Here is a 57,210-nt window from a genome sequence, read left to right as displayed (position 1 = left end):
AGGTTGCTCAGTCCGATGATGACCGCCGCAAAGACGGCGAGACACAGACCTGTGACCAGGCTTCTGACCATGTCCACCTCACAGTAAAAGCACCCGTCGCCGATGACGGGTGCAAGTTACCGAGCAGTATGCAGGTGTGCTGGGGTCCGTGGTGTGTCAAGTGGTGGACACCACGTCGCCGTTGCCAGAACGTGACCTAACGGACACCGGAAAGTGGGTAGGGCGGCTGCCTCCGCCGTGGTGGCAGGCCGCCCACGCCCCTCAGTGCGCGGCGTCGTGCCAGGAGTGTCCGACCCCGACGTTGATGTCGAGCGGGACGTCGAGCTCGGCGGCGTGGCCCATCTCGTGGCGCACGAGCTTCTCGACGTCGTCGCGCTCGCCGGCCGCCACCTCGAGGACGAGCTCGTCGTGGACCTGGAGCAGGATGCGCGACGCGGCGCCTGCGTCGGTCAGCGCCCGGTCGACACCGATCATCGCGACCTTCATGATGTCGGCGGCCGAGCCCTGGATGGGGGCGTTGAGCGCCATGCGCTCGGCCATCTCGCGGCGCTGGCGGTTGTCCGAGGTCAGGTCGGGCAGGTAGCGGCGTCGCCCGAACATCGTCGCGGTGTAGCCGGTGCCGCGCGCCTCGGCGACGACCTCCTTGAGGTAGTCGCTGACGCCGCCGAAGCGCTCGAAGTAGCCCTCCATGAGGCCCCGGGCCTCCTCCGTGCTGATCGTCAGCTGCTTGGACAGGCCGAACGCGGACAGGCCGTAGGCGAGGCCGTAGGACATGGCCTTGACCTTCGAGCGCATGGCGGCCGTGACGTCGTCGGGCTCGACGCCGAACACCTTGGAGCCGACGTACTTGTGGAGGTCCTCGCCGGTGCGGAAGGCCTCGATGAGCCCCTCGTCGCCGGACAGGTGGGCCATGACCCGCATCTCGATCTGGGAGTAGTCGGCGGACATCAGCGCGTCGAAGCCGTCGCCCACGACGAAGAGCTCACGGATGCGGCGCCCCTCCTCGGTGCGGATCGGGACGTTCTGAAGGTTGGGCTCGGTGGAGCTGAGCCGCCCCGTCGCGGCGATCGTCTGCAGGTAGGTGGTGTGGATGCGGCCGTCGTCGGCCACCGACTTCTGCAGCCCCTCGACGGTGACGCGCAGGCGTGCGGCGTCCCGGTGGCGCAGGAGCGCCTCGAGGAACGGGTGCCCGGTCTTGGTGAAGAGGTCGTTGAGCGCGTCTGCGTCGGTGGTCCAGCCGGTCTTGGTCTTCTTCGTCTTGGGCATCGCGAGCGTGCCGAAGAGGACCTCCTGCAGCTGCTTGGGCGAGCCGAGGTTGATCGTCTCGCCGCCGATGGCGTCCCAGGCGTCCTGCTGGGCCTGTGCGACCTTGGCGGCGAAGTCCTTCTCGAGGCCGTCGAGACCGTCGACGTCGACGGCGATCCCGGTGCGCTCCATCCGCGCCAGCACGTCGACGAGCGGCAGCTCGACCTCGGCGAGGAGCTGCTCGCCCCCGGTGGAGACCACCTGCTCGTCGAGCACCGCGGCGAGGTCGCGCACGGCGCTCGCGCGGATCATCTCCTTCTGGGCGGCCTGCTCGTCGGCGTCGCCGCCGAAGTCGAGCATGCCCTGGCCGTCGGTCGGCGCCGACCCGCTGAGCTCACGGTGCAGGTTGCGCAGCACGAGGTCGTCGAGGTGGTAGGTGCGCTGGTCGGGCTTGACGAGGTATGCCGCGAGCTGGGTGTCGCTCGTCAGCCCGGCGAGCGACCAGCCTCGCGCGGCAAGGGCCTCGATCGGCCCCTTGGCGTCGTGGATGGCCTTGGGGCGTGCGGCGTCCTCGACCCAAGCGCCCAGGGCGGCCTCGCCCTCGGGCGTCAGGGTCTGCAGGTCGATCCACGCCGCGCTGCCGTCGGCGGCTGCCACGGCCACGCCGCTGGCGTCACCAGTGCCTCGCGCCCACGTGCCGGTGACGGACAGGCCCGACCGGTGGTCGGTGGCGAGGTGCTCCGCCACCCAGGCCGCCACGGCCTCGGGCGCCAGCACCGCACCGTCGATGTCGAAGCCCTCCTCGGCCTCCGGCGCGGCGGCCTCGACGGTCGCGAAGAGCCGGTCGCGCAGGACGCGGAACTCGAGGCCGTCGAAGACCGTGTGGACCTCCTCGCGGCTCCACTGGGTGCGCTGGAGGTCCTCGATCTCGACGCCGACGGGGCTGTCCTTGACGAGCTGGTTGAGGCGACGGTTGCGCAGCACCTGGTCGAGGTGGTCGCGCAGCGACTGGCCCGCCTTGCCGGGGATCTTGTCGATGCTGGCGACGATGCCGTCGAGGTCGCCGTACTGGGTGATCCACTTCGCGGCGGTCTTGGGGCCGACGCCGGGCACGCCCGGCAGGTTGTCCGAGCTCTCGCCGACCATCGCCGCGAGGTCGCTGTAGCGGGTCGGAGGGACGCCGTACTTGTCCTCGACCTGGGTCGGGCCCATCCGCCACACCTCGGAGACGCCGCGGACCGGGTAGAGGATGGTCACCTTGTCGGACACGAGCTGGAAGGTGTCTCGGTCGCCGGAGCAGATGAGGACGTCGATGCCCTTGGCCTCGGCCTGCGTCGCGAACGTCGCGATGATGTCGTCGGCCTCGTAGCCGTCGAGCTCGACGAACCTGATGCGCAGCGCGTCGAGGATCTCCTTGACGAGCGGGATCTGTCCCTGGAACTCGTCGGGCGTGCGGGCGCGGCCCGCCTTGTACTCGGAGTACTCCTCGGTGCGGAACGACTGGCGGGCCTTGTCGAAGGCCACGACGACGTGCGTCGGCTCCTCGTCGCGCAGCATGTTGATGAGCATCGAGGTGAAGCCGTAGACGGCGTTGGTGTGCTGCCCGGTGCTCGTCGAGAAGTTCTCGGCGGGGAGCGCGAAGAAGGCGCGATAGGCCAGCGAGTGTCCGTCGAGGAGGAGAAGTCGGCTCACACGGCAACCCTAGTGGCGCCCACCGACGGCGTGAGCGGGGGCACGGCCCGGCGACGGCGCGGCAGGGCGGCATACGATCGCGGGCATGACTGACTCCCCCACGACGTCGGCGCAGCCGGCCGGCCAGACCCTCGATGACATGCGCTCCATGGCCGAGGGCACGCTGCTCGAGCGCATGCAGATCGAGATGACGGAGGTCTCGCCCGAGCGGCTCGTCGCGACGATGCCGGTCGCGGGCAACACCCAGCCCTACGGCCTGCTCCACGGCGGCGCCAGCGTCGTGCTCGCCGAGACCCTCGGCTCGATCGGCGCGCAGATCCACGCGGGACCGGGTCGCGTCGCCGTCGGCCTCGACATCAACGCCACGCACCACCGTGCCGCCCGGACCGGGGTCGTCACCGGCACCGCGACGCTGCTCAGTGCCGGGCGCACCCTGGTCAGCTACGACGTCGTCGTCACCGACGAGGACGGTCGGCGGGTCTGCACGTCGCGGATCACCTGCCTGCTGCGCGACGCAGCCCCCGGCGCCTGACGGCCCCGCCGGGCCCCACGGGGTCCGGCTTCAGCCGGCGATCTTCGGGTCGTGGCGCGGCGCCCGGGCGCGGAGGTCGCGGCGGCGCTGGAGCAGGTCGAGCGATACCCGCTGAGGACGTGGCTCGCCCGCCAGCTTGCGCTGGAGGGTCGCGGCGGACGCCACCCTCCGGACGGTCTCGGGGGCGAACCCCAGACGGGCGAAGAAGCGGTTCGCGTCGCGGTCACCTGCGGGAACCGCACTGGCGAGGTGCTCGCAGCCCTGACGGTCGGCGTAGCGGCTCGCCGCGGCGAGCAGCGAGCGGCCGATGCCCTGGCGGCGGAAGTCGGGATGCACGAAGAGCATGTCGATCGACACGCACGGGGAGTCGACGAGCAGGCTCCTGGTCGAGTCCGCCAGGACGACGTAGCCCGCCGGCCGGCCGTCGGTGAAGGCGATGAAGGCGCAGATGTCATTGCGCTGCAAGGCATTTCGCAGGGTGCCGTCGAGCGCGAGCCGATGGGCCGCCTCAGGGGTGGTGCCGCCCTCGATCCGGTGCGTGATCCACAGCTCGATGAACTGCGAGTGCAGGCCCTCGTCCACGCGCTGCACCGAGACCACTGCTCGACCCATCATTCCTCCGTTCCAAGCCCCGAGGCCACCCGGCGAACACTACGGCCAACGGCGACTCGACGGAAGAGAACCGCAGCGATCGCTACGACGAAGCGGGGTGTCACGACCGATGTCGTGGCACCCCGCTTCGGATTCCGAAGGGCGCGTGGCTCCGTCGGAGATGACCCTGCTAGACGTCGCCGCCGAGGTAGGCGGCCTTGACGGCCGGGTCGTCGGCGAGAGCCTTGCCCGTGCCCTCACGGACGATCTCGCCCGTCTCGAGGATGTAGGCGCGGTGCGACCGCTTGAGCGCCTGCGCGGCGTTCTGCTCGACGAGCAGCACGGTGGTGCCCTGGCTGTTGATCTCCGTGACGATGTCGAAGATCTGCTGGATCAGCTTGGGCGCCAGACCCATCGACGGCTCGTCGAGGAGCAGCAGCTTGGGCTTGGCCATGAGCGCCCGGCCCATCGCCAGCATCTGCTGCTCACCACCCGACATCGAGCCGGCTGCCTGGTTGCTGCGCTCCTTGAGGCGCGGGAAGAGCTCGAAGACGCGCTCCAGGTCGTCCTTGACGGCCTTGGTCTTGCGGTCCGGGCGCGCGTACGTGCCCATCTCGAGGTTCTCCATCACCGTCATGCCGACGAAGCACCCGCGGCCCTCGGGCGACTGCGAGATGCCGAGCACCGGCCGCTCGTGCGACGGCAGGTGCGTGATGTCCTTGCCGTTGAAGGTGACCGTGCCGGCGCGCACGGGACGCAGCCCGGACACGGTCTTCATCGTCGTCGTCTTGCCGGCACCGTTGGCCCCGATGAGGGTGACGATCTCACCCTCGTCGACCGTGAAGCTGATGTCGCGGATGGCCTCGATGCGTCCGTAGTTGACGCACAGGCCCTTGACCTCAAGAAGCATCTTCCTCATCAACTCCCAGGTAGGCGGCGATGACCGCCGGGTTGTCGCGGATCTCGGCCGGCGAGCCCTCGGCGATCTTGCGGCCGAACTCGAGCACGACGATCCGGTCGGTGACGCCCATGACGAGCTTCATGTCGTGCTCGATGAGCAGGACGGTGTAGCCCTGGTCGCGGATGGTGCGGATCAGCTCCATCAGCTTGGCCTTCTCGGCCGGGTTGAAGCCGGCGGCCGGCTCGTCGAGGCAGAGCAGCTGGGGGCTCGTGGCGAGCGCACGCGCGATCTCGAGACGGCGCTGGTCGCCGTACGGGAGGTTGCGCGCGAGCTCGTCGGCCTTGCCGTCGAGCCCCATGAACGTCAGCAGCTCCATCGCCCGGGCGTAGCCCTGCGACTCCTCCTTGCGGTGCTTCGGCAGGCGGAACATCGCCGAGACGACGCCCGTCGTGTGGTGCGCGTCGACCCCGACGAGGACGTTCTCCAGGGCCGTCATGTTGGCGAAGAGCCGGATGTTCTGGAACGTGCGCGCGATGCCCAGCTTGGTGATCTGGAACTTCTTGCGCTTCCCGAGCGGCTTGCCGAGGTAGCGCACGGCACCGGAGGTGGGCTGGTAGACGCCGGTCATGACGTTGAAGCACGTCGTCTTGCCGGCGCCGTTGGGCCCGATGAGGCCGAGGATCTCGCCCTTGTTGATGTGGAAGCTCACCTCGTTGAGGGCCACGACACCGCCGAAGCGGAGCGTGACCTCGTCGACCTCGAGCAGGCGCTCCCCCTCGGACACGACGGGGACGCCGATGTCCTCCGGCGCGATGTCGACACCGGGGTTGATCTCGGTGACCTCGTCGGCCGGGTCGGCGAGCCGGTGCTCGCCGGCGCCGGCGCCCGCCGTGGTGGCCGGGGCCGCAGCAGGGCTCGCAGCAGGGCTCGTGGTCTCGTCGTCGCCCGTGGTGGGCTGGGTCGGCTCAGGCACTGGCTTCTCCTTCCTCGAGGACGGCCTGTCTGTCGTCCGCGCGCTTGGCACGGACGGTCCGCCGCGGCGGCAGCAGGCCCTGGGGGCGGAAGATCGCGAGCAGCATCAGGGCGAGACCGAAGACGAGCACGCGGAAGTCCGCGAAGTCACGGAAGCGCTCCGGGAAGTAGCCGACGACGATCGCACCGACGATGACGCCCCACCGGTTGCCCGCTCCACCGACGACGACGGCCGCCAGGAAGAGGATCGAGAGCAGCAGCTGGAAGCTGTCCGGCGAGATGAAGCCGGCCTTGGTCGCGAACAGCGCTCCGGAGAGGCCACCGATCGCGGCGCCGAGGGCGAAGGCCAGCAGCTTGAACCGGAAGGTCGGCACGCCCATGAGCTCGGCCGCGTCCTCGTCCTCGCGCGTGGCCTCCCAGGCACGACCGACCCGGCTGCTCTTGACGAGGATGTCGAAGAGCAGGACGAGGCCGATGATGCCGAGGGCGAGCCAGTAGTAGGGCACGAAGTCGTTGATGCCGAACTTGAGGAACGTCGACGTCGTGTCGAGGTCGACGACCGGTGCACCGCTGCTCCAGTCGAGGCTGGGCACCTCGAACAGCTCGGCGCTGGGCGGCTTCGGGATGTCGCTGATGCCCTGAGCACCGCCGAGCCACTGGGAGTTGACGAGCGTGAGGCGCACGATCTCGCCGAAGCCGAGCGTCACGATGGCGAGGTAGTCGCCGCGCACGCGCAGGGTCGGGGCACCGAGGATGACGCCGGAGACCATCGCGACGACGATCGCGATCGGCACGACGACGACCCACGAGAGGTGGGCGTGCTCGGAGGTCAGGACGCCGACGGTGTAGGCGCCGACGGCATAGAACCCGACGTAGCCGAGGTCGAGCAGTCCGGCGTAGCCGACGACGATGTTGAGGCCGAGGGCGACGAGGACGTACGTCGCGACCGTGAAGAGGACGCCACCGAAGTCGGAGCCCTCGGTCGTGATGAACGGGATGTTGAGCAGCGGCAGGAGGAAGAGGAAGAGCGCGAAGAGCACCCAGAGGACGATCTTGACGCTCCTGGGCAGGTGGTCGACCCGCTCCTTGAAGCCACGCGTGGCGGGCTTGCGGGCCGCCGGGGCTGACGTCGGGGTGCTCATGCGCGCGCCTTTCCGAGGGACTCACCGAGCAGGCCGGTGGGTCGGAAGAGCAGGATGAGGACGAGGAGCACGAAGGCCACGACGTCCTTCCACTGCGACCCTACGACGGCGGAGCCGTAGTTCTCGGCCAGGCCGAGGACGAAGCCGCCGAGCAGGGCGCCGCGGAGGTTGCCGATGCCGCCGAGGACGGCTGCCGTGAAGGCCTTGACGCCGAGGATGAAGCCGGCGTCGTAGCGGGTGATGCCGATCTTGAGCATGTAGAAGACCGCAGCCGCGCCGGCCATGACGCCGCCCACGAGGAAGGTCACCTGGATGACACGGTCACGGTTGACGCCCATGAGGGCGGCCGCCTCCGGGTCCATCGCGACGGCGCGGATGCCGCGACCGAGGCGCGAGCGCTTCACGAACTGGTCGAGGATCACCATGATCGCGATGGCGCCGACGATGACGAAGATGTCGACGTTGGTCACGTGGTAGCCACCGATCGTGAAGATCGGCTGGGGCTGGATGATCGTCGGCAGGCCCGCGTTGTTGCGGGAGTTGCGCACGTAGTCGCGCAGGGTGTCATCGAGTCCCACCCAGCCGGCGATGCGGCTGCGCAGGCCCATGATCTCCGCGAGGACGAACGAGGCGCCGATGGCGGAGATGAGGGCGATGAGCGGTGGCGCATTGCGTTTGCGCAGCGGGCGGTAGGCCACGCGCTCGAGGAGCACGGCGACCAGGCCTGACATCGCCATGGCGGCGACGAACATCATCGCGACCCAGAAGATGACCTGACCGACGCCGGCACCGGGGTGCCCGCCGAGGATCATGACCACCCACAGCGCCGCGAAGGTGCCGTACATGAACACCTCGGAGTGCGCGAAGTTGATGAGGCGCAGCACGCCGTAGACGAGGGTGTAGCCGAGGGCGACGAGCGCGTAGACCGCGCCGATCGTCAGGCCGGTGATGGTGTAGGAGAAGAAGTTGTCGATGAGGTTCTGCATCCAAGACCTCCTGGGCCGGGTGCGGTGAGCGGGATCAGGGTGGAGGCGCCAACCGAACGAGGGGCGGTCGGAGCGTACTGCCCCGACCGCCCCCCTTCGTTGACGTTCGCGCTTACTTGATCTCGCCGACGGAGGTGATCTTGCCGTTCTCGACCTTGTACGCGAAGACCTTGATGTCCGCGGACTCGCCCTTGGCGTCGAACTTCAGCTGCTTCGTCACGCCCTTCTTGTCGTACGCCTTGACGAAGTCGACCATGCTCGCGCGGTCCTTGCCGGCGGCGATGCCGTCGAGCAGGATCGTGGCGGAGTCGTAGCCCTCACCGGAGTAGGTGTTGGGGTCCTCGTTGTACTTCGCCTTGTACGCGGCCTGGAAGTCCGGGGCCACGTCCGGCGGGACGCACGGGCAGGTGATGATCGTGCCCTCGGCGGCGTCCTTGGCGTTGTCGATGAAGGACTGGTCCTTGACACCGTCGGCCACGACGAACGTGCCCTTCCAGCCGGCGTCGCGCAGCTGCTTGATGAGCGGCGCGGCCTCGGGCGAGTAGCCACCGAAGAAGAGCGCGTCGGCGCCCGAGCTCGTCACCTTCGTGACGGAGGCGCTGAAGTCGGTCTGCTTCTGCTGGATGGTGTCGTTGCCGACGACCTGCGAGCCGAGGTCCTTGCGGACGATGTCGGCCAGGCCCTTGCCGTACTCGGACGCGTCGTCGATGACGAAGGTCTTCGTCGACTTGAGGGTGTCCTTGATGTACTTGGCGGCCGCGGGACCCTGGGTGGCGTCGTTGCCGAGCGCGCGGAAGAAGGTCTTCCAGCCGTTGTCCGCAAGTGCCGGGTTCGTGGCGGAGGGCGTGATGGTGACGAGGCCGGCCTCGTTGAACGCCGGGTCGGCGGCCTTGGACTCACCGGAGAACGCGGGGCCGACGATGCCGACGACCTTCTTGTCGTCGATGGCCTTCTTGGCCAGGGCCGGTGCCTGCGTCGGGTCGCCCTGCGAGTCGTAGTTCTCGAGGGTGACCTTGCAGTCGGCGTGCTTCTTGTTGTAGTCGTCCAGGGCCAGGTTGACACCGTTCTGGATGTAGATGCCCAGGTTGGCGTTCGGGCCGGTCAGGGCACCGAACATGCCGATCTTGTAGTTGCCGCAGGCCGCGGCGCCACCGCTGGCAGCCGGGGTCGTGGTGTCGCCGCCCTTGGTGCCACACGCACCGAGGGCAAGCGCCGCAACCGCGAGCGGCACGGCGAACTTGAGGGTGGAACGCACGGATGTCCTCCTGATGTCACACATCCCTCAGTCGAGGGCTGGTCGGAGACTAAGCCGAAACCCACGCCGAGGTCATCAGAAATCGGCGATCGGTGACCGTGTCGTGACCTGCGCCCGTGCCGGTGGCCGCAGTTTCTGCGGCCACGCCGCGATCAAGCCGCCGGGAAGCCGTTGATGACGGCCTCGGCGACCTCTTTCATCCCGAGGCGGCGGTCCATGGCGGTCTTCTGGATCCACCGGAAGGCGTCGGACTCGCTGAGCTTCAGCTGCGTCATGAGCACACCCTTGGCGCGGTCGACGAGCTTGCGCGTCTCGAGCCGCTCGCCGAGGTCGGCGATCTCCGCCTCGAGGGCCTTGAGCTCCTGCCAGCGCGACGTCGCGATGTCGATGGCGGGGCGCAGGTCGTCGGCGGTGAAGGGCTTGACGATGTAGGCCATGACGCCGGCGTCGCGGGCCCGCTCGACGAGCTCGGTCTGGGAGAAGGCGGTCAGCATGATGACGGGGCACAGCTTGGCCTCGTGGAGCTGCTCGGCCGCGGACAGCCCGTCGAGCACCGGCATCTTGACGTCCATGATGACGAGGTCGGGCTTGACCTCCTTGGCGAGCTCGACGGCCTGCTCGCCGTTGCTCGCCTGGCCGACGACGTCGTAGCCCTGCTCGCCGAGCATCTCGACGAGGTCGAGGCGGATCAGGGCCTCGTCCTCGGCGACGAGGATCCGGGTCGCGCCCGTGGCCGCCGCGGCCGTGGTCTCCGGGCCGCCCTCGGACGCCGGGGTGCTCTCGGTGCTCTCGGTGCCCTCAGTGCCCTCAGTGCCCCCGGCGGGGACCGCAACGCTGGCGGGGGTCGGCTTCGGCGTCGTGCTCTCGTCGGTGCTCACGGGCCAAGCCTATCCGGGGCCAGGTTTCGGGCGCGTTTCGGGACCGTCACCCCGCTGGCCGGGGCGACGAGACCCCACAACGGGTCGTGGGAAGACGGTGAGGTCGTCGGTGCCGAGGGCGGGACTCGAACCCGCACGGCCTTGCGGCCAGAGCATTTTGAGTGCCCCGTGTCTGCCATTCCACCACCCCGGCCGGAGTGCCGAGCCAGCATACCCACGGATGCGTATGCCGCCGGGCGGGCCCGGCGGCATACGTGGTCACGCGAGTCGTGCGAGCTGGTCGCGAGGGTCCGCGCTCAGCTCGTGACCTCCTCCGGCCGGTAGGCCGGGGCAGCCCGGTTGACCGCGTCGCCGACCCGGTGCACGCGCAGCGCGTTGGTCGAGCCGGGGATGCCGGGAGGCGAGCCGGCGACGATGACGACGCGGTCGCCCTCGGCCACGCGGCCCTCCGGGATGAGCTTGAGGTCGACCTGCATCGCGAACTGGTCGGTGTGGTGCATGCGGGGCACGAGGTAGGTCTCGATGCCCCAGACCAGGGCGAGGCGCGAGCGGACCCGCGGCTCGGAGGTGAAGGCCAGCATGGGCTGGCGCGGCCGGATGCGGGCCATCCGCGTGGCCGAGCCGCCCGTCTCGGTGAAGACGATGAGGAACTTCGAGCCGACGACGTCGCCGATCTCGACCGCGGCCTTGGTGACCGCACCGCCGACCGTCTTGGGGCTGGTGGGCATCCGCACGATCTTGTCGAAGCCTTTCTCCTCCGTCGACTCGATGATGCGTGCCATGGTGCGCACCGAGTCGATGGGCCAGGCGCCGACCGAGGTCTCGCCGGAGAGCATGAGCGCGTCGGCGCCGTCGAGCACGGCGTTGGCGGCGTCGGAGGCCTCGGCGCGCGTCGGGCGGGGGTTCTCGATCATCGACTCGAGCACCTGCGTGGCGACGATGACCGGCTTGGCCTCGCGGCGCGCGAGCTCGATGGCGCGCTTCTGCACGAGCGGCACGTCCTCAAGGGGCATCTCGACGCCCAGGTCGCCGCGGGCGACCATGATCCCGTCGAAGGCGGCCACGATGCCCTCGAGGTTGTCGACCGCCTGCGGCTTCTCGATTTTGGCGATGACGGGGATGCGGTCGCCGAACTCGTCCATGATCGCGTGGACGTCGACGATGTCCTCGGCCGAGCGCACGAATGACAGGGCGATCATGTCGACGCCGAGCCGCATGGCGAAGCGGAGGTCCTCGCGGTCCTTGTCGGACAGGGCGGGCACGCTGACGGCGACACCGGGCAGGTTGATGCCCTTGTTGTTGCTGACCTGGCCGCCGATGACGGTCTCGGTCAGCACGTCGGTGTCGTTGACCTCCACCGCACGGAGCATGACCTTGCCGTCGTCGATGAGCAGCACGTCGCCCGGGCTCACGTCACCGGGCAGCCCGGCGTACGTCGTGCCGACGATGGAGTCGTCGCCGTCGACCTCGCGGGTCGTGATGGTGAAGCGCTGTCCGGGGCTCAGCGTCACGGGGCCGCTCGAGAAGCGACCGGTGCGGATCTTCGGACCCTGGAGGTCGACGAGGATCCCGACGGCTCGACCCGAGGCGTCGCCGGCAGCCCGGACGTCGCGATAGACCTGCTCGTGCACGGAGTGGTCCCCGTGCGAGAGGTTGAGCCGGGCGACGTCCATGCCGGCGTCGACGAGGGCGCGGAGCTGGGAGGGCGATGAGGTCTTGGGGCCGATGGTGCAGACGATCTTGGCGCGACGCATGACTCAACCTTATGGGTGCTGTGACGTGGGTCACCACGCGGGTTCGTCCTGTGGGACGGCCGCGGCGTCGTCGGCGCGGGATCCGTTGTGGCGTGGGGCAATCATGAGCGTATGCCGTGTCGCCGAGGTGGCGACACGGCATACGTGAGGGTGTGGCCGGGTGTCCGGCCTCCGGCACCGTCAGACAGTCAGACGGTGAGCGGCCGGTCGGTCGGCGCGATGGGGCGCGGCAGCGAGCTCGACCCCGTGAGCCAGGCGTCGACGCCCGCGGCGGCGGCACGGCCCTCGGCGATGGCCCAGACGATGAGCGACTGCCCGCGACCGGCGTCGCCCGCGACGAAGACGCCGGGGACCGAGCTCATGAAGTTCTTGTCGCGACGGACGTTGCTGCGCTCGTCGAGGTCGACGCCGAGCTGCTCGAGCACGCCGCTCCCCTGCGGGCCGAGGAAGCCCATGGCGAAGAGGACGAGCTGCGCAGGGATCTCCCGCTCGGTGCCCGGCTTCGGGGTGGGTCGACCGTCGACGAACTCGACCTCGGTCAGGCGCAGGGCCGCGACGTTGCCGTCGTCGTCGCCCACGAACTCGGTCGTGCTGACGGCGTAGATGCGCTCGCCACCCTCCTCGTGGGCGCTGGCGACGCGGTAGAGCATGGGGTAGGTCGGCCAGGGCTGGCCGGACGGACGGTCCTCCCCCGGCTGCGGCATGATCTCGAGGCTCGTCACGGACGCGGCGCCCTGGCGGTGCGACGTGCCGATGCAGTCCGCGCCGGTGTCGCCGCCGCCGATGACGACGACGTGCTTGCCGGTGGCGAGGATCTGGTCCTCGACGTGCTCGCCGAGAGCGGCGCGGTTGCCCTGCGGGAGGAAGTCCATGGCCTGGTGGATACCGCCGAGCTGGCGACCCGGCGCATCGAGGTCGCGCGGCACGGTGGCACCGAGAGCGAGCACGACGGCGTCGTAGCGGTCGCGCAGCTGGCGCCCGGTGATGTCGACGCCGACGTTCATGCCGTTGCGGAAGCGGGTGCCCTCGGCGCTCATCTGCTCGAGCCGGCGATCGAGCACCGACTTCTCCATCTTGAACTCGGGGATGCCGTAGCGCAGCAGGCCGCCCGGCTTGTCGGCCCGCTCGAACACCGCCACGGTGTGGCCGGCCCGGGTCAGCTGTTGGGCCGCTGCCAGGCCGGCGGGGCCGGAGCCCACGACGGCGACCGTCTTGCCGGAGAGGCGCTCGGGCGGGAGAGGCGTGACGAGCCCCTCCTCGAAGGCGCGCTCGATCGTCGTGACCTCGACCTGCTTGATCGTCACGGCCGGCTGGTTGATGCCGAGGACGCACGCCGTCTCGCACGGCGCCGGGCACAGGCGGCCGGTGAACTCCGGGAAGTTGTTCGTCGCGTGGAGCCGCTCGATGGCGTCGGACCAGTCGCCCTTCCACGCGAAGTTGTTCCACTCGGGGATGAGGTTGCCGAGCGGACAGCCGGAGTGGCAGAACGGGATGCCGCAGTCCATGCAGCGACCGGCCTGGCGCTGGAGCTGTCCGAGCTCCTGCTCCTCGTAGACCTCCTTCCAGTCCCGGATGCGCACCGGGACGGGACGGCGGGCCGGGAGCTCGCGCTCGCGGGTGTTGAGAAAGCCTTGGGGGTCAGCCACGGGAAGCCTCCATGATCCGGTTCCACACTTCTGGGCCGTCGAGGTCGAGGCCCTGGGCCTCTGCCTCGGCGCGCACGTCGAGGACGCGCTGGTAGTCACGAGGCAGCACGAGCGTGAAGCGCTCGCGCGCGGCCGACCAGTCGTCGAGCAGGCCTCGGGCGACGGGCGACTCGGTCCACCGCACGTGCGCCTCGAGCAGCTCGCGCAGCGGCTCCTCGTCGGCGTCGCGCAGCGGCATGAGGTCGACCATCTCGCGGTTGACGAGGTCGGCGTCGAGGTCGAGGACGTAGGCCAGGCCACCGGACATGCCGGCCGCGAAGTTGCGTCCGGTCTGCCCGAGCACGACGGCCGTGCCGCCCGTCATGTACTCGCAGCCGTGGTCGCCGACGCCCTCGACGACCGCGTGGGCGCCGGAGTTGCGCACGCAGAAGCGCTCGCCGACGATGCCGCGCAGGAAGAGCTGGCCCGTCGTCGCGCCGTAGGCGATGACGTTGCCGCCGATGACGTTCTCCTCGGCCACGAGGGTGGCGTCGCGGTGCGGTCGCACGACGACGCGGCCGCCCGACAGGCCCTTGCCGACGTAGTCGTTGGCGTCGCCGAAGAGCTGCATCGTGACACCGGCCGGGAGGAAGGCGCCGAACGACTGCCCACCGGACCCGGTCATCGTCAGCTCGATCGTGTTGTCCGCCAGCCCCTGCGGGTGCGCCTTGGTCACGTGGTGACCGAGCATCGTGCCGACGGTGCGGTTGACGTTGCGCACGGCGATCTCGGTGCGCACCGGCTCACCGGTCTCGATGGCCGACAGGGCACGGCTCAGCAGCTCGTTGTCGAGCGCCTTGTCGAGCCCGTGGTCCTGGGAGGCCGACTGGTGCAGCGTGCCACCGGTCGGGTTGTCGGCGACCGCGAGGATCGGGCTGAGGTCGAGACCCGAGGCCTTCCAGTGCGCGATCGCCTTGTCGAGGTCGAGGCTGCCCACCTGGCCGACGGCCTCCTCGATCGAGCGGAAGCCGAGCGAGGCGAGGTGCTCGCGCACTTCCTGGGCGATGTACTCGAAGAAGGTCTCGACGAACTCCGGCTTGCCCGAGAAGCGCGAGCGCAGCTCGGGGTTCTGCGTGGCGATGCCGACCGGACAGGTGTCGAGGTGGCACACGCGCATCATGACGCAGCCCGAGACGACGAGCGGCGCCGTCGCGAAACCGAACTCCTCGGCGCCGAGCAGGGCCGCGACGACGACGTCGCGCCCGGTCTTCAGCTGGCCGTCGACCTGGACGACGATGCGGTCGCGCAGGCCGTTGAGCACGAGGGTCTGCTGGGCCTCGGCGAGGCCGAGCTCCCACGGCGCACCCGCGTGCTTGAGCGACGTGAGCGGGCTCGCGCCGGTGCCGCCGTCGTGCCCGGAGATGAGCACGACGTCGGCGTGCGCCTTGGACACGCCCGCCGCGACGGTGCCGACGCCGATCTCGGAGACGAGCTTGACGTGGATGCGCGCCGACGGGTTGGCGTTCTTGAGGTCGTGGATCAGCTGCGCCAGGTCCTCGATGGAGTAGATGTCGTGGTGCGGCGGCGGCGAGATGAGCCCGACACCGGGCGTCGAGTGCCGGGTCTTGGCCACCCACGGGTAGACCTTGTGGCCGGGCAGCTGGCCGCCCTCGCCGGGCTTGGCGCCCTGGGCCATCTTGATCTGGATGTCGTCGGAGTGGGTGAGGTAGAGGCTCGTCACGCCGAACCGGCCCGAGGCGACCTGCTTGACCGCCGACCGGCGCTCGGGGTCGAGGAGCCGGTCGACGTCCTCGCCGCCCTCACCGGTGTTGGAGCGTCCGCCGAGGTGGTTCATGGCGATCGCGAGGGTCTCGTGCGCCTCCTTGGAGATCGAGCCGTAGCTCATCGCGCCGGTGTTGAAGCGCTTGACGATCTCGCTGACCGGCTCGACCTCCTCTATCGGCACGGGCAGGCGACCGGTGACGCCCGTCGGCCGGAAGCCCATGAGGCCGCGCAGGGTCATGAGGCGCGAGGTCTGGTCGTCGACGCGGTTGGTGTACTGCTTGAAGATGTCGTAGCGGCGCTGGCGCGTCGAGTGCTGGAGGCGGAAGACCGTCTCGGGGTCGAAGAGGTGGGGCTCACCCTCGCGCCGCCACTGGTACTCGCCGCCGACCTCGAGGGTGCGATGGGGCTGGTGCACGCCGTCCGGCGGGTAGGCCCGCGCGTGGCGGTCGGCGGTCTCGCGGGCGATGACGTCGAGCCCGACCCCGCCGAGCTGGCTCACCGTGCCGGTGAAGTAGCGCTCGACGAGGGCCTGGGACAGGCCGATGGCCTCGAAGACCTGCGCGCCGCGGTAGGACGCCACGGTCGAGATGCCCATCTTGGACATGACCTTGAGCACGCCCTTGCCGAGCGCCTTGATGAGGTTGGCGACGGCCTTCTCGGCGGTGACGCCCTCGATCTCGCCGGCCCGGACGAGGTCCTCGACCGTCTCCATCGCGAGGTAGGGGTTGACGGCAGCCGCACCGAAGCCGATGAGCAGGGCCACGTGGTGGACCTCGCGCACGTCGCCGGCCTCGACGAGCAGGCCCACCTGGGTGCGGGTCTTCTCGCGGATGAGGTGGTGGTGCACGGCCGCGGTCAGCAGCAGCGACGGGATCGGCGCGAGGTCGCGGCCGGAGTCGCGGTCGGAGAGCACGACGAAGCGCGCGCCCCGCGAGATGGCCCGGGACACCTCGGCGAAGATCTCCTCGAGGCGGTCGCGCATGGCGGCCGCTCCCCCCGTGACGTCGTAGAGACCGCGCACGACGTGAGTGGCGTAGCCCGGCAGGTCACCGTCGGCGTTGATGTGCACGATCTTGGCGAGCTCGTCGTTGTCGATGACCGGGAAGTCGAGGACGAGCTGGCGGGCGTGGCTGGGCGAGGCCGACAGGGCGTTGCCCTCGGGTCCCATGTAGGTCCCGAGCGAGGTGACGAGCTCCTCGCGGATCGCGTCGAGCGGCGGGTTGGTCACCTGCGCGAAGAGCTGGGTGAAGTAGTCGAAGAGCAGGCGTGGGCGCGAGGACAGCACGGCGATGGGTGTGTCGGTGCCCATCGAGCCGAGCGCCTCTCCCCCGGACTTCGCCATCGGGGTGAGCAGGATGCGCAGCTCCTCGGCGGTGTAGCCGAAGGTCTGCTGGCGGCGCGCGACGGAGGCGGCCGTGTGCACGATGTGCTCGCGCTCGGGGAGGTCCTCGAGGCGGATGAGGCCCGCGTGCAGCCACTCGGCATACGGCTTGGCGGCGGCGAGCTGGGACTTGATCTCCTCGTCGCTGACGATCCGGCCGTGCTCGGTGTCGACGAGGAACATCTTGCCGGGCTGGAGGCGGCCGCGCTGGACGATGGTCTCGGGGTCCAGCTCGAGCACCCCGGACTCGGAGGCGAGGACGACGAGGCCGTCGTCGGTCACGGTGTAGCGGCCGGGGCGCAGGCCGTTGCGGTCGAGGACGGCGCCGACGAGCGTGCCGTCGCTGAAGCAGACGTTGGCGGGCCCGTCCCACGGCTCCATGAACGTGGAGTGGAACTCGTAGAACGCCTTGCGGGCCGGGTCCATGGTGGCGTGGTTCTCCCACGCCTCGGGGATCATCATCAGCACCGCGTGCGGGAGCGAGCGGCCGCCGAGGTGCAGCAGCTCGAGCACCTCGTCGAAGCTCGCGGAGTCGGACGCGTCGGGCGTGCAGATCGGGAAGACGCGCTCGAGGTCGCCCGGGATGATGTCCGACGTCAGCAGGCTCTCGCGGGCGTGCATCCAGTTGCGGTTGCCCTTGACGGTGTTGATCTCGCCGTTGTGGGCGATGAACCGGTAGGGGTGCGCGAGCGGCCACGACGGGAACGTGTTGGTCGAGAAGCGCGAGTGCACGAGGGCCAGCTCGCTCGCGAACCGCGGGTCGGACAGGTCGGGGAAGAACGGCTCGAGCTGACCGGTCGTCAGCATCCCCTTGTAGACGATGGTGCGCGAGCTGAGCGAGGAGAAGTAGACGTCGACCTCGTGCTCGGCGCGCTTGCGCAGGCAGAACGCCAGCCGGTCGAGCCCGAGGGCCACCTGGCGGCCGATCGAGCTGCTGACGAAGAGCTGCTCGAAGAACGGCATGCACTCACGGGCGACGGTGCCGACGAGGTCGCCCTCGACGGGGACCTCGCGCCAGCCGAGCACCTTGAGGTTCTCGGCGACGGCGATCTCCTCGATGCGGGCCTTGGCGGCCGCGCGCTCGATGGGGTTCTGCGGCAGGAAGGCGATGCCCGCGGCATACGCCCCGCTGTTGGGCAGCGTGAACGGCACCGTGGCGCGGAAGAACTCGTCGGGGATCTGCGTCAGGATGCCCGCACCGTCACCGACGAGCGGGTCGGCGCCGGTGGCGCCCCGGTGGTCGAGGTTGCGCAGCGCGGTCAGGGCGTGGTCGACGATGTCGTGGCCGGCGGTGCCCCGCATCGTCGCGATGAGCGCGACGCCGCAGGCGTCGTGCTCGTGCTCGCGTCGGTAGAGACCGGAGTTCTCCGGGTGTGCACTGAAGAGAGCACGGGTGCGGGTGTGCGGCGGCATCTTCACCGTCCTTCTGCTGGGTCCCAGGCGGCGACCACGACCGGGCCGGCGACATGACTGAGGGCATGTGGACGGCACTGGCCACAGGCGTTGCGACGACGATATCGGAGGGACCGCTCGTCCTACCTGTTGATATGGCGGATTCCGCATCCTGAGACGTCGTGCTCACGTCCCGGCGTCGGGACGGAGCCGGCACGCGTCACGACTGCGTCGGACGCTCCACCTTCGTCGCGCCGGTCGCCGTGGCGTTCGGCCGGTCGGCGGGCGCCTCGGCCGAAGAATCTCCGGCCCCGGGCTCGCTCCCCCCGTCAGGATCAGCCGTGGCCTCGGCCGCGCCGTGAGACTCGTCACCCTCGGCGGCATGGGCGGCCTCGGGGGTCTCTCTGGGCTCGGTGGATTCGGCGCGCTCGGTGGCCTCGGTGGCCTCGGCGCTGTCGGAGTCCTTCGAGTCCTCGGCCGTCGCCGGCAGGGCCGGCTGCTCCATCCGGCCGAAGCGGCGCCACAGGACGACGCCGAGGAGGAAGACGAGGATCGAGACCCACGTGTTGACCCGCTGGCCGAGGATGACGTTCGCGGAGTCCGAGCGCATGTTCTCGATGACGATGCGCCCGACCGGGTAGCCCATGACGTAGGCCGCGAACACCTGGCCCGCCTTGAGCGGACGGCGCCGGCCCAGCCAGACGAGGAAGGCCGCGAGCAGCAGGCACCACAGGGCCTCGTAGAGGAACGTGGGGTGGAAGTAGCCCTTGACGATCGGGTTGCCCGCGGCGTCGACGACGGCCCGGCCGGCCGAGGTGTCCCACTCGTAGATGCGCAGCTTCCACGGCACGTCGGTGGGCGCGCCGTAGATCTCGTTGTTGAACCAGTTGCCGAAGCGACCCATGGCCTGCGCGATCGCGAGGCCCGGCGCCGCGGCGTCGACGAAGTCGCGGAAGGCGACACCGTTCTTGCGGCAGCCGATCCACGCGCCGACGGCGCCGAGCGCGACGGCGCCCCAGATGCCGAGGCCGCCCTCGTAGATGGCGAAGGCCTTCCACGGGTCGCCGTTCTGACCGAAGTACGGCTGGGGCGTGGTGATGAGGTGGTAGATGCGACCGCCGACGATGCCGAACGGCACCGCCCAGGCGGAGATGTCGATGGCGATGCCCTTGCGGTGGCCGCGCGCCTCGAGGCGCTTCTGCGTCAGCCAGACGGCGACGACGATGCCGGCGAGGATGCACATGGCATAGCCGCGGATCGGCAGCGGGCCGAGGTGCCAGACCCCGACGCTCGGCGACGGGATCTCGGCGGGCAGGGCGGCGTGGAGCGCAGCGGGCACAGCGGCCAGGACGCTCACGCGCGGCTCCGGCGGACGCCGTCGGCGAGCTCGCGGGCCAGCGCGCCGAGGGCCTCGAGCCCCTGCTCCTCGGAGTCGGCCTCGGTGAGGCACCGCACGAGGGCGGAGCCGACGATGACACCGTCGGCGTAGCGACCGACCTCGGCGGCCTGGTCGCCGGTGGAGACCCCGAGCCCGACGCAGACGGGCAGGTCGGTGTGCTCGCGGGTGCGCGAGACGAGGGCGTCGGCGGCCTCGCCGACGCTGGCGCGCGCGCCCGTGACGCCCATGACGGCGGTCGCGTAGACGAACCCGCGGCACCGGGCCGTCACGGCGGCCAGGCGCTCGGGCGTCGAGCTCGGCGCGACGAGGAAGACCTTGTCGAGGTCGTGGGCGTCCGCGGCGGCGATCCAGTCGCCGGCCTCGTCGGGGATGAGGTCGGGCGTGATGAGCCCGGCCCCCCCGGCGGCGGCGAGGTCGGCGGCGAACCGCTCCACGCCGTAGCGCAGCACCGGGTTCCAGTAGGTCATGACGAGCGCACCGGCGCCCGCGTCGGACACCTCACGGGCGGCGGTGAAGATGTCGGTGAGGTGCACTCCGCCGGCCAGCGCCCGGACGGCGGCGTCCTGGATGACGGGCCCGTCCATGACAGGGTCGCTGTAGGGGACGCCGATCTCGACGATGTCGACGCCGGAGTCGACGAGGACCTTCATCGCGGTGATCGAGCCCTCGACCGAGGGGAAGCCGACGGGGAGGTAGCCGATGAGGGCCGGACGGCCGTCGGCGCGGCACTTCTCGAAGACGGACTCGACGCTCACTGCTGGACCCCCGTGCCCTTGGCTGCGTCGTCGTCGGGCAGGCGCGTCGCGCCCTCTCCGTCGATGAGGCCGAACCACTCGGCAGCCGTGTGGACGTCCTTGTCGCCGCGCCCCGAGAGGTTGACGAGCAGGACCGCGTCGGGTCCGAGCTCGCGCCCGACCTTGATCGCACCCGCGAGGGCGTGCGCGCTCTCGATGGCGGGCAGGATGCCCTCGGTGCGCGAGAGCAGCGAGAACGCCTCCATGGCCTCCTCGTCGGTGACGGGGCGGTACTCCGCCCGGCCCGACTCGAGCAGGTGGGCGTGCTCGGGGCCGACGCTGGGGTAGTCGAGACCGGCCGAGACGCTGTGCGACTCGACGGTCTGGCCGTCCTCGTCCTGCATGACGTAGGTGAAGGCGCCGTGGAGCACGCCGGGGATGCCGGCCGAGAAGCGTGCGGCGTGCTTGCCGGACTCGACGCCCTCGCCGCCCGCCTCGAAGCCGATGAGCCGGACCGACCGGTCGTCGATGAAGCGGTGGAAGATGCCGATGGCGTTGGAGCCGCCGCCGACGCACGCGAGCACGGCGTCGGGGAGGCGCCCGACGAGGTCGAGCACCTGCTGGCGCGCCTCGACGCCGATGACGCGGTGGAAGTCGCGGACCATCTCGGGGAACGGGTGCGGACCGGTCACGGTGCCGAGGACGTAGTGCGTCGTCGCGACGTTGGCCACCCAGTCGCGGAAGGCCTCGTTGACGGCGTCCTTGAGCGTCTTGCTGCCGTTGTCGACGGGCACCACCGTGGCGCCGAGCAGCCGCATGCGGGCGACGTTGAGCGCCTGGCGCTCGGTGTCCTTGCGGCCCATGTAGACGACGCACTCGAGCCCGAGCAGGGCCGCGGCCGTGGCCGTGGCGACGCCGTGCTGGCCGGCGCCGGTCTCGGCGATGACGCGCGTCTTGCCCATGCGCTTGGTCAGCAGGGCCTGGCCGAGGACGTTGTTGATCTTGTGCGAGCCCGTGTGGTTGAGGTCCTCGCGCTTGAGGATGACCCGCGCGCCGCCGCAGTGCTCGGCGAAGCGCGGCACCTCGGTGATGATGCTGGGGCGGCCCGTGTAGGTGCGCTGCAGGCGCTCGAGCTCGCCGACGAACTCCGGGTCCACGACGGCCTTGCGCCAGACCTCCTCGAGCTGCTCGAGGGCGGGGATGAGGGCCTCGGGGACGTAGCGTCCACCGAAACCGCCGAAGCGGCCGTATGCCGGCACGTTGGATGTCGTGGTCATGCTCACTCTCCTGCCGCGCCGGGGCGGGCCTGGGCCCGGACCGCGGTCGCGGCGTCGATGAAGCCGCGGATCGCGGCCTCGGGGGCACCGTCCCTGACGAGGGCCTCGCCGACAAGGACCGCGCCGGCACCGGCGCGGACGTAGGCGGCCACGTCGGCGGGACCGCCCACCCCGGACTCGGCCACGCCGACGACGCCCTCGGGAATCCGGGGCAGCAGGTCCGTCACGGTGCGGGGGTCGACCTCGAGGGTCTTGAGGTTGCGGGCGTTGACGCCCACGAGGACGGGGTCGAGCGCCAGGGCGCGGTCGAGCTCGGCGGCGTCGTGCACCTCGATGAGCGCCGTCATGCCGAGCTCGCGGGCCTGGTCGTGCAGGTCGCGCAGCGGGACGTCGTCGAGCGCCGCGACGATGAGCAGGATGAGGTCGGCGCCGTGCGCACGGGCCTCGGTCACCTGGTACGGCTCGACCATGAAGTCCTTGCGCAGCAAGGGAGTTCGCACCGCGGCGCGCACCTCGTCGAGGTCGGCGAGGCTGCCTGAGAACCGGCGCTCCTCGGTGAGGACGCTGATGGCGCTCGCACCGCCCGCGGCATACGACCTCGCCAGCAGGCCGGGCTCGGGGATGGCGGCGAGCGCTCCCTTGCTCGGGCTCGAGCGCTTGACCTCGGCGATGACGGCGACGCCCTCGGCGGAGCGGATGCCGGGCATCGGGTCGAGCGCGGGAGCCGCTGCGGCGGCCCGTGCCTCGAGCTCGGTCAGCGGCAGGGCGGCACGACGGCGCCCGAGATCCTCGCGGACGCCGCTGATGATCCCGTCGAGAACCGTCGTCACTGCGCTCAGCTCTTGCCGAGGGTCGGGGCACCCACCTCGTCGGGCGCGTCGACGATCGAGCCGCCCTGGGCGTGGTGGCCGTTGCTGCCGTAGCCGGCCATCGAGAGCAGCTTGCCCGCGACGATGCCCGCGACGATGACGACGGCGCCCACGATGGCGAGCGCGACGCTGGGGATGACGAAGGCGACCGACGCGATGGCCGTGCCGAGCAGGATGATCCCGACCCCGGTCCAGGCGGCGGTGCTGTGACCGTGGTCCTCGTGCTGCTCTTCCATGGCGTCCTCTCTGGTCCGATCGGCTCCACTCGCGTGCGGGCCGACGTCGTTCATTCTGTCAGGTCTCGTCGGGGGCGTCGCGCAGGGTCGGGTCCCGCCCCTCGGACAGCTCGTCCCACGTGGTGCGCACCTCGCCCCGGGGTCCGCTCGCCGGCTTGTCGCCCCGCTCGTAGCGTCCGGACAGCCCGGCCCACGTGCGGCTCGAGACGGCCGTGAGGACGGCGCCGACGGCCAGCAGCGCCGCCACGACGACGGCTGCCCAGACCCACGCGGTGCTCGCCCCGGTCGCCGCGGGGGCGGTCGTGCGGGCGAGCTGCCGCGCGACCGCGTCTGCCACCGTGTCGACCGGTCGCAGGGCCACGAGCAGCGTCATCGCGAGGGCACCGAGCGAGGCCAGCACGATGACCACGGCGGCCACGGCCCGGATGACGCGTCCGCCGGTCATGAGCCCGAGGAGGGCCACGACGCAGACCGCCGTGAGGCCCACGACACCCGGGGCGGCTGCGCCACCGGTGACGTCGGTGACGGCCTGGCTGAGGACGTCGCGCGACTCCCCGCTCGCCCACACCTGCGTGGTGAGGCCGAGCAGCAGGGCCGCCGGGACGAGGACGGCGAGCGCCGCGCGCTTCTTGTCGAGAGTCGTCGCCGAGCTCATGGGCGGTGCGCTCCCAACGGGCGCAGCCCGGCCGCCGCGGCGACGGCGCGCAGGGCTGCCGCCGCCTTGTTGACCGTCTCCTCGAACTCGAGGTGCGGCACCGAGTCGGCGACGATCCCGGCGCCGGCCTGCACGTGGGCGAGCCCGTCCTTGATGAGGGCGGTGCGGATCGCGATGGCCATGTCGAGGTCACCGGCGAAGTCGAGGTAGCCGACGACGCCGCCGTAGAGCCCGCGCCGCAGGCCCTCGTAGGCGTCGATGAGGGCCATGGCCCTCGGCTTCGGTGCGCCGCTCAGCGTGCCGGCGGGGAAGGTCGCGACGAGCGCGTCGTAGGCGCTCTGGTCGTCGCGGAGGTCGCCGACGACGGTCGACTCGATGTGCATGATGTGGCTGTAGCGGCGGATCGACATGAAGTCGACGGTGTCGACGGTGCCGGCCCGGCAGATGCGCTGCAGGTCGTTGCGCGCGAGGTCGACGAGCATGAGGTGCTCGGCGCGCTCCTTGGCGTCACCGAGCAGCTCCTCGGCGAGGTGCGCGTCGTGGTCGGGGCTCTTGCCGCGCGGCCGCGAGCCGGCGATCGGGTGCGTGATGGCCTGGCGCCCGGTGACCTTGATGAGGGCCTCGGGGCTCGAGCCGACGATGTCGTAGGCCGAGCCGTCGGGGTGCGGCAGGCGCAGGAGGTACATGTAGGGGCTGGGGTTGCTGACCCGCAGCGCCCGGTAGACGTCGAGGGCGTCGGCCCGGCACGGCACGGTGAAGCGCTGCGAGACGACGATCTGGAAGGCCTCCCCGGCGCGGATCGCCTCCTTGGCCTCCTCGACCATCTCCTCGAACTCGGGCTGGGTGTGGCTGCTCGTCGGGCGGCTCTCGATCGGCTCGATCGTCGCGACGGTGCTCGGGGCCGGGGCTGCGAGCTCGTCGGTCATCCGGTCGAGCCGGCTGACCGCGTCGGCCCACGCGTCCTCGATGCGCTCGTCGGTGGCGTCGTGGTTGACGGCGTTGGCGATGAGCAGCAGCGAGCCGTCGCTGTGGTCGAAGACGGCGAGGTCGGTGGCGAGCATCATCGCGACCTCGGGCAGGTCGAGCTCGTCGCGCCCGCCGTCGGGCACGCTCTCCCACCGGCGCACGGCGTCGTAGGTGATCGCTCCGACGAGACCGCCCGTCAGGGGCGGCAGCCCGGGCGTGCGCGGGGTGGCCAGGGCCGCGACGGTGTCACGGACCGCCTGCGTCGGGTCACCCTCCGTGGGCAGGCCGACCGGCGGCTCGCCGATCCAGTGGACGCGGCCGTCCTTCTCGGTCAGCGTCGCAGCGCTGCGGGCGCCGACGATCGAGTAGCGCGACCACACTCCCCCGTGCTCCGCGGACTCGAGCAGGAAGGTGCCGGGCGCGTCCTTGGCGAGCTTGCGGTAGACGCCGACGGGCGTCTCGGCGTCGGCCAGCACGCGGCGTACGACCGGGATGACGCGGCGGTGCTCGAGGGCGAGCTCGGTGAAGACCTCGAGGCTCGGCCACGTGCGGCCCCACGCGAGGTCGGCGTGCGGCGCGGACGCGGGGGCGAGCGAGGTGTTCGAGTCGGGCACCGAGCCATTCTGGCCCACGCGCTCGTGTGCCGTGTCCCCGCCTCACCCGTCGAGAGGCCACGAACGGTCCCTCCCCACCCGTCGAGAGGCCACGCACGGCCCCGCGTCGACCGCCGAGGTCAGGGGGCGGTGGTGGGTTCGCCGACGGTGGCGGGCAGGACCCGGGCGTCGAAGCAGGTGCGGTCGCCGGTGTGGCAGGCCGCGCCGACCTGGTCGACGCTGACGAGCAGGGCGTCGCCGTCGCAGTCGAGGCGCACGCCCTTGACCCACTGCGAGTGCCCGCTCGTGTCGCCCTTGCGCCAGTACTCCTGGCGGCTGCGCGACCAGAAGGTGACCCGTCCCTCGGTCAGGGTGCGGCGCAGGGCCTCGTCGTCCATCCAGCCGACCATGAGCACGTCACCGGTGTCGTGCTGCTGCACGACCGCGGCGACGAGTCCCTGCGCGTCGCGCTTGAGCAGCGCGGCGATCTGCGGGTCGAGCGTCGCGGGGTCGGGTGTCTGGTCGGTGCTGTCGGTCACCGGGACATTCTGCCCGGACCGCGACCGTGGGTCACACCGCGACCGAACCGCCACCCGGCCACCCCTCTCGCACCCACCACCTCGTCGGACGCAGCGTTCGGTCGCGAGCTCACTGCTCTAGCACCGCGTTCGGCACCGAACGCGGCGTTCGGTGCCGAAGATGGGGGGCGGGTCAGACCGCCTGCTGCTGGGCCACCCACGAGTCGTGCAGCCGGGAGTAGACGCCGCCGAGGCGGACGAGCTCGCTGTGGTGGCCCCGCTCCACGATGCGGCCGGCGTCGACGACGATGACCTCGTCGGCGGCCTGGGCCGTCGAGAGCCGGTGCGCGATGGCGATCGACGTGCGACCCCGGGTCAGCGAGTCGAGGGCGCGCTGCAGGCGCACCTCGGTGCTCGGGTCGACGGCGGACGTCGCCTCGTCGAGGACGAGCAGGTCGGGGTCGGCCAGGTAGGCGCGGGCCAGGGCCACGAGCTGCCGCTCCCCCGCGGACAGCGACTCGCCGCGCTGGCCGACATCGGTCCCCAGGCCCAGGGGCAGCGTCGACACCCAGGCGTCGAGGCCGAGCTCGGTGAGGGTGAGCCGGACGTCGTCCTCGCTCGCCTCGGGCCGACCGAACCGGATGTTCTCGAGCAGCGTGCCGTCGAAGAGGAAGCCCTCCTGCGGCACGAGCACGACGCGGGACCGCAACGAGGAGAAGCGGATCGTGCGCAGGTCGACGCCGTCGAGCAGCACCTGGCCGCTGCTCGAGTCCATGAGCCGGGTGAGCAGCTTGGCCAGCGTGGACTTGCCGGAGCCGGTCTCGCCGACGATGGCCACGCGGCTGCGCGGCGCGATGGTGAGGTCGATGTCGTGGAGCACGGGCGCGCCACCGGGGTAGGCGAAGCCGACCTCGTTGAACTGCACCGTGATCGGCCCGCGCGGCAGCGTCACGCCGGACTCGCCCGGGTCGGAGACGTCGGCGGGGGTGTCGATGATGCCGATGACGCGGCGCCAGCCGGCCACGGCGTTCTGCATCTCGTTGAGGATCTCGGTGGCCTGCTGCACGGGCTGCGTGAAGAGGTTGACGAGGAAGAGGAAGGCCAGCAGCTCGCCGAGCGTGAGGCTCCCCCTGGCCGCGAGGACCGTGCCGACGACGAGGACGACCGCGGTCGTCAGGCCGGAGACGAGCTGGCCGGACGTGAACGCGACGACCGAGCGCGCCTGGGCGCCGATGGCGGCCTTCCGGTGAGCCTCGACGGCAGCGTCGATGCGCTCTGCCGTGCGGTCCTCGACGCCGTAGGCGCGGATCGCCTGGGCACCGACGACGGCCTCGGAGATGGCGCCGAGCATGTCGCCGACGCGCTCGCGCACCCGGGTGTAGGCGCGGCCGACGATGCCCTGGAACTTGCGGATGATGACGAACAGCGGCACGAAGCACAGCCACACGACGAGCCCGAGCAGCGGGCTGTAGATCACCATGAGCACGGTTGCGAGCGAGATCTGCGCGATGTTGATCATCAGCATGAGGCCGCCGAACTGCACGAACATCGAGATCGTGTCGACGTCGGAGGTCACGCGCGAGACGAGCGAACCACGCCGCTCGGTGTTCTGGGTCAGCATCGCGAGGTCGTGGATGTGACGGAACGCCTTGAGCCGCAACGTCGCCAGGCCGTTCTCCGACGTGCGGAAGAGCCGGACGTTGACGAGATAGGCCGAGAAGGCGGTGACGACCACACCGACGAGCGCGATGCCGATGTAGACGGCCACCACCCGGGTGTCGGGTCCGGACGCGGCGAGGATGCCATCGTCGGTGATGCGCTGGACGACGAAGGGCACGAGCACCCGACCGAGCGTCGACAGCACGGCGAGCAGCACCGTGACCCAGATGCCCTTGCGCAGCTCGGGCGAGAGCTCGACGCCGCGACGCAGGGTCTGCCACGTCGTCATCTCCTTGCCCGTCGCCACCCCGTGGTGCTCGACGAGGACCTGGGACCGCATGCTCATCGGGAGACCTCCTCGGCCGCGTCGGTGCCGTGCCCCTCGCCGAGCTGCTCGCCGAGCTCCTCGTCGGCCGCGATGGCCTCTCGCTCGGCGGCCTCGCGGGCGTATGCCGTGACGAGCCGCTCGTAGCCGACGCACCGTCCCAGCAGCTGGGCGTGGGAGCCGTGGTCGATGACGCGACCGCCCTCGAGGTAGACGACCTCGTCGGCGAGCAGGATGGTGGCCATCCGGTAGGCGACGACGAGGACGGTCGTGCCGCTGCTCGCCTCGCGCAGCCGGCCGAGGATCGCCTGCTCGACGCTGGGGTCGACCGCCGAGGTGGCGTCGTCGAGGATGAGCAGCTGCGGCTCACGGATCACCGCACGTGCCAGCGCGATTCGTTGCCGTTGACCACCGGAGAGGCTCGCTCCGCGCTCGCCGACGTGGGTGTCGAGGCCGTCGGGCAGCTTCTCGACGAACCCGGTGCCCTGGGCGACGTCGAGGGCGCGCCACACGCTGGCGTCGTCGTGCTCGAGTCCGAGGGTGATGTTGCCGCGCACGCTGTCGTCGAACATGAAGGTCTGCTGGGCGACCAGGGCCGCGACGTCGCTGACGCCGCCGCGGCGCACCTCGCGCAGGTCGATGTCGTCGACGAGGACGGCTCCGCTGTCGGGGTCGACGAGGCGCATGACGAGGTTGGTCAGGGTCGACTTGCCGCTGCCGGTGGGCCCGACGACGGCCACGGTCGCACCGGGCGCCACGTCGAGGGTGACGTCGACGACCGCCGGGTTGCGGTCCACCTCGCCGGGCTCCGACTCGATCTCGTAGGCGTACGCGAGTCGCTCGGCCTGCAGGTGGCTGGCGTGGCCGGTCGGCAGCGAGCGCTCGCCGTAGGTCATGCTGCCCGTCGCGTCGAGCACGGCCGACACGCGGTTCCAGCCGACGACGGCGCGCGGCAGCTCGGCCAGCACCCAGCCGAGCGCCCGCACCGGGAAGGCGAGGATCGAGAAGAGGTAGGCGATCTGCACGACCTCGGCCGCGGACAGCAGCCCGTTGCTGACGCGCAGCGTCCCGACGAAGAGGACGGCGAGCGTGCCGACCGTTGGGATGGCCTCGATGGCGGGGTCGAAGCGGCCGCGGGTGCGCCCGACCTCGATGTTGGCGTCGCGCAGCTCGTGCGTCACGGCGCGGAAGCGCTCGGCCTCGTGGTCCTCACGACCGAGCGACTTGACGATGAGGGCCGCCTCGAAGCTCTCGTGGGCCACCTCGGAGACGTCGGCCCGCAGCTGCTGGGCCCGGGTGACGCGCGGGGACATCGCGCGCTGGAAGGCGACGTTGGCGAGGAAGAGCATCGGGAAGACGGTGAGCCCGACGAGCGCGAGCCACGGGTCGACGACGACCATCTGGACGATGCCGAAGACGAGCATGACGACGACGCCGAGCGCCATCGGCAGCGGGGCGAAGATGTTCCACGTCGCCTCGACGTCGGCGTTCGCGTTGGAGAGCAGCTGTCCCGACGGGTGGCGGTGGTGCCAGCTGAGCGGGAGGCGGAGGTACTGCCGCGTGACCTGGCGCCGGTACATCGCGCCGAGGTTGTACATCGCGACGCCGCCCGCGATGCGGCGGCCGATGACACCGACGGTCGTCGTCAGCACGACGGCCGCCATGACCCCGCCGATGAACCACAGCTGGGAGGCCGTGACGTGGCGGGCGGCGATGGCCGGCGAGACCGCCTCGCGGACGACGTAGCCGATCGCGGCGGCCGTCAGGCTCGTCATGACGCCGTAGACGACGCTGCCGAGCACGGCGAGGGAGAACCAGCGCGGCTGGCCCTTGATGCCCCGGCCGATGACGGCGAGACCCTCCCGCAGGGTCGAGGTGGTCGGGACGTTCACGGTGTGCTGCTCCCCTGCTGGCGTGCGTGCTGGTGCCGTCTCCGGACGACTCCCCAGCCTCTCACGTCTCCGAGACCGCGCCGCGGACCGACCCCCGCGCCCAGAGCCATTCCGCGCCGGAGTCGGCTTCAGCCTCCGCGACCCGGCGGAAGCCCAACCGCGCCAGGACCCGGTGGCTCGGGACGTTCTCGGGCTCCGTGTGGGCCACGACCGTCAGCCCGGACGCCTCGAGGGAGCGCACCATCGCGGAGAGCACGTCCGTCATGAGGCCGCCACCCAGGGCGGACTCCACCAGGCCGTAGCCGACCTCGACGACGCCGTCCTCCGGCGGCCCGAAGCAGCCGATCGACCCGACCGCGAGCCCGTCGCTCCGGCGGACGACGTGGCGTGGCGACCACGCGTCCGGACCAGAGGTCATCGTCGCGACGGCGTCGAGGTCGTCCTCGCGGGGGTAGCCCTCGGCCCAGTCGGCCCGGCGCACCCCGGCGCGCATCGCCGCGGCCTCCTCGGGCGTGATGGGGACGAGCCGGGCCGCGCGGGTCTCGATGGGTCCGGCGCCGATCGGCCGGGCGGGCGCGCCGGTGCGCACCCAGTGCCGCAGCACCCCGTCGCGCTCGTCCTCGACGACGCCACCGGCGGACGCGATGGTGCGCGCCGACCCGACGTTGTCGACGTCGCACGTCACGAGCACCGGGTCGATGCCGCGGACCGCGGCCAGCGCGAGGGCGAGACGGAGCGCCTCGCGGGCGACGCCCTGCCGTCGCGCACCCGGCGACACGGCATACCCGATGTGGCCGCCCTCGGCGACGAGCGAGGGCGTCAGGGCGTGGCGCACGGCGATGGTGCCGACGACCCGCCCGTCACGCACGATCCACCGGTTCGACGACGGCACCCTGCCCTCGGGCAGGGCCTCGTCCGGCCGCTCCATCCGCCCGAGCCAGTCGACCCACTCCTCGAAGACCTCCGGGCCGCGCAGGGCGTCGCGGTCGCTCGGACGGTAGCTCGACCCGTGGATGGTCTCGTCGCCGAACTCGTCCACCATCGCCCACCACGAGTCGGACAGGTCGGTGGTGGGGCGCACGAGCTCGATCACCGTCCGACCCTAGGGACCGCCAGCCCTGGTGGGCCACCGAATTCGAACGGGCGGCCGTCCTGAGAGGATGAGGCCATGACGCGCCACGCCCAGTCCGAACGCCTGCTGCTCTGCGACGAGCTCGACCGGCTCGGGCCCGACCGGCCGACCCTGTGCGAGGGCTGGGACACCCGCGACCTCGCGGCGCACCTCGTCATCCGGGAGGGACGCCCGGACCTCGCCGTCGGCACGATCCTGCCGTTCCTCCACGCACGCCTCGAGCGTGAGCAGCACCGCATGGCGCAGGGCGACTACAGCGCCCTCGTCGGGCGGGTCCGTCAGGGCGCCCCCGCGTGGAACCCGATGTCGCACCCCAAGGTCGACGAGCTGACCAACCTCGTCGAGTACTTCGTGCACCACGAGGACGTGCGCCGGGCGCAGGCCGACTGGGAGCCCCGCGACCTGCCCGCGGCGCTCCAGGGCAAGCTGTGGTCGGCGCTCAAGCGTTCCGCCCGCCTGATGTTCCGCAAGTCCGCGACCGGCATCGTCCTCATCGGCGAGGGCCAGGGCAGGTATGCCGCGAAGCTGCCCGACCAGCACGGCACCGTCATCCTGCGCGGGGCGCCGGCCGAGCTCGTGCTCTACGCCTACGGCCGCAAGGACGTGGCCCGGGTCGAGCTCGAGGGCGACGCCGACGACATCGCCGCGCTGCAGCAGGCCGAGCTCGGCATCAGCTGAGACGCGCGGCCGCTGAGCTCGGACGCGCCCCGCTGAGCTCGGATGTGGCCCCGTCTCAGCGGACGGTGACCCCGGCCGCGCGCAGCGCGTCCTTGACCTCGCCGACGGTGAGCTCGCGGAAGTGGAAGACGCTCGCGGCGAGCACGGCGTCGGCGCCGGCCTCGACCGCCGGGGCGAAGTGCTCGACCCGTCCGGCGCCACCGCTCGCGATGACGGGCACCGACACCGCGGCGCGGACCCGTCGGATCAGCTCGAGGTCGAAGCCGTCCTTGGTGCCGTCGGCGTCCATCGAGTTGAGCAGGATCTCACCGGCGCCGAGCTCGGCGGCCCGCGCGCACCACTCGACGGCGTCGAGGTCGACCGGCGTGCGCCCGCCGTGCGTCGTCATGACGAAGTCGTCGGTCGGCCTCCCGTCGTCGCCGAGACGACGGCGGACGTCGGCGGACAGGACGAGCACCTGGGCGCCGAATCGGCTCGCGATCTCGGCGATGAGCTCGGGCCGGGCGATGGCTGCGGTGTTGACGCCGACCTTGTCGGCACCGGCACGCAGCAGCCGGTCGACGTCGTCGACGGAGCGCACGCCGCCCCCGACGGTGAGCGGGATGAAGACCTGCTCGGCGGTGCGGCGCACGACGTCGTAGGTCGTCTCCCGGTCGCCGCTGCTCGCGGTGACGTCGAGGAAGGTCAGCTCGTCGACGCCCTGCTCGTCGTAGAGCTTGGCGAGCTCGACCGGGTCACCCGCGTCGCGGAGGTTCTCGAAGTTGACGCCCTTGACGACCCGACCCGCGTCGACGTCCAGGCAGGCGATGACTCTCGTGGCGACCGGCATACGACAAATCTAGGCCAGCGGCCGGTATGGGTAGGGTCGCGCCCATGTGGGACGAGGTGACGCGGCCGCCGCGCGAGGAGCACGTGGACGCCGTCGTGGCGCTGGCGCTCGCTGCCCCCGTGCGATGCGGCGACGTCGTCGTCATCGCCCTCGACGGCCCGAGCGGCGCCGGCAAGACGACGCTGGCCCGCGGGGTCGAGCTCGCCCTCGAGCCGCAAGGCCCCGTCGCGGTCGTCCACATGGACCACCTCTACCCCGGCTGGGACGGGCTCCCGCAGGCACCGGCGCTGCTCACGGAGGAGGTGCTCGAGCCGCTGGCGCGCGGCGAGCGGGCGGCCTACCGGATCTGGAGCTGGGTGCGCGACGAGTGGGCCGGCACGCGCGAGGTGCCCGACTGCCGCTTCCTCGTGGTCGAGGGGTGCGGTTCCAGCGTGGGACCGGCGAGGGCGTATGCCGCCCTGTCCGTCTTCGTCGACGCCGACGTCGCGCTCCGGCGGCGGCGCGGCATCGAGCGCGACGGCGAGGCCTACCGCCCGCAGTGGCAGCGGTGGGCCGACCAGGAGACGGCACTCTTCACCGCCGACGCCACCCGTCGACGGGCAGACCTGGTCCTGGACACGTCGCCCTAGGGGTGCGCCGACGACGGGCCGCCCGCAGTGGTCCCCGGCTGCTGGTCGGCACGCACCCGTCCGGTGCCGTGGGCCCACATCGCGAGCTCGACGCGGTTGCGGGCTCCGAGCTTGGTCATCAGCGAGGCGACGTGGGTCTTGACCGTGCTCAGGCCGACGAACAGCTCGGTGGCGATCTCGGCGTTGGTGCGGCCCCGCGCCACGAGCACGAGCACCTCTTCCTCGCGTTCGGTGAGCGGGTCGACGGGCTGGGCCGGAACGACCGGCGTCCGGTCGGCGAGGGTCGCCAGCAGCCGACGCGTGACGTTGGGGGCGATCAGCGCGTCCCCGTCGGCGGCCGCGTGCACGGCCTGCACGAGGAGCGCCGGCCCGGCGTCCTTGAGCAGGAAGCCGCGAGCGCCGGCGCGCAGCGCGCCGAGGACGTGCTCGTCGAGGTCGAACGTGGTGATCACGACGACCGCCATCGGGTCCGCGACGTCCGGTCCGGCCAGGCGCCGCGTCACCTCGACACCGTCGAGCCCGGGCATCCGGATGTCCACGAGGAGGACGTCGGGGCGCAGCCTCGTCGCCAGGTCGAGAGCCGAGAGGCCGTCTGCCGCCTCTCCCACGACCTCGAGGTCGGGCTGCGCGTCGAGGATCATCACCAGGCCGGTCCGGACCAGGTCCTGGTCATCGGCCACGACGACACGGATGCTCATGCGGGCACCTCCGCCGGCAGCACGGCCTCGACCAACCAGCCACCGCCCGGCGCCGGCCCTGCGGTGAGCGACCCCCCGAGGAGCTGGGCGCGTTCGGCCATGCCCAGCAGGCCGAACCCGGGCTGCGGCGCCGGACCCGGCTCGGCTCGTCCGTCGTCGCTGACCCGCAGCCTCACGTCCTCACCCTCCCGACGCACCTCGATCCGGACGCGAGTCGCCTTCCGTGCGTGCCGCACGGCGTTGGTCATCGCCTCCTGCGCGAGCCGGTAGAGCGCGGCGTCCACGGGTCGGGCCAAGCGGGTCAACGAGCCCTGCAGCGAGACCTCGACCGTGGGCGTCGCGTCGGAGCGGGCCAGGGACGGCAGGTCCGTGACACCTCGCTGCGGTGCGTGGCCGACGGCGTCCTCGTCACGCAGCACCCGCACCATGGACCTCATCTCAGCCAGGGTCCGCGACGCCTCGGACTCGATCGCGGCCAGCACCTCGGCAGCCTTCTCGGGCTGGCTGTCGACCACCACCCCGCCGGCCTGCGCCTGCACCGCGATGGCCGAGACGTGGTGGGCGACGGTGTCGTGCAGCTCGCGGGCCAGTCCCACCCGCTCCTCGTTGCGGATCTCGCGCTGCTGGCGGTGCCAGAGATCTGCGCGGTAGCGGAACACTGCCGCGAGGGCGATGACCAGCAGGAGGAGGGCGCTCCCGCCGAGGACGTCGACGGCGCCCGTGGAGGAGGCGTACATCCCCAGCGCGACGACGACCGCCACGAAGGCGGTCCCCACCACCATCTCCCGGCCCGAGCCCCACCGCACCAGGGCGTGGAGCAGGACCAGCACGGCGGTCATGGAGTAGACGTCGAGGTCCCCGGGGTGCGCAGCCAGCTGGAGGCCCGAGAGCAGCCCGGCCACGCCCCAGCCGACCACTGCGGCGTGCAGGGGACGCTGGCGCCGCCAGAGCAGGGCGGGGACCAGCGCCAGGGCGAGCACCACGACCAACGGTCGCCACGCCAGCCCGGGCCGGACGACTCCCTCCACCAGGGAGGCGACCGCGAACGCCCCCGCCAGCAACCAGTCGAGACGACCGACGGGAGGGGCGTGCCCAGGCCGCGGCTCGTGCCAGACGGAGCGCCGGAGCGTGACCACGGCCCCAGCCTAGGGTCCCGCGCGGCTCGGCGGACCAGCCGAAAGGACGAGGCACAGACCGTGCTTTCGGCCGGGTGAGCCCCGGCCTCCGGACGGAGGCGCACCCCCGACGGGACCGGCGATCGTGGACTCACCCATCCCCCAGCGACAACGGAGCCCGCCATGAGCACACGTCGACCCCTCACCCCCGACGCACTGGACGACCGTCCGATTCCGGTGCAGGCCAACCTCGCCGCAGCGTGGACGAGCTTCATGTTCCTCTACGCCTACGTGGACATCCTCGGCTTCTACACGCCGGGCGCCATCAAGGACATCCTCGACGGCAAGGCCTACGAGTTCGACCTCTCCCAGACCTTCTCGACCACGGTGCTGGCCGTCCTGGCCGTCCCGATCTTCATGGTCGTGCTGTCGATGACGCTGCCCGCCCGGCTGAACCGCACGACGAACCTCGTCGTGGCCGCACTGCTCGTCCCCTTCACCGTCTTCAACGTCGCCGGCGGCTTCTACCTGCTCTTCTACGGCCTCGGCGTGGTGCTGGAGCTCGTCCTCCTCGCGTTGATCCTGCGGTACGCCTGGACCTGGCCCCGCTGCGCACCGTCGGCGACCACGGCGACAGGCTCCGACCGCGCAGCGGTTCGCGCCCGCCCGCACGCATGAGCCCGCTCGGCGCTCACGGCACCCCGGGACGTGCCCTCGCCGGGCCGTCATAGTCTCTGACGGTGCGCCCATCTCGACGAGCCCTCCGTCCGCTCCCCCCGGTGTGGGTCATGGCGGTCGCGCTCGTCGCGGTCGCCGCCAACCTGCGGATCGCCATCACGAGCGTCCCGCCGCTGCTCGACGCGATCTCCGGCGACCTCGGCTTGAGCCACGCCGCCGCGGGCGCGCTCACGACCCTGCCCGTCCTCTGCATGGGCGTCTTCGCCCCCGTGGCGAGCCGGATCGCGCACCACACCGGCGCCGCCGCCGCGGTGCTCCTCGCCGTCATCAGCATCCTGGCCGGGACGCTGAGCCGCTTCGCGGGCGGGCACGTCGTCGTGCTCTATGCCGGGACCTTCCTCTGCGGGGTCGGGATCGCCGTCGCCGGCACCCTGCTCCCCCGCCTCGTCAAGACCTACTTCCCTCCCGAGCGAACCGGTCTCGTCACGGGCCTCTACATGCTGGCGATGATGGGCGGAGCCGCGGCGAGCTCGGCGATCGCGGTGCCCCTCGCCGACCGGCTCGGCAGCTGGCAGGCCTCGCTCGGGTCGTGGTCGGTCGTCGCGCTCGTCGGCGCCATCGCCTGGGCGCCGTTCACGGTGCGGGCCAACCCGCACCACACGCCCGGCGAGGAGGGACCGGGCCGCCTCCCGTGGCGCCATCCCACCGCCTGGCTCGTCGCCGGCTACCTCGCCCTGCAGTCCTGGTGCTTCTACTCCGCCGTCACGTGGCTCGCCCCGACCTACGTCGAGCACGGCTGGTCGCGGGCGTCGGCCGGCTACCTCGCGGCGGCCTTCAGCGGCGCGCAGATCGTCTCGGGGCTGCTCGGGCCCGTCCTCAGCGACCGCACCCACGACATGCGCCGGCTGCTGCTGCCCGCGGCGGCGCTCGGCGTCGCCGGCTCCGTCGGGATCTGGCTCGCGCCGCTCGCGGCGCCGTGGGTGTGGGCCGTCGTCACCGGGCTCGGCCAGGGCGCGGCCTTCTCGCTCGCCCTCGTCCTGCTCGTCCGCTACACCCGGACGCCCGAGGCCAGCGGACGCCTCACCGGCATGGCCTTCCTCATCTCCTATGGCATCGCCTCGATCGGCCCACTGGCCATGGGACTCGTCCGCGACGTCACCGGAGGCCTGTCGGTCGTGTGGCTGGTGCTCGCCGCGATCGGGCTCCTCCAGGGCCTCGTCGTGCTGCGGCTGCGGCCCGACCTGCGCCGGGTCGACTGAAGGGCGACGGCCGAAGGACGACGACGGGGAGCTCGACCGAGAGGACCTGTCACCGCTACATCTGGGGCTCGTGGGACCTGTGGTGCAGCCCAATTAGGGCCAAACCGCGTACAAGGGGCGAAATGCCTGTGCAGAATGCTCGCCGGACGTGCTGACTGCAAGGAGACCGACGGATGCTGCCCGGACCCACCCCGAGACCCAGCCCTGAAGGCCACACCCCCCGCGCCCGCTCCGGCGCACCCGGCCGGCTCGTCTCCGTGCTCGTCGCCGTCGGTCTCGTCGCCGGGCTCCCGGGCCTCGTCGGTGCCGCTCCGGCGTCCGCAGCCGCCCCCGCCTTCGCCCCGACACTGGCCGCGGCCACGACCGCTCCCGGCCCTGTGAGCCTCTCCGTCGTCGCCGGTCCGACCCGTGGCGGCACGACCGTGGACCTGTCCGGGTCCGGCGTCGGCGCCACGACGCGTGTCCTCTTCGGCACGACTGCGGTCACCCGCGTGACCCGGGTCTCGAGCACCCGGGTGCGGGTCGTCACCCCTGCTCACCCGGCCGGGCTCGCCTCCGTCCGCGTCACCACGCCCGCCGGCACGTCGCCGGTGTCGTCCCGCACCACCTTCGCGTTCGAGGCCGTGCCGACCGTGTCGGCGCTGTCGAGCCGCACCTCGACGACCCGCGGCGGCACGGTCGTCACCATCACCGGCACGGGCCTGCTGCGCGCGAGCGCGGTCCGTTTCGGCACCGCCGCGGGCACCGGGCTGACCCACCTGTCCGCCACCCAGGTCCGGGTCTCGGCCCCGGCGCACGCCGCCGGCACGGTCGACGTCAGGGTCACGACGCCCGGTGGCACGTCCGCCGTCACCGCGGCAGACCGCTTCACCTACACGTCCGCTCCGGTGGCCCCGGCGCCCACGGTGACCGGCCTGTCGGTGACCGCGGGACCGACGCGCGGCGGGACCATCGTCGACGTGTCGGGGACCGGGTTCACCGGGGCGACCGCCGCGACCTTCGGCGGGACGGCCGCCCGGCTCACCGTCCTGTCGAGCACGCGGGTGCGCGTCGTCTCGCCGGCCCGGCCGGCCGGCGTCGTCCAGGTCCAGGTCCGCACGCCGGGCGGCACGTCGCGCACGTCCGCGGCGAGCGCGTACGCCTACGACGCCGTCCCGACCCTGACCGGGCTCTCCCCCACCTCGGGCCCGACGGCCGGCGGCGGCACCGTCACGCTGACGGGTACCGGCCTCACCCGCGCGACGTCGGTGCAGTTCGGGTCGACGACGTCCACCAGGGTCGTCGTCGTGTCGGCCACGACGCTGCGCGTCACGAGCCCCGCCCGGCCCGTCGGCACCGTCGACGTGCGCGTCACGACGCCCGGCGGCTCCTCGGCCACGACGACCCGGGCTCGCTACACCTACCAAGCGCCTCCTGCCGTGACGGCGCTGTCGGCGACCGCCGGGCCGCTGCGCGGCGGCACCACGGTCACCGTCACCGGCCTCCGGCTCACGGGCGCGACCCGGGTGAGCTTCGGGGGGACCGCCGCTCCGTTCACCGTGCTGTCGCCCACGACGATCCGCGCCACGAGCCCCGCCCACGCGGCCGGCCTCGTGGGCGTCACCGTCACCACCCCCTACGGCACGTCCCCCGCGGCAACGGCGGCGACCTTCGCCTACGACGCGGTGCCCGTCGTCACGTCCGTGTCACCGCAGACCGGACCGCCTGCGGGCGGCACCGTCGTGACCATCACCGGCACCGGGCTCACGAGGGCCGGCGCCGTCCGCTTCGGCACCACGCCCGCGACGAACCTCGTGAGGGTGTCGGACACGACGGTGCGGGTCACGACGCCCGCGCACGCGTCGGGACCGGTCGACGTCCAGCTCACCAGCCCCGGCGGCACGTCCGCCACGGGCATCGGGGCCCGCTACACCTACGGCTGGCCGCCCGTCGTCACCTCGCTCTCCGTCGACGCCGGCCCCCTCAAGGGCGGCACCGTCGTGACGATCTCGGGCACGCACCTGGGCGATGCCACCTCGGTGCAGTTCGGCTCCGCCGCGGGCACCGGGCTGGTGCGGATCTCGGACACGAGCCTCCGCGTCACGTCACCCGCGCACGTCGAGGGCGCCGTGGCCGTGCGAGTGGTCAACGTCAACGGGACGAGCCCCGTCACCCCGGCCCGCGTCTTCACCTACGTCGGCGTCCCGGCCGTCTCGGCCCTGTCGACCCCTGCCGGCCCGCTGAAGGGCGGCGTCGTGGTCGTCCTCACCGGCACCCGCCTCGGGCTCGCCAGCCGGGTCGACTTCGGCGGCGTGCCCGGCACCGCGCTCGTCCGCCTCTCCGACACCCGGCTCCAGGTCACGGCACCTGCGCGACCGGTCGGTCCGGTGGACGTACGCGTCACCACACCGGGCGGCCAGTCCCCCGTCGTCGCGGCGGCACGGTTCACCTACCAGGCGTTGCCGACCGTCTCGTCGGTGTCGCCCGCGCTCGCCCCCACCAAGGGAGGCACCGTCGTGACCCTGACCGGGGCGGCCTACGACCGCGTCTCGTCCGTGACCTTCGGCGGCGTGGCGGCGACGTCGGTGACCCGCCTGTCGGCGACGCAGCTGCGGGTCACCCTGCCGGCCCACGCCGAGGGCGACGTCGACGTGCGCGTCACGACACCCGGAGGCACCGCGGTCGTCGCCCCGGGCGCCCGCTTCTCCTACCAGAACCCCCCGGTGGTCTCCTCGGTCACGCCCGCGGCTGGCCCACTCGGCGTCAGCACCGTCGTCACCCTGAGCGGCACGTCGTTCACCGATGTGGGCGCTGTCCAGTTCGGCGACGTCGCGGCCACGTCGTGGACGCGCGTCTCGGCCACCTCGCTGACCGCCGTCGTCCCGGCACGCACGGCGACCGGCCTCGTCCCGGTCCGCGTCACGACCCGGGCGGGCACCGTCCTGCGCGCCGACGGCTTCACCTACGTCGCGGGCGCCACCCTCGGGACCGGTCAGACGCTCTCCGCGGGCACGGCGCTGCGGTCCCCGTCGGGCGCCTACGTCGCGACGATGCAGGCCGACGGCAACCTCGTCATCACGACCTCCGGCGGCACCCGTCGGTGGACGAGCGCCACGAGCGGCCCCGGCAACCGCCTCCAGGTGCGGGCCGACGGCAACGTCGTCATGCTGCGCACCAACGGCACCGTCGCATGGTCGAGCGGCACCAACGGCTGGACCGGCGCGTCGCTCACGCTGACCGACGCCGGCCTGCTCCAGGCCCGGCAGGGGACGACGGCGGTCTGGGACCACCGCGGCGTCCGCTACGACCGGATGCTGCCGGGACAGGTGCTGCGCCCCGGTGAGTCGATCATGGCCACGAACGGCGCGTGGAGCCTGCTCATGCGCACCGACGGCAACCTCGTGCTCAACTCGTCCAAGGGTGTCCGCCGGTGGGCGGCGTTCACGGCCGGCAGCGGCAACACGGCCTCGATGCAGACCGACGGCAACTTCGTCGTCCGCAACAGCCGTGGCGTGACGCAGTGGTCGACGAAGACGAGCGGCGCCGGGTCGGTCATCCGCGTGCTCGGCACCGCGAACGTCGCCGTCTACCGCGGCAGCACCGTCACGTGGGCGATCACCGGAGGTCCGGCACCGGCGGCCTGGAAGTGCTACTCGCGCGCCACCCAGGACTGCATCCAGCGGTTCGGCTACTACGGCCAGCGGGCCTGGAACTACCCCGTCGACCCGTGGGGCAACAACTGCACCAACTTCTCGGCCTACCGGCTCTCGCGCGACGGCGTGAAGAACCCGGGCAACCTCGGCAACGCGACGAACTGGGACACCAACGCTCGCGCCAAGGGTTTCGCCGTCGACCAGAGACCGCGTGTCGGCGACATCGCCCAGTGGAACTCCAACCACGTCGCCTACGTGGACTGGGTCAGCTCCGACGGCAACACGGTCGCGATCTCGGAGAGCGGCTACGGCGGAACGGTGCTCGGGGCCACGTACACCTCGATGAGCGGCCGCCGCATCATCGAGCGCGGCAGCTACTCCTGGCCGTCGAACTTCATCCACTTCCGCTGACACAGTCCCCGCCACCCGGGTGGCGGGGCTTGTCGCGGCAGCCACCGGGTGGGAGCCTGCGACGGTGGACCGGACGATCTACGACGCCGTCGGGGGCATGCCCGCACTCGTCTCCCTCGCCCACGCGTGGCACGAGCGCTGCCTCGCCGACCCGGTCGTGTCGCACGCGTTCTCGCACGGCTACCACCCCGACCACTCGGCGCGGCTCGCCGCCTACTGGGCCGAGGCGCTCGGCGGACCGCGGGGCTACACCGCGTCGGTGGCGAGCGAGACCGAGGTCGTGCGCCTGCACTCCGGCAACGGCGAGCACCGGGAGATGGACGAGCGCGCGGTCGGCTGCTTCGCTGCAGCGCTGGACGACACGGGCCTGTCGGCCGACGACGGCGTACGCGACGTGCTCGTCGCGTACTTCACCTGGGCCACCGCCTACCTGGCCTCCTACCACCGGTCGGCGGGCGAGGTGCCCGACGGCCTCACCGTGCCCGAGTGGTCGTGGGACGGGCTGGTCGCGGGCACCGACTCGCGGCGTACCGCTGGAGGGGCTCAGCCCCAGTAGTCGTCCATGGCCCCGGCGGCCCCGTCGGTCTCGTCGGACACCGACGACGTGCGCCGCTCGGTCACGGTCAGGCGGCCCCGGTAGAAGAGCATCGGGCGACCGGACTCGCCGTCCTCGAGGTCGAGCACGCGTCCGACGACGACGTCGTGGTCGCCTGCGACGTGGACCTGCTCGACCGAGCAGTGCACGCGCATGAGCACGCCCGGCAGGCTCGGCCCGCCGTGCTCCGACGGGGACCAGTCGAGACCCTCGAATCGCGCGCCGTCGGCCGAGCCGAACCGCGCGATGAGGTCGCGCTGGTCGTGACCGAGCACGTTGACGGTGAAGCGTCCGTGGTCGCGCATCCGCGGCCACGAGCGACCCCGGTGGTCGGCGCAGAAGAGCACGAGCGGCGGGTGCAGCGACACCGACGCGAAGGACTGGCAGGCGAACCCGACCGGGGCGGCGCCCGCGGCGAAGCCGGTCACGATGGTGACACCCGTCGCGAAGTGGCCGAGCGCGTGCCGCATGCGCTCCGGGGTCGGGGCGCCGGTCACGACGGGTCCGCCGGCCGCTCGGGCTCGCGGGCCTCACCGAAGGCCTGGACGAGGGCGGCCAGCCGGGAGGCCTCCCGGCCCGCCACGGGGCCGTCGGCCTTCTGGATCGCCATGACGGCGACCGTGTCGCCGTCCTCGAGGTCGAGGGTCACCCACGGCTCACCGCCACCGAACTGGATGCCGACGACCTCGGGCCAGGTCAGCGTGCGGGTCAGCACGAGGTTGCGCACGACGAGTCCCGTCCGGCTCGGCACGGCCACGATCGAGGCGTAGCGCCAGGCGATGAGGGCGACGGCCACCCCGAGGCCGAAGAACATCAGACGGTCGCCGAGTCCCCAGCGGCCGTCGACCTGGCTCGGCATGACGACGGCGATGACCCCGAAGACGACGAGCGAGGTCCACACCACCCCGAGCGCGACCGTGCGGCCGCGGCGGGGCCGGAACGGCGCCCACGCGTCCGAGCCGGGAGTGGGCTCGGGCACCGGCTGCCCCTCGGGCTGGGCGCTCATGCGGTCCCTCCTCGCGTCGGGCTCCACCCGTCAGGCTCCACGCGTCACAGCCGGCAGGCCGCGATGTCGGTGACGAGGATGGCCCGCGCGCCGAGGTCGTAGAGCTCGTCCATGAGCCGGTTGCGGCCGATGCGCGGCACCATGGCCCGCACCGCGACCCACGCGTCGTCCTGCAGCGCCGACACCGTCGGCGACTCGAGGCCCGGGGTCAGCTCGCAGGCCCGGTCGACGAGGTCCTTGGGGCAGTCGTAGTCGAGCATGACGTAGGTGCGAGCCGTGATGACGCCTGCGATGCGCCGCTGGAGCACGTCGATGGCCTGCTCCTCACCGGGGCGGTCGCCACGGATGAGGACGGCCTCGGACCGGAGGATCGGCTCGCCGAAGACCTCGAGACCCTGCTGACGCAGGGTCGTCCCGGTCTCGACGACGTCGGCGATGCAGTCGGCGACGCCGAGCGTGATGGCCGTCTCGACGGCCCCGTCGAGACGCACGACCTCCGCCGAGATGCCGCGGGCGGCGAGGTCGGAGCGGACGAGACCGGCATACGACGTCGCGACCCGCTTGCCCTCGATGTCCTCGACGGTGGCCACGAGACCCGGCTTGCCGGCATACCGGAAGGTCGAGGCACCGAAACCGAGCGGCATGACCTCGACGGCGTCCGAGCCGGAGTCGAGGAGCAGGTCGCGCCCGGTGACGCCGGCGTCGACCGTGCCGGAGCCGACGTAGACGGCGATGTCGCGGGGGCGCAGGTAGAAGAACTCGACGTCGTTCTCGGCGTCGGAGACGACGAGCTCCTTGCTGTCACGGCGCGTGCGGTAGCCCGCCTCACGGAGCAGCTCGACGGTGACGTCGGACAGGGAACCCTTGTTGGGCACGGCGATTCGCAGCATGGGGATGGAAGTCCTCAGAGGTGGGAGTAGACGTCGTCGAGCGAGATGCCCTTGGCGAGCATGAGGACCTGCAGATGGTAGAGGAGCTGGCTGATCTCCTCGGCGGCCTCGTCGTTCGACTGGTACTCGGCGGCCATCCACACCTCGGCGGCCTCCTCGACGATCTTCTTGCCGATCGCGTGGACGCCGGCATCGAGCTGCGCGACGGTGCCCGAACCCTCGGGTCGGGTCTGCGCCTTCTCGGCCAGCTCGGCATACAGCTGCTCAAAGCTCTTCACGGTGCCCCAGCCTACGTGTGGCGCGGGGACTCCCCCGACGCCGCTCACGTCGCGGCGACGCCGCGGAGCGCGACGACCGTCGCGACGGCTGCCGTGGCGGCCTCGTGGCCCTTGTCCTCCGCGGACCCCGGCAGCCCGGCGCGGTCGATGGCCTGCGCCTCGTCGTCGCACGTCAGCACCCCGAAGCCGATCGGGGTGCTCGTGCGGACCGACACGTCGGTGATCCCGACCGTCGCGGCCTGGCAGACGTAGTCGAAGTGCGGGGTGCCGCCGCGGATGACGACGCCCAGCGCGACGAGGGCGTCGTAGCCGTCCGCGAGCGACGCGCACGCGACGGGGAGCTCGAAGGTGCCGGGGACGCGCACGACGTCGACCTCCGTCACGCCCGCGTCCGCGAGGCCCCGACGGGCGCCGTCGAGCAGCCCGTCCATCACCTGCTGGTGCCAGCTCGCCGCGACGACGGCGACCCGCAGGCCCCTGCCGTCGGTGGTGAGGGTGGGTGCGCCGTCCTTCATGCCGTCTCCTTGGTGTTGCCGTTGCCGTGACCGCTGCCGTGGTGCCGGTCGCTCGTGACCGGGATGTCGTGCCCCATGCGCTCGCGCTTGGTGATGAGGTACTGCTCGTTGTCCTCGCCTATCGGGCCGTGCAGCCGCTCGACGGCGACGACGTCGACGCCGAGGTGGCGCAGCGCCGTGACCTTGTTGGGGTTGTTCGTCAGGAGCACGACCTGGGTGGCGCCGAGGTCGTGCAGGATCGCCGAACCGGCGGCGTACTCCCTTGCGTCGACGGGGAGCCCGAGCGCCGTCTGGGCATCGACGGTGTCGGCGCCCGCGTCCTGCTCGGCATAGGCGCGCAGCTTGTCGACGAGTCCGACACCGCGGCCCTCGTGGCCACCGAGGTAGACCACGACGCCGCCCTCACGGCCGATGCGCGCCATGGCGGCCTGCAGCTGCGGGCCGCAGTCGCAGCGCAACGACCCGAAGGCGTCGCCGGTGAGGCACTCCGAGTGCAGGCGCGTCAGAACGGGTCCCGCGTGGCCTCGCGCGTCGAGGCCACGGGGGCTGACGAGGGCGACGTGCTCGTCGCCCGTCAGGGTGTCGCGGTAGCCGTGTGCCGTGAAGGTGCCGTGGACCGTGGGGATCCGGGTCGTCGCCAGGCGCTCGACGCGGTCGAAGCGCTGCCGGTGGTGGACGAGCTGCTCGATGGTGATGACGGGCAGGCCGAACTCCCGACCCAGCTCGACGACGGCGTCGAAGCGCATCATGGTGCCGTCGTCGTGGACCAGCTCGCCGATGACACCGACGGGCGAGAGTCCCGCGAGCCGCGTGAGGTCGACGGCCGCCTCGGTGTGGCCCGGTCGGGTGAGCACGCCCCCGTGGCGGGCACGGAGCGGCAGGATGTGGCCGGGCCGGATGAGGTCGGTGGGCGTCGCGTCGGGGTCGGCGAGCACCCGCGCCGTCCGCAGCCGGTCGGCGGCGCTGATGCCGGTGGTGACGCCGGAGGCGGCGTCGACCGACACGGTGTAGGCCGTGCGCAGCGGGTCGCGGTTCTCGGCGACCATGAGCGGCAGCTCGAGCCGGTCGGCGATCTCGGCCGGCATCGGCGCGCAGAGGTAGCCGGACGAGTGGCGGATCGTCCACGCCATCCAGTCCTCGGTGGCGGTCTCGGCGGCGAGGACGAGGTCGCCCTCGTTCTCGCGGTCCTCGTCGTCGAGGACGAGGACGGGCCGGCCCGCCTGGAGCGCCTCGAGGGCGGCTTCCACGGTCGAGAGGCGGGTCATGACGTGACCTCCTGCCGGCGGGTGAGCAGGCGCTCGACGTACTTGGCGATGACGTCGACCTCGAGGTTGACGACGTCGCCGACTCCTTTGTGCCCCAAGGTCGTCAGGTCGAGCGTGGTGGGGATGAGGGAGACGCCGAACGCGTCGTCGCCGACGTGCGCGACGGTGAGCGAGACGCCGTCCACCGTGATCGACCCCTTCTCGACGACGTATGCCGCGAGGTCGGGTGGGAGCGTGAAGTCGACCGTCTCCCAACGGTCCCCGGGCGTGCGCGCCGTGATGGTGGCGGTGCCGTCGACGTGGCCCTGGACGACGTGGCCGCCGAAGCGGCCGTCGGCGGGCATCGCCCGCTCGAGGTTCACGGGGTCACCCGGAGCGAGCGAGCCGAGGCTGCTGCGCGCGAGCGTCTCGGCCATGACGTCGACCGAGAAGCCCGTCGCGTCGTGCTCGGTCACAGTGAGGCAGACGCCGTTGACGGCGATCGACGCACCGTGCGTCGCATCGCTGACGACGAGGGGGCCGTCGATCCGCAGGACGGCCGACTCGGGGCCGAGCTCGACGGCTGCGACGGTGCCGAGCTCCTCGACGATTCCGGTGAACATGACTGTCTCCTCAGGGTTCTGCGGGTGCGCGCGGGTCGGCGGCGGGGGCGCCGGACCCGGTGGTGGTGGCCGCGACGGCGGCGGTGATGGTGTGTCGTGTGCTGGCCGGGCCGGACGTGGGGACGGGCACCGCGTGGATGCGGATGTCTCCCCCGACGACGGCGACGTCGACGAGCTCGAGGCGCCGGACGTCCGAGATGGACCTGATGCCGAGGTCGGCGACTGCGGCGGGGCCGGCCCCGAGCAAGGCCGCTGACACATAGGCATAGACGTCGTCGACGAGGCCGGCGCCGAGGAAGGCCGCTGCGAGCGTCGGGCCGCCCTCGAGCCAGACGTCACGGATCCCCTTGTGCCACAGCAGGTCCAGCGCCTCGCGCGGGTCCTGAGTCTGCAGATGGACCAATGTGCCGGGCTCGTCGCGGACACGCGCGCCGGGCGGGACGGCTCGCAACCCCATGACAGCGCGAAGGGGCTGGTCGGGCGCGACCGCGCCACCCGGCATACGCACCGTGAGGCGCGGGTCGTCGGCGAGGACGGTGCCGGTGCCCACGAGGACGGCGTCGCGGGTCGCGCGCAGCAGGTGGACGTCGGCCCGGGCCTCCTCGCCCGTGATCCACTGGCTGCTGCCGTCGGCGGCCGCGCTACGACCGTCGAGGGTGGTGGCCAGCTTCCACGTGACGAGCGGGCGGCCGAGCGCCACGGTGCGGGCCCAGCGCTCGTTGACCGCGGCCGCCTCGTCGGCGAGGACGCCACCGCTGACCTGGACGCCCGCGGCGTGCAGCCGCTCGGCACCTCCGGCGGCGTCGGGGTTCGGGTCGGACTGGGCGAAGACGACCCGCGCGACGCCGGCCTCGGCGAGGGCGTCGGAGCACGGGCCGGTGCGCCCCGTGTGCGAGCACGGCTCGAGGGTGACGTAGGCCGTCGCCCCTCGCGCAGCGTCGCTCGCTTCGCGGAGCGCCTCGATCTCGGCGTGCGGGGTCCCGGCGCCGTGGTGGAAGCCCTCCCCCACGACCGCGCCGTCGGGCGCGACGATGACGCAGCCGACGCGCGGGTTGGGGTCGGGCCACGGCCCGGAGGCGGCGAGCTGGAGGGCTCGCCGCATCCAGGCCGGGGCCGCGGTGTCACCCATGGGTCAGCTCGACGTCCCGGTCAGCTGCGGCTCGACGTCGCGCTCGGCGACGCGCGACACCTTGACCCACTGGGTGAAGCCGTAGATGACGAAGAGGCCGTAGAACGTGTAGAGCACGCCGGTCGGCACGTAGTCGGTCGCGAAGGCGAACGGCACACCGACCAGGTCGACGGCGATCCAGGCGAGCCAGAACTCGTTCCAGCCGCGCGCCATGGCGTACGTCGCGACGATCGAGCCGACGAAGATCCACGCGTCGCACCAGTAGAACCACCACTCGGGCGTGAAGAACGGGTTCGGCGAGAGGTTCCAGAGCCAGACGAACGCCTGGTGCACGACGACGGTGCCGACGAGCCAGAAGGCGACGACGGCGACGCGCTCGCGACTCGTGGCCCACCGCGGCGTGATGGCGACGCCGCTCGCGTCGTCGGCGTGGTTGAGCCGGCGCACCTGCGACCAGCGCCACCAGCCGTAGATGCTCGTGACGATGAAGAAGACCTGACGGCCGGCCTGGCCGAACAGCGGGATCCGCTCGTCGGCGCCGAAGACGGCACCGAGGTAGACGAAGAACAGCATGATGTTGGCGAGGATCCCGACCGGCCACGCCCACACCCAGCGACGCATGCCGAGGTAGGCGGAGGCGAGCCCGATGAGCACGCCGATGAGCTCCAGCCAGTGCAGCTGGTAGGGCCCGATGGGGATCGTGGCGTCGATGGCCTGTTGGAAGACGTTCTTCGTCTGGTCGGCCAGAGCAAGAGCCTGCATGTGGTGTTCGTCCTTGGTGGTTCGTCGTGGCACGGACGAACTCCGGGGTACCTCCACACGCCCACGCGGTCCGGGCCGGCACGGACGACGCCGACGGCCCAGGCCACGACGGCCTGTTTCGTGCTGCCTCCCATCCGGACTTTCACCGTCGGTCCCGGAATTTCACCAGGTCAACCGGCCGCTGGATGCGGTCGGGTCGCGGACTTTAACCGCCGGCTCGGAATTACACCGACCCCGGAGCACGTAGAGCCAGTATGCACCCGTGACCGGACGCAGGTCACACCGTGACCGCGTGACGGCCACCACGGGTGCAGCCGCAGCTCATCCCTCGAGCACGACCGCCTGCAACGACCCGCCCTTGAAGCGGCGCACCTCCTGCGGCCAGCCGCACCCCTGCGCCACCCGCCCCGCCCACATGCGCGCGGCCTCGTCGTCGGGCACGTCCACGATGGTCAGCCCGCCGAGCCACTCCTTGGTCTCGACGAAGGGCCCGTCGGTGACGACCAGCTCGCCGCTCGTGGCGTCCGCGCTCGCGGCCTCCTCGAGCTCCTCGACCAGTCCGCCGGCGTAGACCAGGACGCCCTGGTCCTGCATGTCCCGGATGACGGCCGTGGACGGTTCGACGCGGCCCTCGAACCACGCCTCGTCGTGGTCGCCGACCCACTGCTGGTTGAAGTAGATGAGGTACTGAGGCATCGTGCTCCCCTTCGTCGGGCGGACCCGGTGTCCGCCACTACAGACGCTACGAACAGCAGTCTGCCGATACGACACCCACCTCGCCCCTCGTCACAGCACGTGGACGTCGGTGATCTGCACCTGGCCCGAGGTGCTGACCTCGCCCTCCGCGCTCAGGTCGCTCGGCGACTCAGCCCGGGTCCAGAGCGGCACCACGATGTATGCCGTGCCATCGTCGCGTGGGACGTGCTCCGTCCGCGGGTGTTCCCAGAGCTCGTCCGGCTGGACGACAAGCTTCGTCCCGTCCTCACCGTACTCGTGCACCCACGCCATCAGCTCTGGTCGCTGCCCGGCCACGAGCTCGTCCAGGGCCCTTCGCACCGCCTCACGGTCACGCTCCGGAATCCCGCCCATGCACCGACCCTAGGGGGTGTCAGGTGCCCGGTCGCGGCGTCGGCGGCGGCGTCGCCCGACCCACTGCACCGTCTCGCTCACGGCAGCGGCGGCGGCCGCAGCCAGGGTCAGGGCCGTCAGAGCCAGGTCTCCCTTGTCGTGGTCGCGCAGCCGCATGTCCTCCTCATGCCCGCTGTCGCACGGGTGAAACCTGTCGTCGCGGCAGCCCGACCGGTGCCCACACCGCTGCGTCATGCGCCCTGTGCCGACCGATGGGCTACGGTCCCGTCGGTATGGAACCCGGTCACGGAATTTGCTCGCAGCTCCCCTGGCCGTTGACCGACGGGCGCGTGACCGTGCGGCCGGCCTGCGACGCCGACGCAGCCGCATTCCTCGGCTACAAGCGTCGCCCCGAGTGCCAGGCCTACGTCACCCGCACCGTCGACACCCTCGAGCAGTCGACGTCCCTCATCGCGGAGCGCCTCGACGAACCCGACTCCCTGCTCTGCGCGGTGCTGGTGGACGGCCACGTGGTCGGTGACATGGGCGGCCGGCGCTACCGCCCGGAGTCCCTGGGCCCGGAGCCGGACGTCCACGACTTCTACCTCGGCTACACCGTCGACCCCGACCGCTGGAACCAGGGAGTCGCCAGCGCTGCGGTCGCGCTGCTGGTCCCGGCCCTGCACCGGGTCGGCATCCGCCGCATCGTCGCCAAGACCTTCGCCGAGAACGCTGCGTCCCTCCGGGTCCTGACCTCCAACGGGTTCTGCCACGAGGGCACGGAACGGCTCGCCGTCCTCGGCAGGGACGGCCGCTGGCTCGACGACTGCACGCTGGCGCACCTGGCCACCTAGTCCCCGAGCCGGCCGTGCCGGCCAGGTCAGCCAGGTCCGCCGGACGGGCGACAGCCCGCCACCACTGACGACAGCGGCAGCGGCGATCAGGACAGCCCGGCGAGCCACTCCTCGACGGTGGGCACCCGCTGCACGAGCGGGTGGAGGTAGAAGACGCTCTCGTGCCGGATCTCGCCGATGAGGACGACGTGGTCGAGGTCGCCGGCCCTGGAGCGCACCAGGGCAGCGCCGAGCTCGACGAACATGCCGCGTCCGTCGTGCTCGGAGGCCACGACGAGGACGGCGTCGGCCTCGACCACCGCGTCGAGCTCCTCCGAGGCCATCCGGGCAGATCGCTCGGCCTGGCTCGCGTAGTCCTCAGCGAACGACACGTCCGCGCTCCAGTCGAGCGTCAGCTCGTGACCAGCGGCGAGCACGGCGTCCTGCACCTGCCGAACCGTGGCGACGTCGGCGACCGGTCCCGAGACGTAGATCCTCATCCCGGCACCCTGTCAGCCGCCGACGACAGTCCCGAGGACGGCAGTCTCGCGGACGACCGCATCAGACGAAGCTGCCGAAGCCCTTCGAGACCAGCACCCGGCCGGAGAAACCACCCTTGCCGTTGCCCTTGTAGACGTAGAGGTAGCCGTTCGGGGCCAGGGCCAGCAGGTCGTTGCGACGGTCACCGGTGAAGTCACCCATCCCGGCGATCTGGGCGAAGGAGTTCCAGCTCGTGCCGATCTGCTTCCGGGGCCGGAAACCGCCGGCCCCGTTCCCGGGATAGAGCCAGATTGTGCCGTCGCTCCGGCGCGCGACGAGGTCGTTGCGACGGTCGCCGTCGAGGTCACCGACGCCGACGATGCTCGTGAAGGACTGCCACCCGCTCCCGACCTTCTTCGGTGCGTAGAAGTGCGCCCAGTCCTTGTTGATCCAGAGGTACATGTCCCCGTTGTCGGCGACCGTCAGCACGTCGGCCTTGGTGTTGCCGTTGAAGTCGCCGGGCGTCACGATCTGCCGGTAGGCGTTGAACCGCCCGGGCAGGATCGAGTTGAACGCGGTGAGGCGGTTGCCGTTGTAGGCCCACCACGACTCGTCGTTGCCGGAGTACGGGACCGCGAGCGCGTTGCCGCCGAAGAAGTCGTCGTTCGGCTTGGCCAGCGAAGGCAGGAGCACGCGGAGGTCGCCGAGGCCCGAACCGACTCGCGTGCTGCCCGAGATCCCGCCGGCGCCGTTGCCGCGGTAGATGTAGGCGACGTTGCCGCGCGTCACGCCGACGATGTCGGCGCGGCTGTCGTTGCTGACGTCCACGGTGACGAAGAGTCGCTGCCGCGCACGCGGGGTGGCCTTGACGGTGCGTGCCGAGCCGACGCCGACGACGTTCTTGGCGCGGACCGAGAAGGTGTATGCCGTGTTGTTCGTCAGTCCCGAGACGGTGAGTTCTCGTGTGGTGCCGCCCACGGCGTACGTCTTGCCGCCGGGCGAGACGGTGACGGTGTAGCCCGTGATGGCGCTGTACCCGTCGTCGGCCGATGCGTCCCACCGCACCCTGGCCGACCGGTCCGACGCGGTCGCCCCGAGCCAGTTGGGCCCCGCCGGCACGGTAATCACCTTCAGGTCGAGGGCCGAGAGGTCGACGGTGTGCGTGGCCGGGCAGGACCGGTTGCACGACAGGTATCCGCTGCGGCCGTACTCGCTGTAGTTGCCCGCCTTGTCACGCAGCACGACCGCGTCGACGCGCCACGACCCCGGGCTCAGGGTGGGGAGGCGACCCGAGGCGACTCCCGGGCCGGTGACCTTGGCCTCGAGGTCCCATCCGTAGGGCCGCTGCGGCTCGAGCGTCGCGCTGTACCGGATCGTGACGCTGTCGAGGGCCTGCTCGGTGGCCGTGTAGGCGACCGTGCCCATCGAGCCGCTGGTCAACGACTTCTTCGTCAGGGCGATGGTGGAGAGGACGGGCGAGTCGTAGTCCGCGGAGGACCCGGTCACCGCGACGGTCGTCGCCGCGAAGGGAAGCGTGTGCGTCGTCGGGCCCGTGACTCCAGCCGGACTGACCTGGACCGCACCGGTCCTGAGGTACGTCGAGGCGTTGCCGGCCAGGTCGCGGACCACGACGGAGCTGAGCGAGTAGGTGCCGTTGGGCATCGTGGCAGGCACGACTCCGACGACGGAGCCGCGGTCGGTCGGGTCCGCCAGGAGCTGGAAGGACCGGCTCCCGTTGGAGAAGACGGCCCCTGCCGCGGAGTCGGTCGGTCCCACGGGCGGGTTCGTCTCGTCGACCGCGATGTGGAGGCGAAGGACCTGTCCGACCGGGGCGGACGACGAGGGCAGGCTCACCGAGCTCAGCAGCGGCGCCACCGTGTCAGGCGTCGACCCGCTGACGGTGAACGAGTGCGTGAGCTGGAGCGCGGAGGCCGTGGGGCAGTCGGGCTGGCACATGACCCATCCGGGCCCGTACTCCGAACGGTTGCCCGCTGCATCGGTCAGCGTGACCCGGTACAGGTAGGCCTTCACGTTGGCGAGCCCGTCGGGGACGGTCGCCGATGCGGCGCCGGTGAGCGGCAGGTCGTGGCCGAAGTCCCACTCCGTCCGTCGCTGCGCCCCGTCGAGGAACGAGGCCTCGATCGACACCGTCGGCGAGTCGTCGGTCACCGCGTAGGAGATGGTCACCGGGTCGCCCGGCTGGACGTCCGCGGGCGAGGTGAACGTGATGGAGTCGAGCCGCGGCGCGACGTCGTCGACGGCCCACGCCGCCGGCGCCGTCACGGCGATCGTGGTCGCGGCGAGCCCCAGGGCCAGGAGCGTGGCCAGCCGGGTGCGAGCCTGGGCATACGAGAGCACGGGTTCCCCTGTCGGACGTGTGAGTCGAGCGAAGCATAGGGGCTCGAAACGTCGAAAGGACGGATCAGGACGAACTGCTCGACACGGCATACCCAGGGGGTCGTCCGGAGCGCGAGCTGTCCACTCCGTCGGGCCGCCCGCGCCCCGGGATCAGACCAGCGGGAGCATCGTCCGACAGGCCTCGACGCCGTGCAGCTCGACGTCGTGACGCCGACCCGGCTCCCAGCTCTCCCACGTCAGGCGCCACCGGTTGAGCTGCGCGGGCTCGCCCTGCTGCGTCGCCCACCCGAACCCGTGGGGCTCGTAGCCGAGCGCGCGCGAGATGATGCGCACGTCGAGGAGCGGATAGCGGCGCGTGCTCGTCAGTGGCGGTGCCCGGTCGCGAGGGCGCGCAGCTCCTCGACTGCCTGAGCGGCGTCATCGGCCCCGTAGACGGCCGACCCGGCGACGAACACGTCCGCCCCCGCCTCGGCGCACTGCTCGATGGTGTCGGCGCTGACCCCGCCGTCGACCTGGACCCAGATCTCGCCGCCGTGGCGGCGCACGGCCTCGCGCACCTGGCGCACCTTGGGCATCTGGTCGGCCATGAACGACTGGCCGCCGAAGCCGGGCTCGACGGTCATGACGAGCACCATGTCGAGGTCCGGCAGCAGCTCTTCGTAGGGCGCGAACGCCGTGCCCGGCTTGAGCGCCATCGAGGCCCGCGCGCCGGCCGCGCGCAGCGTCCGAGCGAGGGCACGCGGGTCACGTGCCGCCTCGACGTGGAAGGTCACCGACTGGCAGCCGGCTTCGGCGTAGGAGGGCGCCCACCGGTCGGGGTCCTCGATCATGAGGTGCGCGTCGATCGGGATCGGGCTCACCTTGAGCAGCGCCTCGACGACGGGCAGGCCGAGGGTCAGGTTCGGCACGAAGTGGGCGTCCATGACGTCGACGTGCGCCCAGTCGGCGCTCGCGATGCGCCCCAGCTCCGCCTCGAGGTTGGCGAAGTCGGCGGACAGGATGCTCGGTGAGATCTGCACGCGCACAGCCTAGGGCCGGGCCGTCGGTGTCACTCCGCGGCCTTGGTCCAGACCGAGACGTGCGACTGCGACTCGGCGGTGAACGCCGAGCGGTCCCAGTCGGCCCAGCGGTCGCGCAGGGTCAGTCCGGCGATGCGCGCCATGAGGTCGAGCTCGGCGGGCCACACGTAGCGGTGCGCCGACGCCCCGTACCTCGCGATGCGGCGCCCGTCGGCGTCCTCCCCGGCGTGCGTGTAGTGGTGCGACACCGACAGCTGCGTGACGACGTCGACGGTGTCGAAGCCGACGTGGCTCTGCCCCACGTGGAAGGGGACCGCCGTCTGCCCCGGAGGCATCCGGCGCAGCTGCGGCACGAAGACCTCGATGACGAACGCTCCCCCGGGCGCGAGCTGCGCCGCGACGGTGCGGAAGCACTCGACCTGCGCGTCCTGGGTCAACAGGTTGGTGATGGTGTTGTAGACGAGGTAGGCGACGCGGTAGCCGCTGCCGACCTGCGTCGTCGCCATGTCCCCGATCGTCACCGGTAGCCGGTCGCCGCCGGGCTTGCTCCGCAGCTGCGCGACCATCGCCTCGGAGAAGTCGATGCCGTGCACCTCGACGCCGCGCTCCGCCAGCGGCAGGGCCACCCGACCGGTGCCGATCGCGAGCTCGAGCGCCGGCCCCTCCCCCGCGAGCTCGTGCAGCACGTCGACGGTGGGGCCGAGCACCTCCGGCGCGAACATGTGGGCCGAGCCCGCGTCGTAGCTCGGGGCCACCCGCTCGTCGAAGGCGCTGGGCTCGAGGTCGTCGATCGCGTATGCCGTCACGCCACCACCCTGCCCACCCGATGGTCCCGTGGTCGACCGAGTTTCCGAAGCAGCGCACGACCCACCGTCGAGCGCGCAGTTCCCGACGGCTGGGCACCAAGAAAACTGTGCACTCGACCATCGAGTGCACAATTCCCGACGCCCTGACGCGAACGAAACTGTGCACTCGACGTGGGGGTGGCGTCGGGAAGTGACCACTCGAGCTGGTCTGGGGAGCGCCCGTGGCAGACGGACGGTTGGTCAGTGCTTGCGCAGCAGGGCGAAGAACATCGCGTCGGTGCCGTGGACGTGCGGCCACAGCTGCACGTACGGTCCTTCGCCGAGATCGGGGAGCTGGCGTCCGGCCGCGTCGACGAAGAGCGGGCGGGCGTCGACGAGCTCGATGTCGTCGCGGCGCTTGAGCACGTCGGCTACGACGAAGCGTGTCTCGTTGAGGTGGGGGCTGCAGGTGGCGTAGCCGACGAGGCCGCCGGTCGCGGTCGCGTCGATGCCCGAGGTGAGCAGCTCGCGCTGCAGCCCGGCCAGCGCCGCGACGTCGGCCGCCGTCCGTCGCCACCGGGCCTCGGGCCGACGCCGCAGCGCCCCCAGCCCGGTGCACGGCGCGTCGATGAGCACGCGGCTGAAGCCGCCGGGCTCGACCTCGCCGAGGTCACGCCCGTCGCCGTGCCGCACCTTGAGGCTCGTGTCGGCCTCACGTGCAGCGACCCGCGCCGCCGCGAGCGTCTGCCACACGAGGTCGGCACGGTGCTCGCTGATCTCGTTGGCCACAAAGGGGATTCGCCGCTCGATGGCGAGCGAGGCGAGCAGGCCGGCCTTGCCACCGGGGCCGGCGCACAGGTCGAGCCAGCGCTCGTGCCGGGACGCGTCACCCTCGATCTCTGCGCCGGCCAGCGCGAGCACGAGCAGCTGCGAGCCCTCGTCCTGCACGGCGGCGCGCCCGTCGCGGACGGCCGCGATGGCTCCGGGGTCGCCCTCCGGCAGCGTCGCCCCGACGGGGCTCAGCCCGGAGCGCTCGGCTCCGGCGTCCTCGAGCTCGTCGAGCGACGCGAGACCCGGGCGCGCGACGAGCGACACCTTGGCCGGCGCGTTGTCGCTCTCGAGCAGCGCCGTCAGCGACGCGTCGACGTCTGCCGGACCTGCGACTCCGTGCCCGATGAGCGCCGCCCGCAGGGCCTTGGCGATCCAGACGGGGTGCGAGGTGCGCAGGGCCAGACGCTCGACGGGGTCGCTGACACCCTCGGTGACGAGATCGGCCCAGGCCTCGGGCGCGCGCTCGCTGATGCGCCGCATGACAGCGTTGACGAAGCCGGCGGCGCCGGCGCCGTTGACCTGACGGGCCAGGGCCACGGTCTCGTCGACGGCCGCGTGGCTGGGCACGCGCATGCCGAGCAGCTGGTGCGCGCCGAGCCGGAGCGTGTCGAGCACGTTGGCGTCGATCTTGTCGACGGGGCGTCCCGCCGCCGACGCGATGATCGCGTCGTAGAGCCCCGACAGGCGCGTCGCGCCGTAGACCAGCTCGGTGGCGAAGCCGGCGTCCCGACCGCCGATCCGCTTGTCGCGCAGCAGCTTCGGCAGCGCGAGGTTGGCGTAGGCGCCGTCGGCGATCTCGCGCATCGCCGTGTAGGCCGCCAGCCTCGGCGCATCCGTGCGCCGGGCTCGCTCCGAGGGTCGCTGCTCGGACCGGTGACCGGCCGAGCGCTCGCGGGCCTGCGGACGCTGGCGCTCACCGCGCCGGCCGTCGCCACCTCGACCCTCACCACCACGGCCGTCGCCCCTCGAACCGTGTCCTCGTCGCTCGTCACTCATCGCCGACCCGCTCCCCCGCCTCGATGCGCGTGCCCCGCGCCCAGTCCGCCGCCGGCATCGGCTTCTTGCCGTGCGCCTGCACCGTGCCCAGGCGCACCGGCCCGGTGCCGGTGCCGACGAAGACGGCCTTCTTCGTGACGACGAGCTCGCCTGCAGCCAGGGGCGAGCCGTCGGGGAGGTCGCCGACCGAGGCGATGCTCACGGGTGAGACCTTGAGGCGCTCTCCCCTGAACGTGGTCCACGCCCCGGGCGCCGGGGTGCAGCCGCGCACGAGCCGGTCGACCGCGATGGCCGGCCGGGTCCAGACGATGCGCGCGTCGTCGACCTCGATCTTCGGGGCGAGCGAGACGCCCTCGGTCGGCTGCGGGACCGCGACGAGCTCACCGGACTCGAGCCCGTCGAGGGTCGCGACGAGCAACCCGGCTCCCGCCGTGGCCAGCCGGCCCAGCAGGTCGCCGGAGGTGTCGGTCGGACGGATCGTCTCGGTCATGACGCCGAGCACGGGCCCGGTGTCGAGGCCGCGTTCGAGGACGAAGGTCGACGCACCGGTCACCTCGTCGCCGGCCATGATGGCGTGCTGCACGGGCGCAGCCCCGCGCCAGGCGGGCAGGAGCGAGAAGTGCAGGTTGATCCATCCGAGGCGCGGGATCGCGAGTGCGTCGGGCGGGACGATGTTGCCGTAGGCGACGACGGGGCACGCGTCGGGCGCGAGCGCCGTCAGGTCGCGCAGGAAGTCAGGGTCCTTGGCGCGGACCGGGGTCAGCACGGGCACCCCGAGCTCCTCGGCGCGGCGCTTGACGGGCGAGGCCTCGAGCCGCCGCCCGCGACCGGAGGGCGCGTCGGGCCGGGTGACGACCCCGACGAGCTCGTGCCGGGAGGACGCGACGGCATCGAGGCTGGGCACGGCCACCTCGGGCGTGCCGGCGAAGACGACCCTCATGTCACATCGCCCGGCCGAAGGTGGAGTGCGGGCTGATGCGCACCTCGGGCGGGTTGTCCGCGAACCAGTCGGCCTCGCGGATCGCGCGCATCGCCTCGCGGCGCGCCTCCGGGTCGAGGCGGTCGACGAAGAGGATGCCGTCGAGGTGGTCGGTCTCGTGCTGCACGCAGCGGGCGAGCAGCTGGGTGCCCTCGAGCCGGACGGGCTCACCCCACATGTTCTGGCCCTTGGCGACGACCGACAGCGCGCGCTTGGTGTCGAAGGCGAGTCCCGGCATCGACAGGCAGCCCTCGGGCCCGTCCTGCTCGTCGTCCGAGAGGTCGAGCACGGGGTTGACGAGGTGGCCGAGCACGCCGTCGACCCAGTAGGTGAAGACCCGCAGGCCGACGCCGATCTGCGGCGCGGCGAGGCCGGCGCCGGGGGCGTCGAGCATCGTGTCCTCGAGGTCCTTGACGAGGACGCGCAGCTGCTTGTCGAAGTCGGTGACCTCGGCGGCCGCGGTCCGCAGGACCGGGTCGCCGAAGAGTCGGATGTCCTTGATCG

At 71.9% G+C, this 57,210-nt stretch carries 54 protein-coding genes, 1 tRNA gene and 1 riboswitch (2 of these 56 cut by a window edge); of the genes, 8 read left to right on the top strand and 47 right to left on the bottom strand.

Features of this window, described 5'->3' with window-relative positions; all coding sequences use genetic code 11:
- Positions 1-71 carry the beginning of a hypothetical protein gene (locus tag U5C87_RS13790; RefSeq protein WP_330473115.1) on the bottom strand. Its footprint begins 526 nt before the window's first position, so only the first 71 of its 597 coding nucleotides appear in the window; its start codon is at positions 69-71; the stop codon falls past the left edge of the window.
- Between the two features lie 190 nt (positions 72-261).
- Complete coding sequence (gene polA / locus U5C87_RS13785; protein ID WP_330473114.1) at positions 262-2,937, bottom strand: DNA polymerase I; 2,676 nt, start codon at positions 2,935-2,937, stop codon at positions 262-264.
- Between the two features lie 85 nt (positions 2,938-3,022).
- On the opposite strand from polA, the gene U5C87_RS13780 reads away from it, so the two are divergent.
- On the top strand, positions 3,023-3,469 hold the full coding sequence (locus U5C87_RS13780; RefSeq protein ID WP_030202027.1) for a PaaI family thioesterase: 447 nt from the start codon (positions 3,023-3,025) through the stop codon (positions 3,467-3,469).
- A gap of 30 nt (positions 3,470-3,499) precedes the next feature.
- Here U5C87_RS13780 and U5C87_RS13775 read toward each other — a convergent pair whose 3' ends face one another.
- The 22 genes from U5C87_RS13775 to U5C87_RS13670 form a co-directional block, all read right to left on the bottom strand.
- On the bottom strand, positions 3,500-4,081 hold the full coding sequence (locus U5C87_RS13775) for a GNAT family N-acetyltransferase (protein ID WP_330473113.1): 582 nt from the start codon (positions 4,079-4,081) through the stop codon (positions 3,500-3,502).
- 169 nt (positions 4,082-4,250) lie between these two features.
- The gene (locus tag U5C87_RS13770; RefSeq protein WP_030202019.1) at positions 4,251-4,970 is read right to left on the bottom strand and encodes an ABC transporter ATP-binding protein; all 720 of its coding nucleotides are present in this window, start codon (positions 4,968-4,970) and stop codon (positions 4,251-4,253) included.
- Positions 4,960-5,934, bottom strand: coding sequence for an ABC transporter ATP-binding protein (locus U5C87_RS13765; protein ID WP_443082060.1), 975 nt, complete (start codon positions 5,932-5,934; stop codon positions 4,960-4,962). The genes U5C87_RS13770 and U5C87_RS13765 overlap by 11 nt, the downstream gene beginning before the upstream one ends.
- Entirely contained in the window at positions 5,927-7,075 is a 1,149-nt protein-coding gene (locus U5C87_RS13760; RefSeq protein ID WP_030202013.1) for a branched-chain amino acid ABC transporter permease, read from the bottom strand. Before U5C87_RS13760 ends, U5C87_RS13765 begins: the two co-directional genes overlap by 8 nt.
- A complete protein-coding gene (locus tag U5C87_RS13755) occupies positions 7,072-8,061 on the bottom strand; it encodes a branched-chain amino acid ABC transporter permease (RefSeq protein ID WP_330473112.1) in 990 nt (329 codons plus the stop codon). The genes U5C87_RS13760 and U5C87_RS13755 overlap by 4 nt, the downstream gene beginning before the upstream one ends.
- A 112-nt stretch (positions 8,062-8,173) precedes the next feature.
- Positions 8,174-9,316 (bottom strand): branched-chain amino acid ABC transporter substrate-binding protein, encoded by a 1,143-nt coding sequence (locus U5C87_RS13750; RefSeq protein ID WP_330473111.1) that lies wholly within the window; start codon positions 9,314-9,316, stop codon positions 8,174-8,176.
- A gap of 152 nt (positions 9,317-9,468) precedes the next feature.
- Positions 9,469-10,194 carry an ANTAR domain-containing response regulator gene (locus U5C87_RS13745; protein ID WP_443082059.1) on the bottom strand — a complete coding sequence of 242 codons (726 nt, stop codon included), beginning with the start codon at positions 10,192-10,194 and terminating at the stop codon, positions 9,469-9,471.
- 110 nt (positions 10,195-10,304) lie between these two features.
- A tRNA-Leu gene (locus U5C87_RS13740) sits at positions 10,305-10,387 on the bottom strand.
- Between the two features lie 103 nt (positions 10,388-10,490).
- Complete coding sequence (pyk, locus tag U5C87_RS13735; protein WP_330473110.1) at positions 10,491-11,948, bottom strand: pyruvate kinase; 1,458 nt, start codon at positions 11,946-11,948, stop codon at positions 10,491-10,493.
- A gap of 188 nt (positions 11,949-12,136) precedes the next feature.
- Positions 12,137-13,594, bottom strand: coding sequence for a glutamate synthase subunit beta (locus U5C87_RS13730; RefSeq protein ID WP_330473109.1), 1,458 nt, complete (start codon positions 13,592-13,594; stop codon positions 12,137-12,139).
- Positions 13,587-18,152: a glutamate synthase large subunit gene (gltB, locus tag U5C87_RS13725; protein ID WP_330473108.1), complete on the bottom strand. Its 4,566-nt coding sequence runs from the start codon at positions 18,150-18,152 to the stop codon at positions 13,587-13,589. The genes U5C87_RS13730 and gltB overlap by 8 nt, the downstream gene beginning before the upstream one ends.
- A 199-nt stretch (positions 18,153-18,351) precedes the next feature.
- Positions 18,352-19,488 carry a prolipoprotein diacylglyceryl transferase gene (lgt, locus tag U5C87_RS13720; RefSeq protein ID WP_330473107.1) on the bottom strand — a complete coding sequence of 379 codons (1,137 nt, stop codon included), beginning with the start codon at positions 19,486-19,488 and terminating at the stop codon, positions 18,352-18,354.
- Complete coding sequence (gene trpA, locus U5C87_RS13715) at positions 19,485-20,285, bottom strand: tryptophan synthase subunit alpha (RefSeq protein ID WP_330473106.1); 801 nt, start codon at positions 20,283-20,285, stop codon at positions 19,485-19,487. The genes lgt and trpA overlap by 4 nt, the downstream gene beginning before the upstream one ends.
- Positions 20,282-21,541, bottom strand: a complete 1,260-nt coding sequence (trpB, locus tag U5C87_RS13710; RefSeq protein ID WP_330473105.1) for a tryptophan synthase subunit beta — start codon at positions 21,539-21,541, stop codon at positions 20,282-20,284. The genes trpA and trpB overlap by 4 nt, the downstream gene beginning before the upstream one ends.
- A 2-nt stretch (positions 21,542-21,543) precedes the next feature.
- A complete protein-coding gene (gene trpC / locus U5C87_RS13705) occupies positions 21,544-22,371 on the bottom strand; it encodes an indole-3-glycerol phosphate synthase TrpC (protein WP_330473104.1) in 828 nt (275 codons plus the stop codon).
- Positions 22,372-22,376: 5 nt separating this feature from the next.
- Positions 22,377-22,646, bottom strand: a complete 270-nt coding sequence (locus U5C87_RS13700) for an HGxxPAAW family protein (protein ID WP_330473103.1) — start codon at positions 22,644-22,646, stop codon at positions 22,377-22,379.
- Between the two features lie 58 nt (positions 22,647-22,704).
- On the bottom strand, positions 22,705-23,301 hold the full coding sequence (locus U5C87_RS13695) for a Trp biosynthesis-associated membrane protein (protein WP_330473102.1): 597 nt from the start codon (positions 23,299-23,301) through the stop codon (positions 22,705-22,707).
- A complete protein-coding gene (locus U5C87_RS13690; RefSeq protein WP_330473101.1) occupies positions 23,298-24,881 on the bottom strand; it encodes an anthranilate synthase component I in 1,584 nt (527 codons plus the stop codon). Before U5C87_RS13690 ends, U5C87_RS13695 begins: the two co-directional genes overlap by 4 nt.
- A 119-nt stretch (positions 24,882-25,000) precedes the next feature.
- Complete coding sequence (gene hisI, locus U5C87_RS13685) at positions 25,001-25,399, bottom strand: phosphoribosyl-AMP cyclohydrolase (RefSeq protein WP_330473100.1); 399 nt, start codon at positions 25,397-25,399, stop codon at positions 25,001-25,003.
- A 172-nt stretch (positions 25,400-25,571) separates the two neighbouring features.
- Complete coding sequence (locus U5C87_RS13680) at positions 25,572-27,383, bottom strand: ABC transporter ATP-binding protein (protein WP_030201971.1); 1,812 nt, start codon at positions 27,381-27,383, stop codon at positions 25,572-25,574.
- Positions 27,380-29,254, bottom strand: a complete 1,875-nt coding sequence (locus U5C87_RS13675; RefSeq protein ID WP_330473099.1) for an ABC transporter ATP-binding protein — start codon at positions 29,252-29,254, stop codon at positions 27,380-27,382. Before U5C87_RS13675 ends, U5C87_RS13680 begins: the two co-directional genes overlap by 4 nt.
- Before the next feature lie 61 nt (positions 29,255-29,315).
- Positions 29,316-30,347, bottom strand: a complete 1,032-nt coding sequence (locus U5C87_RS13670) for a GNAT family N-acetyltransferase (RefSeq protein WP_330473098.1) — start codon at positions 30,345-30,347, stop codon at positions 29,316-29,318.
- A gap of 75 nt (positions 30,348-30,422) precedes the next feature.
- On the opposite strand from U5C87_RS13670, the gene U5C87_RS13665 reads away from it, so the two are divergent.
- On the top strand, positions 30,423-31,064 hold the full coding sequence (locus U5C87_RS13665) for a TIGR03085 family metal-binding protein (protein WP_330473097.1): 642 nt from the start codon (positions 30,423-30,425) through the stop codon (positions 31,062-31,064).
- Between the two features lie 55 nt (positions 31,065-31,119).
- Here U5C87_RS13665 and hisF read toward each other — a convergent pair whose 3' ends face one another.
- Positions 31,120-31,893, bottom strand: a complete 774-nt coding sequence (gene hisF / locus U5C87_RS13660; protein WP_330473096.1) for an imidazole glycerol phosphate synthase subunit HisF — start codon at positions 31,891-31,893, stop codon at positions 31,120-31,122.
- A gap of 44 nt (positions 31,894-31,937) precedes the next feature.
- Between hisF and U5C87_RS13655 the strand changes: the two genes are divergently transcribed.
- Positions 31,938-32,522 carry a uridine kinase family protein gene (locus U5C87_RS13655; RefSeq protein WP_330473095.1) on the top strand — a complete coding sequence of 195 codons (585 nt, stop codon included), beginning with the start codon at positions 31,938-31,940 and terminating at the stop codon, positions 32,520-32,522.
- On the opposite strand, the gene U5C87_RS13650 is transcribed toward U5C87_RS13655, so the two are convergent.
- The gene (locus U5C87_RS13650) at positions 32,519-33,220 is read right to left on the bottom strand and encodes a response regulator transcription factor (protein ID WP_330473094.1); all 702 of its coding nucleotides are present in this window, start codon (positions 33,218-33,220) and stop codon (positions 32,519-32,521) included. The two genes, U5C87_RS13655 and U5C87_RS13650, sit on opposite strands and share 4 nt — an antisense overlap.
- The gene (locus U5C87_RS13645; protein ID WP_330473093.1) at positions 33,217-34,356 is read right to left on the bottom strand and encodes a sensor histidine kinase; all 1,140 of its coding nucleotides are present in this window, start codon (positions 34,354-34,356) and stop codon (positions 33,217-33,219) included. The genes U5C87_RS13650 and U5C87_RS13645 overlap by 4 nt, the downstream gene beginning before the upstream one ends.
- Positions 34,357-34,518: 162 nt before the next feature.
- On the opposite strand from U5C87_RS13645, the gene U5C87_RS13640 reads away from it, so the two are divergent.
- The 4 genes from U5C87_RS13640 (at position 34,519) to U5C87_RS13625 (ending at position 40,871) form a co-directional block, all read left to right on the top strand.
- Positions 34,519-35,013, top strand: coding sequence for a DUF6326 family protein (locus tag U5C87_RS13640; RefSeq protein WP_330473092.1), 495 nt, complete (start codon positions 34,519-34,521; stop codon positions 35,011-35,013).
- A 110-nt stretch (positions 35,014-35,123) separates the two neighbouring features.
- A complete protein-coding gene (locus tag U5C87_RS13635) occupies positions 35,124-36,272 on the top strand; it encodes an MFS transporter (protein ID WP_330473091.1) in 1,149 nt (382 codons plus the stop codon).
- A gap of 173 nt (positions 36,273-36,445) precedes the next feature.
- Positions 36,446-40,315 carry an IPT/TIG domain-containing protein gene (locus tag U5C87_RS13630; protein WP_330473090.1) on the top strand — a complete coding sequence of 1,290 codons (3,870 nt, stop codon included), beginning with the start codon at positions 36,446-36,448 and terminating at the stop codon, positions 40,313-40,315.
- A 64-nt stretch (positions 40,316-40,379) separates the two neighbouring features.
- The gene (locus U5C87_RS13625) at positions 40,380-40,871 is read left to right on the top strand and encodes a globin domain-containing protein (protein ID WP_330473089.1); all 492 of its coding nucleotides are present in this window, start codon (positions 40,380-40,382) and stop codon (positions 40,869-40,871) included.
- Here the strand turns inward: U5C87_RS13625 and U5C87_RS13620 are convergent.
- From U5C87_RS13620 to U5C87_RS13565, 12 genes are all read right to left on the bottom strand, one after another.
- Positions 40,859-41,407 carry a flavin reductase family protein gene (locus U5C87_RS13620; protein ID WP_330473088.1) on the bottom strand — a complete coding sequence of 183 codons (549 nt, stop codon included), beginning with the start codon at positions 41,405-41,407 and terminating at the stop codon, positions 40,859-40,861. The genes U5C87_RS13625 and U5C87_RS13620 overlap by 13 nt on opposite strands.
- Complete coding sequence (locus U5C87_RS13615) at positions 41,404-41,916, bottom strand: PH domain-containing protein (RefSeq protein WP_330473087.1); 513 nt, start codon at positions 41,914-41,916, stop codon at positions 41,404-41,406. Before U5C87_RS13615 ends, U5C87_RS13620 begins: the two co-directional genes overlap by 4 nt.
- 44 nt (positions 41,917-41,960) lie before the next feature.
- Positions 41,961-42,806 carry an ATP phosphoribosyltransferase gene (gene hisG / locus U5C87_RS13610; protein WP_030201930.1) on the bottom strand — a complete coding sequence of 282 codons (846 nt, stop codon included), beginning with the start codon at positions 42,804-42,806 and terminating at the stop codon, positions 41,961-41,963.
- Positions 42,807-42,820: 14 nt separating this feature from the next.
- Entirely contained in the window at positions 42,821-43,084 is a 264-nt protein-coding gene (locus tag U5C87_RS13605; RefSeq protein ID WP_028785574.1) for a phosphoribosyl-ATP diphosphatase, read from the bottom strand.
- A 44-nt stretch (positions 43,085-43,128) separates the two neighbouring features.
- Positions 43,129-43,599 carry a 6,7-dimethyl-8-ribityllumazine synthase gene (gene ribH / locus U5C87_RS13600; RefSeq protein ID WP_330473086.1) on the bottom strand — a complete coding sequence of 157 codons (471 nt, stop codon included), beginning with the start codon at positions 43,597-43,599 and terminating at the stop codon, positions 43,129-43,131.
- Positions 43,596-44,864 (bottom strand): 3,4-dihydroxy-2-butanone-4-phosphate synthase, encoded by a 1,269-nt coding sequence (gene ribB, locus U5C87_RS13595; protein ID WP_330473085.1) that lies wholly within the window; start codon positions 44,862-44,864, stop codon positions 43,596-43,598. The genes ribH and ribB overlap by 4 nt, the downstream gene beginning before the upstream one ends.
- Positions 44,861-45,466: a riboflavin synthase gene (locus tag U5C87_RS13590; protein ID WP_330473084.1), complete on the bottom strand. Its 606-nt coding sequence runs from the start codon at positions 45,464-45,466 to the stop codon at positions 44,861-44,863. The genes ribB and U5C87_RS13590 overlap by 4 nt, the downstream gene beginning before the upstream one ends.
- A gap of 10 nt (positions 45,467-45,476) precedes the next feature.
- Positions 45,477-46,595, bottom strand: a complete 1,119-nt coding sequence (gene ribD / locus U5C87_RS13585; protein WP_330473083.1) for a bifunctional diaminohydroxyphosphoribosylaminopyrimidine deaminase/5-amino-6-(5-phosphoribosylamino)uracil reductase RibD — start codon at positions 46,593-46,595, stop codon at positions 45,477-45,479.
- A gap of 3 nt (positions 46,596-46,598) precedes the next feature.
- A complete protein-coding gene (locus U5C87_RS13580) occupies positions 46,599-47,357 on the bottom strand; it encodes a nicotinamide mononucleotide transporter family protein (RefSeq protein ID WP_030201916.1) in 759 nt (252 codons plus the stop codon).
- A 117-nt stretch (positions 47,358-47,474) separates the two neighbouring features.
- Positions 47,475-47,603, bottom strand: a riboswitch (FMN riboswitch).
- A gap of 75 nt (positions 47,604-47,678) precedes the next feature.
- The gene (locus U5C87_RS13575; protein ID WP_330473082.1) at positions 47,679-48,053 is read right to left on the bottom strand and encodes a YciI family protein; all 375 of its coding nucleotides are present in this window, start codon (positions 48,051-48,053) and stop codon (positions 47,679-47,681) included.
- Positions 48,054-48,143: 90 nt separating this feature from the next.
- Positions 48,144-48,446, bottom strand: coding sequence for a DUF7668 domain-containing protein (locus U5C87_RS13570; protein WP_330473081.1), 303 nt, complete (start codon positions 48,444-48,446; stop codon positions 48,144-48,146).
- A 9-nt stretch (positions 48,447-48,455) separates the two neighbouring features.
- Positions 48,456-48,602: a hypothetical protein gene (locus U5C87_RS13565; RefSeq protein ID WP_330473080.1), complete on the bottom strand. Its 147-nt coding sequence runs from the start codon at positions 48,600-48,602 to the stop codon at positions 48,456-48,458.
- A gap of 173 nt (positions 48,603-48,775) precedes the next feature.
- On the opposite strand from U5C87_RS13565, the gene U5C87_RS13560 reads away from it, so the two are divergent.
- A complete protein-coding gene (locus tag U5C87_RS13560; RefSeq protein WP_330473079.1) occupies positions 48,776-49,279 on the top strand; it encodes a GNAT family N-acetyltransferase in 504 nt (167 codons plus the stop codon).
- Between the two features lie 86 nt (positions 49,280-49,365).
- On the opposite strand, the gene U5C87_RS13555 is transcribed toward U5C87_RS13560, so the two are convergent.
- The 8 genes from U5C87_RS13555 to def all read right to left on the bottom strand — a co-directional run.
- Complete coding sequence (locus U5C87_RS13555) at positions 49,366-49,758, bottom strand: hypothetical protein (RefSeq protein WP_330473078.1); 393 nt, start codon at positions 49,756-49,758, stop codon at positions 49,366-49,368.
- 61 nt (positions 49,759-49,819) lie between these two features.
- The gene (locus U5C87_RS13550) at positions 49,820-52,096 is read right to left on the bottom strand and encodes an FG-GAP-like repeat-containing protein (protein WP_330473077.1); all 2,277 of its coding nucleotides are present in this window, start codon (positions 52,094-52,096) and stop codon (positions 49,820-49,822) included.
- A 150-nt stretch (positions 52,097-52,246) separates the two neighbouring features.
- Positions 52,247-52,429: a hypothetical protein gene (locus U5C87_RS13545; protein WP_330473076.1), complete on the bottom strand. Its 183-nt coding sequence runs from the start codon at positions 52,427-52,429 to the stop codon at positions 52,247-52,249.
- A 29-nt stretch (positions 52,430-52,458) separates the two neighbouring features.
- The gene (gene rpe, locus U5C87_RS13540) at positions 52,459-53,115 is read right to left on the bottom strand and encodes a ribulose-phosphate 3-epimerase (protein ID WP_030201910.1); all 657 of its coding nucleotides are present in this window, start codon (positions 53,113-53,115) and stop codon (positions 52,459-52,461) included.
- Between the two features lie 29 nt (positions 53,116-53,144).
- Complete coding sequence (locus tag U5C87_RS13535) at positions 53,145-53,921, bottom strand: class I SAM-dependent DNA methyltransferase (RefSeq protein ID WP_330473075.1); 777 nt, start codon at positions 53,919-53,921, stop codon at positions 53,145-53,147.
- Between the two features lie 240 nt (positions 53,922-54,161).
- Positions 54,162-55,727, bottom strand: a complete 1,566-nt coding sequence (locus tag U5C87_RS13530; protein WP_330473074.1) for an RsmB/NOP family class I SAM-dependent RNA methyltransferase — start codon at positions 55,725-55,727, stop codon at positions 54,162-54,164.
- A complete protein-coding gene (gene fmt / locus U5C87_RS13525) occupies positions 55,720-56,667 on the bottom strand; it encodes a methionyl-tRNA formyltransferase (RefSeq protein WP_330473073.1) in 948 nt (315 codons plus the stop codon). Before fmt ends, U5C87_RS13530 begins: the two co-directional genes overlap by 8 nt.
- 1 nt (position 56,668) lies before the next feature.
- On the bottom strand, positions 56,669-57,210 hold the 3' portion of the coding sequence (def, locus tag U5C87_RS13520; RefSeq protein ID WP_030201904.1) for a peptide deformylase. 4 nt of this gene lie beyond the right edge of the window; 542 of the gene's 546 nt are visible here — the last part of the coding sequence; the start codon falls outside the window, past its right edge; it ends in the stop codon at positions 56,669-56,671.

The sequence above is a fragment of the Terrabacter sp. C0L_2 genome, assembly GCF_036352015.1.
GTDB classification, from domain to species: Bacteria; Actinomycetota; Actinomycetes; order Actinomycetales; family Dermatophilaceae; genus Terrabacter; species Terrabacter tumescens.
Note: the sequence above shows the minus strand (reverse complement) of the source record. Positions and strands in the feature narration are given on the sequence as shown.

Excerpts from the sequence above, each read along its gene's own strand:
- U5C87_RS13780 (WP_030202027.1), top strand. The coding sequence starts at position 3,023 with ATGACTGACTCCCCCACGACGTCGGCGCAGCCGGCCGGCCAGACCCTC.
- U5C87_RS13775 (WP_330473113.1), bottom strand. The coding sequence starts at position 4,081 with ATGGGTCGAGCAGTGGTCTCGGTGCAGCGCGTGGACGAGGGCCTGCAC.
- U5C87_RS13770 (WP_030202019.1), bottom strand. The coding sequence starts at position 4,970 with ATGCTTCTTGAGGTCAAGGGCCTGTGCGTCAACTACGGACGCATCGAG.
- U5C87_RS13760 (WP_030202013.1), bottom strand. The coding sequence starts at position 7,075 with ATGAGCACCCCGACGTCAGCCCCGGCGGCCCGCAAGCCCGCCACGCGT.
- U5C87_RS13755 (WP_330473112.1), bottom strand. The coding sequence starts at position 8,061 with ATGCAGAACCTCATCGACAACTTCTTCTCCTACACCATCACCGGCCTG.
- pyk (WP_330473110.1), bottom strand. The coding sequence starts at position 11,948 with ATGCGTCGCGCCAAGATCGTCTGCACCATCGGCCCCAAGACCTCATCG.
- gltB (WP_330473108.1), bottom strand. The coding sequence starts at position 18,152 with ATGCCGCCGCACACCCGCACCCGTGCTCTCTTCAGTGCACACCCGGAG.
- trpB (WP_330473105.1), bottom strand. The coding sequence starts at position 21,541 with ATGACCACGACATCCAACGTGCCGGCATACGGCCGCTTCGGCGGTTTC.
- U5C87_RS13700 (WP_330473103.1), bottom strand. The coding sequence starts at position 22,646 with ATGGAAGAGCAGCACGAGGACCACGGTCACAGCACCGCCGCCTGGACC.
- U5C87_RS13695 (WP_330473102.1), bottom strand. The coding sequence starts at position 23,301 with ATGAGCTCGGCGACGACTCTCGACAAGAAGCGCGCGGCGCTCGCCGTC.
- U5C87_RS13680 (WP_030201971.1), bottom strand. The coding sequence starts at position 27,383 with ATGAGCATGCGGTCCCAGGTCCTCGTCGAGCACCACGGGGTGGCGACG.
- U5C87_RS13665 (WP_330473097.1), top strand. The coding sequence starts at position 30,423 with ATGACGCGCCACGCCCAGTCCGAACGCCTGCTGCTCTGCGACGAGCTC.
- hisF (WP_330473096.1), bottom strand. The coding sequence starts at position 31,893 with ATGCCGGTCGCCACGAGAGTCATCGCCTGCCTGGACGTCGACGCGGGT.
- U5C87_RS13655 (WP_330473095.1), top strand. The coding sequence starts at position 31,938 with ATGTGGGACGAGGTGACGCGGCCGCCGCGCGAGGAGCACGTGGACGCC.
- U5C87_RS13650 (WP_330473094.1), bottom strand. The coding sequence starts at position 33,220 with ATGAGCATCCGTGTCGTCGTGGCCGATGACCAGGACCTGGTCCGGACC.
- U5C87_RS13640 (WP_330473092.1), top strand. The coding sequence starts at position 34,519 with ATGAGCACACGTCGACCCCTCACCCCCGACGCACTGGACGACCGTCCG.
- U5C87_RS13635 (WP_330473091.1), top strand. The coding sequence starts at position 35,124 with ATGGCGGTCGCGCTCGTCGCGGTCGCCGCCAACCTGCGGATCGCCATC.
- U5C87_RS13630 (WP_330473090.1), top strand. The coding sequence starts at position 36,446 with ATGCTGCCCGGACCCACCCCGAGACCCAGCCCTGAAGGCCACACCCCC.
- U5C87_RS13615 (WP_330473087.1), bottom strand. The coding sequence starts at position 41,916 with ATGAGCGCCCAGCCCGAGGGGCAGCCGGTGCCCGAGCCCACTCCCGGC.
- hisG (WP_030201930.1), bottom strand. The coding sequence starts at position 42,806 with ATGCTGCGAATCGCCGTGCCCAACAAGGGTTCCCTGTCCGACGTCACC.
- ribH (WP_330473086.1), bottom strand. The coding sequence starts at position 43,599 with ATGAAGGACGGCGCACCCACCCTCACCACCGACGGCAGGGGCCTGCGG.
- ribB (WP_330473085.1), bottom strand. The coding sequence starts at position 44,864 with ATGACCCGCCTCTCGACCGTGGAAGCCGCCCTCGAGGCGCTCCAGGCG.
- U5C87_RS13590 (WP_330473084.1), bottom strand. The coding sequence starts at position 45,466 with ATGTTCACCGGAATCGTCGAGGAGCTCGGCACCGTCGCAGCCGTCGAG.
- ribD (WP_330473083.1), bottom strand. The coding sequence starts at position 46,595 with ATGGGTGACACCGCGGCCCCGGCCTGGATGCGGCGAGCCCTCCAGCTC.
- U5C87_RS13580 (WP_030201916.1), bottom strand. The coding sequence starts at position 47,357 with ATGCAGGCTCTTGCTCTGGCCGACCAGACGAAGAACGTCTTCCAACAG.
- U5C87_RS13575 (WP_330473082.1), bottom strand. The coding sequence starts at position 48,053 with ATGCCTCAGTACCTCATCTACTTCAACCAGCAGTGGGTCGGCGACCAC.
- U5C87_RS13570 (WP_330473081.1), bottom strand. The coding sequence starts at position 48,446 with ATGGGCGGGATTCCGGAGCGTGACCGTGAGGCGGTGCGAAGGGCCCTG.
- U5C87_RS13565 (WP_330473080.1), bottom strand. The coding sequence starts at position 48,602 with ATGCGGCTGCGCGACCACGACAAGGGAGACCTGGCTCTGACGGCCCTG.
- U5C87_RS13555 (WP_330473078.1), bottom strand. The coding sequence starts at position 49,758 with ATGAGGATCTACGTCTCGGGACCGGTCGCCGACGTCGCCACGGTTCGG.
- U5C87_RS13530 (WP_330473074.1), bottom strand. The coding sequence starts at position 55,727 with ATGAGTGACGAGCGACGAGGACACGGTTCGAGGGGCGACGGCCGTGGT.
- fmt (WP_330473073.1), bottom strand. The coding sequence starts at position 56,667 with ATGAGGGTCGTCTTCGCCGGCACGCCCGAGGTGGCCGTGCCCAGCCTC.